This is a genomic window from Butyrivibrio sp. TB, from assembly GCF_900110805.1.
Classification (GTDB): Bacteria; Bacillota; Clostridia; order Lachnospirales; family Lachnospiraceae; genus Butyrivibrio; species Butyrivibrio fibrisolvens_C.
Genome location: NZ_FOER01000005.1, coordinates 115,343 through 173,013 on the forward strand (window position 1 = coordinate 115,343; position 57,671 = coordinate 173,013).

Annotated in this window: 34 protein-coding genes, 7 tRNA genes and 1 pseudogene (2 of these 42 running past the window's edge); 14 read left to right on the forward strand and 28 right to left on the reverse strand. The window is 39.4% G+C overall.

Annotated elements, in window-relative coordinates:
• The 7 genes from BMX21_RS04835 to BMX21_RS04865 form a co-directional block, all read right to left on the reverse strand.
• On the reverse strand, window positions 1-3,454 hold the 5' portion of the coding sequence (locus tag BMX21_RS04835) for an ATP-binding protein (protein ID WP_177173925.1). The gene continues 737 nt to the left of window position 1, outside the view; 3,454 of the gene's 4,191 nt are visible here — the first part of the coding sequence; it begins with the start codon at window positions 3,452-3,454; its stop codon lies beyond the left edge, outside the window.
• A 72-nt stretch (window positions 3,455-3,526) separates the two neighbouring features.
• Entirely contained in the window at window positions 3,527-5,674 is a 2,148-nt protein-coding gene (locus BMX21_RS04840; protein WP_177173926.1) for an HD domain-containing phosphohydrolase, read from the reverse strand.
• Window positions 5,675-5,808: 134 nt separating this feature from the next.
• Entirely contained in the window at window positions 5,809-7,611 is a 1,803-nt protein-coding gene (locus BMX21_RS04845) for an EAL domain-containing protein (protein WP_177173927.1), read from the reverse strand.
• Window positions 7,612-7,945: 334 nt separating this feature from the next.
• Window positions 7,946-9,766, reverse strand: coding sequence for a glutamine--fructose-6-phosphate transaminase (isomerizing) (gene glmS / locus BMX21_RS04850; protein WP_092041961.1), 1,821 nt, complete (start codon window positions 9,764-9,766; stop codon window positions 7,946-7,948).
• 896 nt (window positions 9,767-10,662) lie between these two features.
• A complete protein-coding gene (locus BMX21_RS04855) occupies window positions 10,663-11,244 on the reverse strand; it encodes a biotin transporter BioY (protein WP_092041963.1) in 582 nt (193 codons plus the stop codon).
• 604 nt (window positions 11,245-11,848) lie between these two features.
• Window positions 11,849-14,017, reverse strand: coding sequence for a DEAD/DEAH box helicase (locus tag BMX21_RS04860; RefSeq protein WP_092041965.1), 2,169 nt, complete (start codon window positions 14,015-14,017; stop codon window positions 11,849-11,851).
• A gap of 24 nt (window positions 14,018-14,041) precedes the next feature.
• Window positions 14,042-17,926, reverse strand: a complete 3,885-nt coding sequence (locus BMX21_RS04865; RefSeq protein WP_092041968.1) for a DEAD/DEAH box helicase — start codon at window positions 17,924-17,926, stop codon at window positions 14,042-14,044.
• Between the two features lie 294 nt (window positions 17,927-18,220).
• Between BMX21_RS04865 and BMX21_RS04870 the strand changes: the two genes are divergently transcribed.
• Window positions 18,221-20,215: a methyl-accepting chemotaxis protein gene (locus BMX21_RS04870; protein WP_092041971.1), complete on the forward strand. Its 1,995-nt coding sequence runs from the start codon at window positions 18,221-18,223 to the stop codon at window positions 20,213-20,215.
• A 12-nt stretch (window positions 20,216-20,227) separates the two neighbouring features.
• A complete protein-coding gene (locus BMX21_RS04875) occupies window positions 20,228-21,229 on the forward strand; it encodes a substrate-binding domain-containing protein (protein WP_092041973.1) in 1,002 nt (333 codons plus the stop codon).
• A gap of 186 nt (window positions 21,230-21,415) precedes the next feature.
• On the opposite strand, the gene BMX21_RS04880 is transcribed toward BMX21_RS04875, so the two are convergent.
• Together BMX21_RS04880 and BMX21_RS04885 are read right to left on the reverse strand one after the other, a co-directional pair.
• A complete protein-coding gene (locus BMX21_RS04880) occupies window positions 21,416-24,475 on the reverse strand; it encodes a hypothetical protein (RefSeq protein ID WP_177173928.1) in 3,060 nt (1,019 codons plus the stop codon).
• A gap of 102 nt (window positions 24,476-24,577) precedes the next feature.
• Window positions 24,578-26,698 carry an efflux RND transporter permease subunit gene (locus BMX21_RS04885; protein WP_092041978.1) on the reverse strand — a complete coding sequence of 707 codons (2,121 nt, stop codon included), beginning with the start codon at window positions 26,696-26,698 and terminating at the stop codon, window positions 24,578-24,580.
• Between the two features lie 424 nt (window positions 26,699-27,122).
• Between BMX21_RS04885 and BMX21_RS04890 the strand changes: the two genes are divergently transcribed.
• From BMX21_RS04890 to BMX21_RS04905, 4 genes are all read left to right on the forward strand, one after another.
• Window positions 27,123-28,457: an ATP-binding protein gene (locus BMX21_RS04890; protein WP_022754292.1), complete on the forward strand. Its 1,335-nt coding sequence runs from the start codon at window positions 27,123-27,125 to the stop codon at window positions 28,455-28,457.
• 107 nt (window positions 28,458-28,564) lie between these two features.
• A complete protein-coding gene (locus BMX21_RS04895) occupies window positions 28,565-29,167 on the forward strand; it encodes a TetR/AcrR family transcriptional regulator (protein WP_022754293.1) in 603 nt (200 codons plus the stop codon).
• A 547-nt stretch (window positions 29,168-29,714) separates the two neighbouring features.
• Complete coding sequence (locus tag BMX21_RS04900) at window positions 29,715-30,080, forward strand: hypothetical protein (protein ID WP_027216711.1); 366 nt, start codon at window positions 29,715-29,717, stop codon at window positions 30,078-30,080.
• Window positions 30,081-30,097: 17 nt separating this feature from the next.
• On the forward strand, window positions 30,098-30,718 hold the full coding sequence (locus BMX21_RS04905) for a hypothetical protein (protein ID WP_092041980.1): 621 nt from the start codon (window positions 30,098-30,100) through the stop codon (window positions 30,716-30,718).
• Between the two features lie 196 nt (window positions 30,719-30,914).
• On the opposite strand, the gene BMX21_RS04910 is transcribed toward BMX21_RS04905, so the two are convergent.
• Window positions 30,915-31,433, reverse strand: a complete 519-nt coding sequence (locus BMX21_RS04910; RefSeq protein WP_092041982.1) for an SCP2 sterol-binding domain-containing protein — start codon at window positions 31,431-31,433, stop codon at window positions 30,915-30,917.
• Window positions 31,434-31,754: 321 nt separating this feature from the next.
• Between BMX21_RS04910 and BMX21_RS04915 the strand changes: the two are divergent.
• Window positions 31,755-32,057: pseudogene (locus tag BMX21_RS04915) on the forward strand (NUDIX domain-containing protein); the annotation flags it as partial.
• 57 nt (window positions 32,058-32,114) lie between these two features.
• Here BMX21_RS04915 and BMX21_RS04920 read toward each other — a convergent pair.
• From BMX21_RS04920 to BMX21_RS04940, 4 genes are all read right to left on the reverse strand, one after another.
• A complete protein-coding gene (locus BMX21_RS04920) occupies window positions 32,115-33,086 on the reverse strand; it encodes a hypothetical protein (protein WP_143057202.1) in 972 nt (323 codons plus the stop codon).
• 31 nt (window positions 33,087-33,117) lie between these two features.
• Window positions 33,118-33,414, reverse strand: a complete 297-nt coding sequence (locus BMX21_RS04925; protein WP_092041986.1) for a resolvase — start codon at window positions 33,412-33,414, stop codon at window positions 33,118-33,120.
• Window positions 33,415-34,248: 834 nt separating this feature from the next.
• Window positions 34,249-36,561 (reverse strand): glycogen/starch/alpha-glucan phosphorylase, encoded by a 2,313-nt coding sequence (locus BMX21_RS04935; RefSeq protein ID WP_330390152.1) that lies wholly within the window; start codon window positions 36,559-36,561, stop codon window positions 34,249-34,251.
• A 171-nt stretch (window positions 36,562-36,732) separates the two neighbouring features.
• Window positions 36,733-37,722 carry a LacI family DNA-binding transcriptional regulator gene (locus tag BMX21_RS04940; RefSeq protein WP_092041990.1) on the reverse strand — a complete coding sequence of 330 codons (990 nt, stop codon included), beginning with the start codon at window positions 37,720-37,722 and terminating at the stop codon, window positions 36,733-36,735.
• Between the two features lie 480 nt (window positions 37,723-38,202).
• Here BMX21_RS04940 and BMX21_RS04945 point away from each other — a divergent pair, with 480 nt between their 5' ends.
• Window positions 38,203-39,567 carry a carbohydrate-binding protein gene (locus BMX21_RS04945; protein WP_092041992.1) on the forward strand — a complete coding sequence of 455 codons (1,365 nt, stop codon included), beginning with the start codon at window positions 38,203-38,205 and terminating at the stop codon, window positions 39,565-39,567.
• A gap of 407 nt (window positions 39,568-39,974) precedes the next feature.
• Here BMX21_RS04945 and BMX21_RS04950 read toward each other — a convergent pair whose 3' ends face one another.
• The 3 genes from BMX21_RS04950 to BMX21_RS04960 form a co-directional block, all read right to left on the reverse strand.
• Window positions 39,975-40,961 carry an aldo/keto reductase gene (locus tag BMX21_RS04950; protein ID WP_092041994.1) on the reverse strand — a complete coding sequence of 329 codons (987 nt, stop codon included), beginning with the start codon at window positions 40,959-40,961 and terminating at the stop codon, window positions 39,975-39,977.
• Between the two features lie 224 nt (window positions 40,962-41,185).
• On the reverse strand, window positions 41,186-42,712 hold the full coding sequence (locus tag BMX21_RS04955; RefSeq protein WP_092041996.1) for a Na+/H+ antiporter NhaC family protein: 1,527 nt from the start codon (window positions 42,710-42,712) through the stop codon (window positions 41,186-41,188).
• Between the two features lie 144 nt (window positions 42,713-42,856).
• On the reverse strand, window positions 42,857-44,584 hold the full coding sequence (locus tag BMX21_RS04960) for a right-handed parallel beta-helix repeat-containing protein (RefSeq protein ID WP_092041999.1): 1,728 nt from the start codon (window positions 44,582-44,584) through the stop codon (window positions 42,857-42,859).
• A gap of 274 nt (window positions 44,585-44,858) precedes the next feature.
• Here BMX21_RS04960 and BMX21_RS04965 point away from each other — a divergent pair, with 274 nt between their 5' ends.
• Both BMX21_RS04965 and BMX21_RS04970 read left to right on the forward strand, forming a co-directional pair.
• Window positions 44,859-45,953, forward strand: coding sequence for a hypothetical protein (locus tag BMX21_RS04965; protein ID WP_092042001.1), 1,095 nt, complete (start codon window positions 44,859-44,861; stop codon window positions 45,951-45,953).
• Between the two features lie 2 nt (window positions 45,954-45,955).
• Window positions 45,956-46,618, forward strand: coding sequence for a hypothetical protein (locus tag BMX21_RS04970; RefSeq protein ID WP_034464083.1), 663 nt, complete (start codon window positions 45,956-45,958; stop codon window positions 46,616-46,618).
• Here BMX21_RS04970 and BMX21_RS04975 read toward each other — a convergent pair.
• A complete protein-coding gene (locus BMX21_RS04975; protein WP_092042003.1) occupies window positions 46,599-47,747 on the reverse strand; it encodes a hypothetical protein in 1,149 nt (382 codons plus the stop codon). The genes BMX21_RS04970 and BMX21_RS04975 overlap by 20 nt on opposite strands.
• A gap of 212 nt (window positions 47,748-47,959) precedes the next feature.
• Between BMX21_RS04975 and BMX21_RS04980 the strand changes: the two genes are divergently transcribed.
• Window positions 47,960-49,702 (forward strand): GGDEF domain-containing protein, encoded by a 1,743-nt coding sequence (locus BMX21_RS04980; RefSeq protein WP_092042006.1) that lies wholly within the window; start codon window positions 47,960-47,962, stop codon window positions 49,700-49,702.
• A 7-nt stretch (window positions 49,703-49,709) separates the two neighbouring features.
• A complete protein-coding gene (locus BMX21_RS04985) occupies window positions 49,710-51,401 on the forward strand; it encodes a GGDEF domain-containing protein (protein ID WP_092042009.1) in 1,692 nt (563 codons plus the stop codon).
• Between the two features lie 407 nt (window positions 51,402-51,808).
• Here the strand turns inward: BMX21_RS04985 and BMX21_RS04990 are convergent.
• From BMX21_RS04990 to BMX21_RS05015, 6 genes are all read right to left on the reverse strand, one after another.
• Window positions 51,809-51,881, reverse strand: a tRNA-Lys gene (locus BMX21_RS04990).
• Window positions 51,882-51,929: 48 nt separating this feature from the next.
• Window positions 51,930-52,001 (reverse strand) — tRNA-Gln (locus BMX21_RS04995).
• Window positions 52,002-52,053: 52 nt separating this feature from the next.
• Window positions 52,054-52,127, reverse strand: a tRNA-His gene (locus BMX21_RS05000).
• Between the two features lie 42 nt (window positions 52,128-52,169).
• Window positions 52,170-52,243: transfer RNA gene (locus BMX21_RS05005), tRNA-Arg, on the reverse strand.
• A 32-nt stretch (window positions 52,244-52,275) separates the two neighbouring features.
• Window positions 52,276-52,346 (reverse strand) — tRNA-Gly (locus BMX21_RS05010).
• Between the two features lie 37 nt (window positions 52,347-52,383).
• A tRNA-Pro gene (locus BMX21_RS05015) sits at window positions 52,384-52,458 on the reverse strand.
• A gap of 209 nt (window positions 52,459-52,667) precedes the next feature.
• Here BMX21_RS05015 and BMX21_RS05020 point away from each other — a divergent pair.
• A tRNA-Leu gene (locus BMX21_RS05020) sits at window positions 52,668-52,749 on the forward strand.
• A gap of 171 nt (window positions 52,750-52,920) precedes the next feature.
• Here the strand turns inward: BMX21_RS05020 and rdgB are convergent.
• From rdgB to BMX21_RS05040, 4 genes are all read right to left on the reverse strand, one after another.
• Complete coding sequence (gene rdgB, locus BMX21_RS05025; protein ID WP_022759076.1) at window positions 52,921-53,532, reverse strand: RdgB/HAM1 family non-canonical purine NTP pyrophosphatase; 612 nt, start codon at window positions 53,530-53,532, stop codon at window positions 52,921-52,923.
• A gap of 29 nt (window positions 53,533-53,561) precedes the next feature.
• Entirely contained in the window at window positions 53,562-54,671 is a 1,110-nt protein-coding gene (locus BMX21_RS05030) for a hypothetical protein (protein WP_092042014.1), read from the reverse strand.
• Window positions 54,664-55,824, reverse strand: a complete 1,161-nt coding sequence (locus tag BMX21_RS05035; protein ID WP_027205074.1) for a THUMP domain-containing class I SAM-dependent RNA methyltransferase — start codon at window positions 55,822-55,824, stop codon at window positions 54,664-54,666. The genes BMX21_RS05030 and BMX21_RS05035 overlap by 8 nt, the downstream gene beginning before the upstream one ends.
• A 240-nt stretch (window positions 55,825-56,064) precedes the next feature.
• Complete coding sequence (locus BMX21_RS05040) at window positions 56,065-57,087, reverse strand: LacI family DNA-binding transcriptional regulator (protein ID WP_034464079.1); 1,023 nt, start codon at window positions 57,085-57,087, stop codon at window positions 56,065-56,067.
• 278 nt (window positions 57,088-57,365) lie between these two features.
• On the opposite strand from BMX21_RS05040, the gene BMX21_RS05045 reads away from it, so the two are divergent.
• Window positions 57,366-57,671: the start of a glycoside hydrolase family 94 protein gene (locus BMX21_RS05045; protein WP_092042016.1), read on the forward strand. The gene runs 2,130 nt beyond the window's last position; 306 of the gene's 2,436 nt are visible here — the first part of the coding sequence; the start codon lies at window positions 57,366-57,368; its stop codon lies beyond the right edge, outside the window.

Below are 57,671 nucleotides of genomic sequence, written 5' to 3' on the forward strand. Positions count from 1 at the left end.
CGCCTGCAGCAGCATTAGCTGTAAGAGCATATACAGGTATATCAGGGTCAGTCTCTCTTATATGTCCTACTGTTTCTATGCCATCCATTCCAGGCATCATATGATCCAGGAGTACTACATTAAACCTTGTGCTTCCCATTTTCTCAAGACACTCTTCGCCGCTTGAAGCAGTCGTTACAAATATCTTTGTAGCTTTCAAAAGTCCCTTTATAACATTAAGATTCATAGGATTATCATCAACTACAAGTACATCTGCATCCGGAGCTATAAAAAGCGGAACATATGGACCCTTGGCAGACGAATCATCATGTTCTACAAAAAGGCCTATGGGAGTATCATCAACTATCTTCTGAGTTATACACAGTATAAAGTCAGACCCCTTTCCGTATACACTCTCGCATGTTAATGTACCACCCAGAAGTTCTGCAAATCTTCTGGATATATCAAGTCCCAGACCTGTTCCCTGAATACCACTGTTTTTCTGCTCATCAAGTCTTTCATATGCTGTAAATAATTTATCTAAATCTTCTTCTTTTACCCCTATTCCTGTATCCTTTACCAAAAAGCGGAGCCTTGCTTCATTTCCCTTTCTCTCATCCATGGAAACACTAAGTATAACGCAGCCGCTATCTGTATATTTAACTGCGTTGGTAAGTAGATTAAGAACTATCTGTTTGATTTTTCCCACATCACCATAAAGAGTTTTGGGAATAAGCTCATCTATTACCACATCAAACATAAGCTCTTTTTCTGTACTCTTAACACGTATCATAGATACGATTGATCTTAACTGTTCAGCTACATCATATTCCTGCTCAACAAGATGCATCTTCCCGGACTCTATTTTGGACATATCCAAAAGGTCGTTGATAAGTCCAAGTAATGTTTCTGAAGCATTCTTGATGTCAAGGGCATAATTAACCATAGCCATGAAATAGCCCTTAGGTACGTCTTCGGGATTTTCTCTCAATATCATCTCATCCATACCAATGATAGTATTGATTGGAGTACGGATCTCGTGTGAGATATTGGCAAGGAATCTCGTCTTGGCCATATTTGCGCGTTCTGCATCGTCTCTGGCCTGTTTTATCTCATTGTACTGTCTTCTGATAACTGTCCCCTTCATTACTCTCCAGACTATTATTCCTGTCATCAAGGCTATAGATAAGATAGCTATAACCCTGATTATCCATAGCTCACTAAGTCTGGCCTTTTTGGTAATATTAAAGATTTCTTCAACAAAGACTTTTTTATCAGCATTGTCCATTACCTGAACATGAAGGATATAATTACCATGTTTCATTCCGGTATACTCAAGAGGAGGTATATTACTCTTGGAAGTCAGAATACCATCGTCTTCATCACCTTCCATATATATTCTTACAAGAGGATCAGTAATTGTATAATCAAGAACTGACAGTCCTATCCTTACTCTTTCGTCACTTGAAGGAATCGTATACTTGCCATCTTCATCTGATATAACCAAATCATTGCCTATATATATGTATTTAATTTTGATCTTAACGGGCACTTTGCCTTCATAAAAATGTTTAATATTGGTTTTACATACTCCGGTTCTTCCCGCAAGATATAAATTACCTTCCTTATCAAAATAGCTGTATGAATCAGCAGTAGGAGAACTTGTAACACCTCCTGACATGGTATATTTCCTATAATTAACAACATTGTCAGAAAGCATCTCTTTGACGTCTACAATATATATTCCCTCTGAAGATATAACCCACATACTGTCACTTTCATCGAATATAACATCGTAGTTATTATGATAAGGAAAAGTTTTGATATTGGTTAATACACCATCCTTCATATATTCTATGGAATTGGATGTAACTATCCAAAACAGGTCTCTTGATTCATCATATTTGATGCGGGATATAACATCACTGGAAAGGCCATCATCCCTTCCTATCTTAGTGATATCATCACCATCTATAACATATATACCATCACCATCAGTTCCTACATATATTATCCCGTTATGCTCTTCAACAGTCCTAAAGACTGTGTTCTTTATAGCATTATTCTTGTAGATGGTACGATCAACCTGTCCGTTTCTGATTATGGCAAGACCTATATTGGTTCCTGCACATATAGAACCGTCACTAGCCTGCGTGGTACATCTTATTTCATTACTCGGCATTCCATTATCTGTAGTAAATCTAATAATTTCTTTATCAGGTGTATAACATATAAGTCCTAAAGAATTACCAAAAGTAGATATCCATAGATTATCCTGATCATCCCTCATCAGGCAGCGAACTCTTGTTGTACCGATAATATGAGTAAGTTTATTTTCGACAATGCTTCCCGTACTATCCAGAATATATAATCCTTGATCAGTACCTACATATAGATTTCCATCAACTACGCAGGTTGAATTGGTCACTTCTCTTGGCAGCCTTGTACTTTGCGACAGGTCTTCAAAATTGCTGGTTACGATCTTCATTATGCCCTGTGTAGAAGATGCAACCCAAAGATTGCCCTGATAATCCGATGTAACCATTTCTATTCCGCTGGATATAGGAAGGTTATCTACATGGTGGAATGTATAATATTCATCAAGATATCCAATCTCTCTGGTAGAAGATATCCATATTCGTTCACAATCATAATTGATCCAGTGTACGGAACTAAGCGGATAGACATTAATAAGTCGCATATCATCGACTTTATCTCCAAATTGTCCATGATAAACCTTACTCTTTTCTGTGCCCAGATAGACATATCCATCATGAGACGGATCTGCCAGAATATTAGTGACTCTATCAGTAAGGCCTATTTCACTACTTGTATAGCACTTGGAAACTTTTTTATCTTCTATAGTAAAAATAATACCGTTTTTGGTCTGTCCATATATTACGCCTGACTTATCAGCACTTAAGCTCAGAATCCTCTCTTCATTTATTCTATTGTCATCGATTACATGAATACTAAGATCGGGATCTATATAACAGACACCTGTTGTAGTCCCAACAAAGATATTTCCTTCCTTGTCTTCAGAAAAAACTCTTATTGAAGATGAAGGCAGTCCATCCTTATATGTAAACCAGGTCATCCCTTTTCCGTCAAGAAGGACAACTCCGTTATCATTAGTTCCAACCCAAATATGTCCAAGGCTATCCTCAAACAGACCTCTACCGCTTGTAAGTCCTTCCGAATAAGTTATCTGTTCAATAGAGGTACCATCATAACAGAATAGTCCGCCATATGTTCCTATCCAAATGTAACCATCTTTGGAGCCCAGGATGCAATTGGCATCAGACGAAGGAAGGCCATTTGATGCATCATAAATAGTTGTAGCATATCCTACTGAATTCAGCTGACCTGAAACCGCATAGCCTCCTCCCAGCTGATATAGACTTTTATCGGGAATGGCATCCTGTTCAGTATTAACAGTCGCATTGATACCGAAAGAAATGCTCCATAAAGTCATAGCAAATAAAACAGCTCCACTAAATAACAATATGAAGTTTTTAATCCGCCTATTATTAAGCATTTTGCTCCTTTAAATGTTCCTGTTATATTTCCTTAGAACAACTTTGACTTCCGGTAGATTGTCCATAAATACCTCTACGCATTTAGGATCAAACTGTGTTCCCGCCCCTTCTTGGATTATAGTAAGCGCCTTTTCCAAAGGAAATGCCGGCTTATATACACGAGGCGACGTAAGTGCATCAAATACATCTGCAACAGCCATAATGCGGGCAGAAAGTGGGATAACCTCTCCATGAAGTCCGTCAGGATATCCCTTGCCGTCCCATCTTTCATGGTGATAAGCCGCCATATTCCTTGCTTCCTTCAGGTAGTTCTCTCCCCTTACAGTACTAATTGCATCTTCCATGATCTTCTTGCCGGATGTGGTATGGGTTTTAATCACCTCATACTCTTCATCTGTAAGCTTGCCCGGCTTATTAAGAATAGCATCCGAAATATTGATCTTGCCTATATCATGAAGAGGTGCTGATCGTACAACGTCCGATATAAACTTCTCATCTATCTTCTCTGCATAATATCCCTTAGCCTGTAATCCCTCTACAATAATCTTGACGTAAGCAGCTGTCTTTTGAATATGTGCTCCGGTGTCAGAATCCCTGTTTTCAACCATATCTGCCATTGTGATGATAAGTCCATCCTGCATATCGGCAGTTGTTTGAGAAAGCCTTCGAAGTTCCCTCATCTGTTCTGATATATTCAGAGTCATCTCACATATAGAATTATAGAGCTGCTCAACTTCATCTTCTGTCTCAATCTCAAGTGCCCTTATCCTCTTAACATTCTTATCAAGCTGCTCCTGTCCATATCCCATTTCTGCAAAATCATTTACACATTTGGCCATGCTTCTTATGGGATAAACCATAGTTACATTTGTAACCCATAGATTATGAGCAATAACAAGAATAAAAAATCCCAAAAGAATAAGCGTTGCTTTGATTATGAAGTTGTAAAGATACCGCTGCATATTAGATATTGATACATCTGCCACTCCGTAACATACAACTTCACCGTCAGAATTTTGGATAGGATAAAAAACTGTGCGGATCCAATTATTCATCATTCCGTGTTCTAGCGGTTCTATATTCTTTCCTTCCAAAAAATCAGGCAGATGCAAAAGAAAATTATCGTCATATTCCACTATCAGGGGAACTGTTTCTGCATTTTCACCATCAAGATCAAAGATTCTTACTCCGGCGTCTTTTTCAAACTTAACAAAAAACATATTTTCAATAGACCTAGAACTTTCTTTTATTTTTATGAGTAAATCCTGTGTTTCAAGATATCCATCTGCATTTTCGCCTATAGCAATATATGTATCTATCTGAGAAGGACTTATGATTTCCGATGCAAGTTTGAGGGTGTTATAGGCATCTATAGTTTTTTCTTCTCTGGCATTTTGATAGTATATTCTTATTCCGATCCAACCTGTTATCAGTACCAGTATGATAGATGATGAGATCACTATAGCGGTGGATCTTCGTCCCATATGGCGTTTGTTTCTTTTGCTCCATTTTTTCAGATCTTCAATCTGCTCTTTATTAAGTGGATATTGCTTCCAATTACCTTTTTCTATCCTTTCAAGAGCACCTTGGGATATAAAGGATATGCAAAGCCATGCTATAAGTATTGATATTCCCTTATCAATAATATTGATAAGAATAAAATAGATAAAATATGAAGCCTGAAGACTTATTCCAATCGACGAAGCAAGTAGTATAGTAGTCTCGGAATTTCTGGCTATAGATACTCCGTCCAGAAGATACCAGCTAATCATGGCACTTATAATGCCTGTAAAAAAAGATACTATAAGAATATAGGCTATAAAATTAATAACCTTTTTAATTGAGCAGTTCTTGATGAACCATACTGTGAAAATCGCTACAATTGCATTGATAAAACCAAAATAAATTGATTCCGAAGAAAAAATAGCACAAAATGCATTAGACATTACCGCAGTAAGAATTCCTGGGAAAAGTCCACCTATAGCCGAAACTGTAATTGTGCCTATTGTATCAAGAAAAAAGCCAAGATTTAGCTTGTTCATGAGATATGCAAGTGCAACATTAACAATAATACCTGCAGCTGAAAGTATTATACGAAATCTTGCTCCGCTTTTATCCTGAGTGGATTCTTTTAGAAATGATCTGTTATCAGCCATAATCATCCTCACGTCACAACCAATATCGCAAAACATACCACATTAAATTTATCGTCATAAATTTAAATAATAATAAGTCCGACTTTTCAGCCGGACTTATCATATCTTAATAACTTCTCATATAGCAGTACTGTTTATTTTAATATGTCTGCAAATTCTTCTATAGGAACAGGAGGTGAAAACAGATATCCCTGAAGATAATCACATCCTATCTTATACATAGCATCTGCCATTTCTTCTGTCTCAATCCCTTCTGCAGTAACAGTAAATCCCATAATTTTAAAAGTCTGTATAAGACTCGGAAGGAGTTTGTCAGGATTATTGCAATAATCTCTGACTATAGCCATATCAATTTTAATATTAATAAATGGTATACTCTTAAGTCTGTCAAGATTAGAATACCCTTTTCCATAATCATCCAGTACAAACTTAAATCCGCTTTCTTTCATAACACCAATCTGACGTTCAAGGACAAATTGATCTACCATAGCCTCTTCTGTTATTTCGAGATGGATATGCGAAACATCTATTCCGCTGGTATTGATTATGGCATTAAATTTATCTGCAAGGCTATTGTTCATAAACTGCATAGGAGACAGGTTAACATTGATCCATGATATTCCCATTTTATCTATGCCGTTTTCTTTTATATATTTACAGGTCTTTTTAAAAATCTGCTCACCAAGCTGATTAATTGCGCCATTTTTCTCAGCAATGTGGATGAATTCCCCAGGCATTATTCTGTTGCCTTTAGGATCTTTGATCCTCGCAAGAGCCTCTGCACCTTCTACTTCATGTGTATCAGCTCTTACTATAGGCTGCAAATATACTTCAGCCTTTTCATTTTCAATAACCCATTTTAACGTCTTTCTAATATAGGCCTGCCTATCGGCATTTTCTACATCTTCATTACGAACATATCTAACATTTCCGGGTATAGAATTAGTATAATCAGACAGCATATCAAGTCCAATGTAAATGCGCTTTTCCGGAGATTCTATAGACATATCTTCGGCAGTCTGAACAAAATCGACTTCCAAGTACATAATATTATCTTTTAATTTCCATGCTTCTTTAAATCTGTTATTTATATCATTAATAATTGTCGAACTATCAATATCTCTTTTTCCTATAATATCAAAGCGCCCTTCGCCGCAATAAAATGTCTTATAATCTTTAAATTCCTTTTTAAAATACAATCCTATGAGACTCAGACCTTTATCCATTTGAGATGATCCATATACGTCCCTCATCTCTTTATAATTATGTATTCCAATAGCAAGATATCTATAATACCTATAATCGCTGATTTCTTCCACAAAGTATTGAAGAGCATTTATATTAAATGTATTGGTCTTTCTATTAAAGTAAAAGTCAGGATTGGTAAATGATAAATAGATAACGATAAGCGCAATAAGACAGAACGTATCAAATAAAAGATACGAAGGAAACATTTTTCTGACACATATACCAAAAAGAATCGTAAGATTATATCCGATAGCTCCAGAAAAATTCACTATATTCAAAGAAGATTTTCTGTAAGCCAAAATAATAGCAAAAGATACTACTACATAGAAGATCAGGCAAGAATATATGACATAATCATATATTATCCCCCTATGATATCCATCTTCTGAAATATAAAAAACATATCCCGTCAGGCTGGTACTGACTGTCAGGATAACAGCTGCCCAAAACGGAATCTTCATTATATGATAATAAACATTCTTTAGATGATGATGAAGCTTGAGTATATAATACGTAATAATATAGAATAGATAAGCTCTAAAAAAGAAAAATAAAAAGAATAATTCGTTAATCAGATAAAGCTGCCATTTTTCATAATCATAATAGTTTTCATCTGCCATACTTGAAACAATATCAGTAATCATTACAACTGCTTCTACTACGATAAGCTGAATATATATTCTATTCATACCAATATTGATTCGTGGTATATAAAAGCAGTAAACAACAAATACAATCAATATCAGAAAACTTGGAAAGATATAGCTATAGTTAAACATATCATTCTCCAAACGAAGTATTTAATGAAATGCATTATAACTCAAACTATCAATCATCTTCTTTCTATATTATGATGCGGTATATTCTATATTGCGTTCATATCCTTACGTATTATTATATCGTAATCTAATAAAAAAACATATCCCCCTATTAATCAAAAAAGGAAGCCGTAGGTACGAAAAGGTTCCATTTTCATACCTGCAGCTTCCTTCAAATATTATTAGCTAAATATTAGTCAATGACTTATTCAACAGTAACTGACTTAGCAAGATTTCTAGGCTGATCCGGATCATTGCCCTTGCCTACTGAAGTATAATATGCAAGGATCTGAAGAACTACAACAGATTCAAATACCGACAGCTCATCTCTTACATCAGGTATACTGATATGTACATCGCATACCGTACCATCCGTAATTGATTTATCCTTGCTTATAAGGATAACATAAGCACCTCTTGCCTTAACCTCTCTGATGTTTGAAACAACCTTGCTGTAAACAGGCTGCTGAGTCGCTATAGCTATAACAGGAGTTCCTTCTGTTATAAGAGAGATTGTTCCATGCTTAAGCTCACCTGCTGCATAAGCTTCTGCGTGAATGTAGCTGATCTCCTTAAGTTTGAGAGCGCCTTCCATAGACAGAGTATAGTCTAGTCCTCTTCCGATAAAGAAAGCATCCTCAGCATTGACCATACGGCTTGCCTGAGCTGCAACCTTGTCTTCAAGCTTAAGAACTTCTTCGATCATAGAAGGAACGTTCTTGAGGCCTGAGATGAATTCTCTTATCTCGGATTCTGAAGCCTTACCAGTTACGAGGCCAAGCTTGCATCCTATAAGATACATAGCAGCTACCTGAACCGAGTAAGCCTTGGTAGATGCAACTGCGATCTCAGGACCTGCATGAGTATAAAGGGCATATCCGCTCTCACGGGCGATTGTAGAACCCTTAACATTAACAACTGCAAGTGTTCTGTCTGTATATTTCTTGGCAAGACGCAGAGCTTCAAGTGTATCAATAGTCTCACCTGACTGTGATACTACGATTACGAGTGTATTCTTGTCTATAGTAGGTCTTTCGTATCTGAACTCAGATGCGATAGCTACTGTAACAGGGATTCCAAACTTGTTCTGAATGAGTGTACGACCTACATTACCTGCATACATAGCTGTTCCGCAAGCAATAACAGTGATGTCGTGAACTCCTTCAAAAAGTGAATCCGGAATATTGTCATCTTCAAAATTAGGAAGAAGATCCTTAACACGAGGATTGATAGTATCTGCAAGTGCTCTTGGCTGCTCATGGATCTCCTTGATCATATAATGAGGATAGCCGTCCTTCTGAGCTGTCGATACGTCCCAGTCAACTGTAAGATACTCGGGCTCTACCACATTACCTTCAAGGTCTTCAAGTGTGATACCATCATCCTTAAGTGTAAGGATATGATACTCAGGTACTACGAAGTAGCTGTTTGAGAACTCGATAAATGCTGTAAGGTCAGATGCGATGAACGATCCCTCACTATCTGTATGAGAAGCAACAAGCGGGCTTACGTTACGAACCGCATAAACTTCTCCGGGATGACCCTTGAACAAGATACAGAAAGCAAAAGAGCCTTTAAGTTCCTTAACAGCCTTTCTGATGGCTTCCTTGGGATCACCATCGTAGTTCTTACTGATAACTGCAGCAGCAACCTCTGTATCTGTGTCAGATTTAAGCTGACCTTTGAGTTCATACTTCTCGATAAGCTCATGATAGTTCTCAATGATTCCGTTATGAAGAAGTGTCACATCACCAAACTTATGAGGATGAGCATTGGCATTGGTAACTCCGCCGTGAGTAGCCCATCTTGTATGGCCTATACCTGTAGTAGAAGCATTCTCATCATCGCAGATAGCACGAAGGTCATTGACCTTACCTGCAGTCTTTCTAATGGATACATGCTTACCATTGTCCTTGAAAAAAGCTATACCTGCGCTGTCATAACCTCTGTACTCAAGTCTCTGAAGTCCATCAAGAAGGATATTCTGAGCAGGCTTATGTCCTGCAAATCCAATAATTCCACACATATATATTAATTCCTTTCATGTCAATGTACATAGATGATCAGTCTCATTTCATCTACAGGATAGATGAATATGATCCCTCACATCAATTTTTATAAAAAGCTACTGCATATATATATTCATCTCGTCTATCAAGCAGTAACTATCAGATCACATGATAGCAGTCAATTTGTTGCCGGATCGTTCCGGTATTTACAACTGCCTTACGTATTCATGCATACGTCCGGGCATCCGCCGAATAATCTCGATAAACCCGAATCCTCGTTAACCGTATCTTACGGTACATGGCGCTAAAGTTTCTAAACTTTTCGAAATCTAAGTCCTCCTAAAACTTAAACCACATTATATTAACACATCTTGCAAAAATAATAAAGCAGTAGATGGCTTAAGGTCATATTACTGCATCTACTACTTTATAAACTGAAACTTCGCACTTGCCAAACATACGCCACCCTTTGAGGCAACGCCGATGCGGATAGTTTATAATGCATTTTCATATCTTGAAGGTGTTATAATTCAGGGCATGATATCTGGATTTTTATATTCTAGGGTCTGAAACTCGCTTCGCTCAGACATGCAGACCCTAAGAAGAATATAAAAATCCATCTCTCATGCTCCTGAATTTTATAACACCTTCAAAAGATATGAAAATGCATTATAAACTATCCGCATCGGCTCTGCCTCAGAGAGTGGCGTATGTTTGGCAAGTGCGAAGTTTCAGTTTATTAAATAGTGAAAATCAAATCACAAAGCAGTAGATGTATCATGGAATTCTTACATCTACTGCTTTAAATGTGAAAAGTTTGAAAATGTTATATTTCATACCCAGATCAGTGTCGCGGATTCCACTAATATAATCCACTAGCTTTGCTCGCGACATAAAGTTAAGTCTGTGCTGCTTAGGCATTAGCAGATGCAAGCTCATCTGCAAAGATAGACTTCATCGCCTTTTCAAGAACAGGAACGATGATGGCTACAAGTACCATCTTAAGAATATCTCCCGGGATGAAAGGTACCATGCAGGCAAGAAGTGATGCCTGAATGCTCATCTTGGTAAGGAAGATGAACTGTGTAAGTCCTACTACGTAGATAACTACGCTTCCAAGAAGCATTGCTACTATCATCTCTGCGTACTTAACTACGCCTTTTTTATTTCTGCCAAATTTAAAATAAATGAATCCAGCAAGAAGTGCAGCAAATGGCCATGACATAATGAAACCGCCGCTCATACCTACAAGTGACCCGATTCCTCCTGAGAATCCTGCAAATACAGGAAGACCTACTGCTCCTAAAAGAACATATACAAGCACAGCTACAAAACCGTACAAAGGTCCTAAAAGAAGAGCTGCAAGAAATACTGCTGCCGTCTGAAGTGTGATCGGAACGCCCCCAGGAAGCGGGATGGAAATAGGTGCTGTAGCACAGCACAAAGCTGCAAACATAGCACATAAAACGATTGTCTTAACTGTAAACTTTTTCATATTATGTTATTCCTCCAAGTCAAATACCGGCATTAATTAAGCCTTAATTTATAGATTTTATGCGGTCTTAAAGATAGTAAACCTTCGAAGTGCCAATTGTCAACCACTTTCTAAAATAAAAGTTTACAATTAATATTTCAAAAGTTTACATCTACCTTTTTCTAGCACACCGGCTAATTTACCATAACCTGAAGGTAACGGATTGATATACTACAAAATTCTATAATCACCTGAAGGTACAGATTCTATATCCAAATTCTAACAAATACTTCCCACTTGGACGGTGCAGTATCTCCAAAGTCTTCACAAGGTAGGGCAGAATCCAGATCATTTCCACGCTTTTTATTCGTTTTATAAAATTCATGAGCGTGATAGATGGAGCTTTTCATTCTGCCCGGGGTCCACCTGTCTGAGCGAAGCGAGTTTGGACCCCAGAATGAAATGCGCCAGATATCATGCCATGAATTTATAAAACGAATAACAGCGTGGAAATGATCTGGATTCTGCCCTATCCTGTGAAGACTTTGGAGATACTGCACCGTCCAAGTGGGAAGGCAGCAACCCAGATTACTGCACCATCCAAGTGGAAAGGCCGCAGCCTAAATTACTGCGGCGTAGATGCAAGGTACAGCTTCCTCTGCCTTTCTACTACGCTGCTTATCCACTCTTTGTCTGCAAGAGACTTGGTAGCGTCTGCCATCTCTGACTCATTGGCATATTCATCGAAGATATTCTGCTTGTTCTCAAGAAGCTCCACCATATCTTCATCAATAGTATCAGAACACAAGAGATGATATACAAGGACATTCCTAACCTGTCCCATACGATATACTCTTGATATAGCCTGAGTTTCAAGAGACGGCTTGATCTGAGGTTCGCAGAATATCACAACACTTGCCGTCTGGATATTAAGCCCTGTACCTCCTGCCAACACCTGACTTACAAGAACACTTCCTGCTTTACTGTTTGTAAACTCGTCAACTATTGCCTGTCTATCTGCAATTGAAGTAGATCCTGATATTCTGAATACGTCCCTGTCTTTTAGAAGGTCACATACTTTACTAATAGTATCAAGATAGAATGAGAATACTATGATCTTCCTGCCTTCATCTTTGGCCATATCACATAATTCCAAAAGTCTCACAGCCTTGGATGAATGACTGATATCATCCTGAAGATAACCTACTCTTCTCATGGTCATGAAGTTACCTTCTCTGACCACTTCAACATATGCTTCCTTGTCAGAAGGTGACATCTCGCACCACTGAGACTTATCTTCCATTTCAGGAAGCTCCTTGAGGACATCTTCTCTTACTCTTCTAAGATATACAGGCGCTATGACTTTCTTAAATTCATCAGACTGATTCATAAATGCATATTTTTGTACATCTTTTATAAGATCATCCTGCCTTAATATACCTATTAGGTTGCACATCTCATCGACTTTATTTTCAAGAGGAGTACCTGTCATAAGAAGAGTACGCTTTGCCTTATCTCTTATTTTCATAAGATACTTAGTCCTCTGAGCCTTAGGATTTTTAATATAATGAGCTTCATCTACAACCAGCATCTCTATATGAAGGTCTCTATCCATATTGTCATAAAGTTCGTCCAAAGATTCGTAGTTAGTAACTGCAACTCCTCCATTTTGTTGCCACACATCTACATCTATATTACCTTTTGATGCATGAAGAAGATGTGCCTTTAAGGCGCTGTGCTTCTCCACTTCTCTGCACCAGTTGATAAGAACACTGGCAGGACATACCACAAGAAAATGTGCATTGGAAACCTTGGCAGCTACCGATGCCATAGAAGCTATAGCCATAATAGTCTTACCAAGCCCCATCTCATCTCCCAAAAGGACGTTCTCTTGATGAAGCGCATACTTGGCTCCAAATATCTGATACTGCCTAAGCGTAGCATTAAGAAGCGATGTATCAAGTTCCTGCCTCTCTATCTCTTCTGCAAGACTAGATGGTATATCCTTGTACACTGAGCTAATAGGAGCAGATGATACATTGAGACTATCAAGAAGAGCATAAAAAGGCGCACTGTTACTTAGAAACTCTCTCTTTGCATCCTGAAGGGATATAAGACGAAGCGTCTCATATTGATTAATAAGATTTTTAGAACGAACCTGATAATTATCATTATCTATAACTATAAGAGTCTCATAACCTGACACTGTAGACTCTTTAGCCTTAGCAGATGAGAATACCCATCTTAAAGAATTCCTGATCTTAATATCCGAAAGCGCCTTAGCTATATGCTGATGATACCTTGAATTAATATCCGCTACATCCTTATATACAGGAGCCTTACGCATATATTTATATAGCTCGAATACCAGATTCCAGTTCTCAGGATCTTTGGAATCTGCATCAATCCTTACAGATGTAGTCTCTGCCATCCTCTTTGTAAAAAGATCTATAGTCTGCCTTATAGCCTTGGCCTGAGCTTCACCTATCCCGTTTATCATAGAAAGTGAAGTCTCTGACCTTCCGGCAAGCTGCGACAGATCATGGTATCCTGCCTTCTCCAAAGCAGCTACCCTGATCCCCGCCTTAGCTCCGGATAGCTCACTGACAGGAATCGATGAAAGATTCCTTGTAGCAAGCTTGATCCTAAGATCTGCTGCAGCCTTTTCTATCGCCTGCCTCGCCCTGGCCTCTTCTTCCTGAATTGAAAGCATCCTGCCGTCAACCGCCGATATATCCCTTATATATTTAACCAAAGCCTTAAAATCCGGCTTATAATAATTCGAATTACTCATTTAACCCCCATAAAAAAAAGTTTCTTAGTTGAGCAGCTCCAGAAGATCGTCTCTTGAAAGCGTTGCGCTTGATATTCCATCGCTTTCTAAGATGTTCTCGGCAAGAGCGCGCTTCTTTTCCTGCATCTCCAGAATCTTGTCTTCTATAGTGCCATGAGCTATCAGCTTAAAGACAGTCACCACCTTGCGTTGTCCTATCCTGTGGGCCCTGTCAGTTGCCTGATTCTGCACAGCAATATTCCACCATGGATCATAGTGGATGACAACATCAGCGCCGGTCAGATTAAGACCTGTTCCGCCTGCCTTTAAAGAAATGAGGAATACCGGCGTCTTGTCCTGATTGAAAGCATTAACAAGCTCTATCCTCTTTTCTTTAGGTGTAGCTCCCGTGATCTCATAATAAGGAATACCTGCTGATTCAAGGCGTCCTTTTAGAATATCCAGCATAGTAACAAACTGTGAGAATACAAGAGCCTTGTGCTCGCCTTCTATTACCTGCTCTATCATATCCATGAATGCATCTGTCTTGCAGCTGCCCTTTTTATAATTTTCAAAGCACAGAGCAGGATCACAGCATATCTGACGAAGCCTTGTAAGTTCAGCGAATATCTCAATCTTATTTTTGGCAAATTCTTCATCGCTCTGCTTTTCAAGGCGCATTTTCATATGAACTACCTGGGCATCATAGAGCTTTTTCTGCTCTTCATCCATCCTGGCATAGCGAATCTCTTCAAGCTTGTCAGGAAGGTCTTTTAATACATCAGCTTTTTTCCTCCTAAGGATAAAAGGGGTGACCATACCGCGAAGCTTGTCCATGGTATCTTCTTCCTCGTACTTCATGACAGGTATCTCGAAATCGGCTCTAAACTGAGGATAACTGTACAAAAGTCCCGGCATCAGATAATCGAAGATGCTCCAAAGTTCTGAAAGCCTGTTCTCAATAGGCGTTCCTGTAAGAGCAAATCGCCTGTCAGCCCTTATAAGCTTGACACTCTTGGCTGCCTGAGACAGATGATTCTTGATATACTGAGCTTCATCTATTATCTCTATGGCAAAAGAGTGATCTTCGTACTCAGCGATATCACGCTTTAGAAGATCATAAGATGTAACTGCAACGTCATAACCTTCTATGTTAAGTATTATGTCTTCACGCTCTGACTTGCTGCCTGTTATAAGCACATAGTTAAGAGAGGGGGCAAACCTCTTAAGCTCCTCTCCCCAGTTATAGACAAGGGATGCAGGAACTACTACAAGCGAAGGCTTTCTTGGTGATAAGTTTTCATTAGCTTCATTATCATTATCTGCACAAGATGCTAAGCTCTTTCCATGCTCTTCATAATATGACGCAAGAAGTGCTATAGTCTGAAGAGTCTTACCAAGACCCATCTCATCTGCAAGAATACCTCCAAATCCGTATTTGGAAAGTGTACGCAGCCATCTGTATCCATCTCTTTGATACTTACGAAGATGTCCTTCTATGCCGCTTGGAAGATCGAACTCTGCATCTGATATAGTCTTAAATTCCTGAATAAGCTTCTTAAAATGTCTGTCTCTGTGCTCATAGATAAAACTCTGATTTTCAAGCATCCTGTCAAGATACAAAGCTCTGTAAGCAGGAATCTGCATCTTGCCTTCTACAAAGGACCTAAGGTCCACATGCATGTTGTCCAGCATGTGGACGAGATTTTCAACCGCTTCGTTCTGAGCAGATACGAAATCTCCGTTTTTAAGTCGATAGTATTTCTTCTTGGTCCTATAGGAATTCAGAAGCTCTATAAGTTCCTCAGGGTCTATATCCTCAGCGCTTATCTCGAGATCAAGAAGTGACGATTCAAGTGATACACCCATCTGGAATCCCGGATTCTTCCTGATTCCTATAGACATAAAGCTCTCTGTATGTCTTACATCTCCATAAGCCTGAAGTTCATCAAGTCCCTGTGAGAGAAGTTCAAATACAAGATCCTCATTTTTGGCTTCATCGCATATAAAAAGGCCATTTTGTGTATCTACATCAGGAAAATAGTTACGAACTACATCTATAACATCACCTTCGCTAACAAGGTCTCTGAAGCTTTCTTCACCAGGTGCTTCATATAACAGATTCCTCTCAAGATCGTCATAAGATACCACAGCCTTGCAGGTTATAAAGCCCTTCTCCCTGTCAAGGAAAAAAGTAAACTCAGCCTGAGGCAAAATAAACTGTTCAAGCCAGTCAGCATCTTCAAAGCTTACAAGTGCATGGTCTCTAAGCCATGGCAGCGTATCATAATAGAACTTGGTAAGATTACGGACACCAATCCTAAACTCAAACTTACCAAAATGGCTTATTGAAGTTAGTGGCGACAGGACATCAACATCCTGTCTTGGTACCTTATTTAGTGTATTGCCTTCTATGTAATAGGCATTTTTCCTTCCGGAAAAGACAACCGGCATAAATCCTGATACATGTATTCCAAGACCTCTGCCCTTGCCATCTTTCATATTGCTGATCTGTACCTTGGCCTGTATAGGCTCTTCTGAAAGATATACCTTTTTTTCATCTCTTCCATGTACAAGGGTGATGCCATCCTCTTGCATCCCGCACTCTATGCACAGGTCATAAAATTCGTCCAGAAAGTGCCCAAACAGTGGAATCTCATCCTTAAGCTTAGGCATATCATCACTTACATCAAAACCAAAGCCATCTGTCTGAGGAGTATAAAAATCACTTTCAAGAGCGAAGTTTTCAATAAATTCATAAATCTTAAGCCCCTTATCAGTAAGGGCTTCAGTAGATAGTCTGATATTTTTTCTTCCAAATTTATATAACTTCCTATTCTTGACGGAATAGTAGAGCTCATTAAGGTGCTGGACTTTGAACTTCTGCGAGCCTGATAGCCTGAATGCAAGATACAGACTATTATTTCGAGGCATAAGTATAGGTTCTATATCATACTTTTCTATTCTTCTTACGGTACTTGTCTTACTTTCTTTAACTGCAGCAATCTTATTTTCTCTAGACAGCTGCTTCATGATATCTTCGCCGCTTCTATCAGTTGCATCTATTGCCATGCCTTCCTGGTCCAGATACTCTTTAAGTAGATACAAAAGGGCTGCCTTATGCTCACATATAAAGCCTATAGTTCTGGTACGTCCTGCAATCTTCTTGGTGACAGGCTTCTTGCAGGAAGGTACATAACAGTATCCACCTACATAATAATCAGGTCCTACTGAAACTTTGGCCTGAAAATATGACTCTTTGATCCTGCCCGTTGCAGAGCAGATCTTATCTCCAACTTTGCGGTTATCATCAACCTCTTCGCCAAAAGATCCTCCATAGAATTCACTAAGCTTAACATCCTGAATGCTGACTTTAGATGACTTGGCCAGGACCACAGCTTTGACCCATACTTCTTTACTTATGCATGCGCTCTTCAAGATCTGTGAATACTTATAATACTTGTAAGCTGTAATATCCCTTAGTTTATCTCCAGTTATTACTTCGCTTTCTTCAAATCCTATATAGCCCAGATCATCTATATAAAAGCCCTTACCACCCAATAGCTCCTGCTCATCGGAAGTATTCAGTTTCTTCTTGGCATACAAAGAAGACATCCCAAGAGAGCTTCCGGATATCATATCTGTGATCTTGTCTTCTATAAGATACATAAGAGCAGCTTCATGCTTGCAGTGCTTGCCTTCCATTGCATACGGACAGGTACAGCTAAGCCTTTCTACTCTGGTAAAATCATCAGAAAGGTGTGCAAATGTCATATAGCGTCTGCCGCCGGATCCTGTTACTTCTGCAGAGAAAGAGCTTCCCTCCTGCTTTAAGTTGTTAACATTACCGCGTCTATAATAGTCCATCCCCCGGGACCTTATAGTCTGCGCAAATTCAGGTCTCCAGTCTATATATATCTTCTTGGCCATTAATAATACTCCATGGAAAAAAACAATTTAATCAATCTCAAATAATCAGTATATCATGATAAGCCCTGTTTTAACTTAAAAATATAACTTTTCTTTATCATCAAGAACATTATTAAGACTTCCAGCATGGACAATGCAGTATTCAAGAATTATTTACAGGGCAAAAAGTGTAACAATATAAAGTTTAAATATTTTCGCAAATAAGCCGGTTATAACTAATTTTTATAATTATCATGCCGATAATCATTTCGAGGTATGTATATTTACATCCACAACATGCCACAGGAGGTGGAAATGGCGGCTAAAACAAAAAAGGCAAAAACAGGTAAGATCCGTAATAAGCTATTATTGTGTATCGTTCCATCAGTTGCTATCACTGTAGTAGTTCTTATCACAGTGACAACGATTCTTTCAAGAAATGCCCTTATAAAAAGTGCTAAATCAGAGCTAAGTTCATCACTTACCAACCAAAGCGATAATATTGAATCCTGGCTCGATGAAAACCTTCAGTTTTTTGCAACAGCCAAAAAAACAATAGAAGCTGCAAATCCAACTGACCAGGAGCTTCAGGCTATGTTGGACGGTTGGTATGGTTTTAATTCAAACTCTACCAACGGCCTGTATATTGCATCAGCTTCAGGCAAAACATACAAAGCTGCTGATGCCGATCTGGACCTCTCTGACCCTACGTCAACCACATGGTACAAAGAAGGTCTGACCCGTGTAAATATGGCCTACGGAAGTGCTTATAAAAATGCAGAAGGAATAAGTGTTATAAGTGCATCAGGTATTCTTGATGACGGCGGTGATGAAATAAAGGTTATATCAGCAGATGTTACTCTTGATAAGATCAGTATCATCGTTAATTCCGGTGTCAAGATGAAGAATGCAAGTTCATTCCTTGTAGACAAAACAGATAATACAATTCTGGCTCACAGAGACTTCTCACTTGTATCATCGACACTGTCATCATCAAGCTCCGACAAGCTCCTGTCCGGTGTAGCCAAAAAGATTGAAAATGGAGATTATACAGAAGACACTATTGGAAACTATATGGTTGACTTTGCCGAAATACAAGGCACTTCATGGGTCCTTGTATCCTATATAGAAACAGATGTCATCCTGGCTGATGTCAATCATATCGTAAATCTGTCAATTGCAATAGGTATACTTAGTATCATCATAATAACTGCGATCATCCTCCTTACTATAAATAAGGCGATGAAACCTCTGTCAGGAATCTCCAAAGACATCGTTGCTATGTCCGGAGGCGACTTCACTATCGAGGTTGAAGCAAAGAGTAACGATGAGATCGGTCTTATGGGTGATCAGGTCAATGAGTTCGTGACCAGCATGAGAAAGATGCTGCACTCGATAAGTGACGAGTCTGACAGGCTCAAAGCTCAGTCAGAGAACTCAGATACTGTATCCAAGAACATGTACAGTGCTTCCGAGTCTCAGGCCGAAGCTATGAAACAGCTCAACGAGACTGTTGATCAGCTTGCAGCTGCTGTTAATGACATAGCTTCAAGTGCTACTACTCTTGCAACTGTTGTAGCTGATACACGAGACAACAGCCACAAGGCTGAGAGCAGTATGAATGAAACTGTTGAGATATCCAAAAAAGGCAGAAGCGATATGGAACAGCTTAGCAGTGCCATGTCCGGAATGTCTGATTCTAATGCAAGACTTATGGAATCTATCTCCAGAGTAGATACAGCATCCAATGAGATCACCAATATCGTAGGTCTTATCGGAGAGATTGCAGAGGAGACCAATCTCCTATCTCTTAACGCTTCTATCGAAGCTGCCAGAGCGGGCGAAGCCGGTAAAGGATTTGCAGTTGTTGCTACTCAGATTGCCAAGCTTGCACAGACTTCTGCAGAAAGCGCTACCAACATCGGAACTCTTATCAATGAAGTTCACAACCTGATCCAGGAAGTTGTAGGTCAGGCCAATGAAAGCGCTGCAAGTATCGAGCAGAACAGCAGTCTTATCGAAACTGCTGTTGATACTTTTGATAAGATCTATGATAACATTCAGGAATCCAATGACCTTATCAGAGATATGATAAACGGTGTTGAAAAGGTTGATGATGTTGCAACCAATGTTGCTGCCATATCCGAAGAACAGGCAGCAAGTGCAGATGAGATCCTTGCAACCTCCCAGAACATGGTAGAGCAGGCTGATAATATCACCAGAAGCTCCCAGGATGTTGCTGCCAATGCACATGAGCTTGCCGGTACATCAGATACACTTACATCTTATGTACAGCAGTTCAAGATTTGAGGAGGTGTTAGTGTGAAAAGATCAATAGGTCATATGTTAAAGAAAATAATAGCATCGGTAGCTGTATGTATCCTTGTAATAGGATCACTTGTCAGCTGCGGCAATAAAGCGTCCTCTTCATCATCAGGAGGAGGCGGCATGAAGATCCTGTATATAATCACAGACTTTGATACCTTCAGGCAAAAGCTCTCTGACGCTGTACTTGCAGCCGGCAAAGAGCAAGGCGCTGATATTACAATGGTAGAGACGGGATACTCTGTAGAAACTCAGGTAGACCTTGTAATGAATGCTAAATCTCAAGGCTATGATGCGATCATCTTAAGACTTGCTGATGCTGAAACAGCTCTTCAGATGAACACAGCATCCAATGGTATACCGATCGTATATCTTAACAGTGAACCATCAGAAGAATATCTTGACAGTAATCAGAACGTGTTCGTAGGCTCCGAAGAAAAAGTAGCCGGACAGTATCAGGCAGAATATGTCATCAATAAACTTGGCAAGAAATCCATGAACATCATCATCTTCGAAGGCGAGAAAGGCCACTCTGGTACCATCGGAAGGACCAATGGCGTAAGAGAGACAATGATAGCCAATGGCGTAGATGCCAATATCGTATTCATGGATTATGCTAACTGGAGTACTGAAGAGACAGAGAAAAAATTCGATATCTTTATGAAGACCGGCCAGAGCGTAGATGCAGTATTCTGTAACAACGACAATATGGCTCTTGGTGCTATCAATGCTATGAAGAAATACGGTCTTGACTACACTACTATCCCTGTATGCGGAGTAGATGCCATAGAAGCAGGCTGTGAATCAATCCTTGCCGGCGAGATGGCATATACAGTCCTTCAGGATGCTGACCTACAGGCATCAAGAGCTGTAGAAGCTGCAATAGCTCTTGGAGGCGGCGGAACCATCGATAATATCGAGGGTGTATCAGAAGACAGTAAATATATCTGGGTTCCATTCCTTCCTGTAGATAAAAGTAACGCAAGTGACTACTTATAACGCATGCGAGACTGCCACGAAGTGGCAGTCTCTTTTTTATTATCGGATAATCTTTTCAATGTTATCCACTCCACTTTTACTAAATAGTAATTCTAATAAAAAACAAACATCACCGGACAAAATGACCAATTATAGCTTCCGGTGATGTTTGTTATATTTTTGGTTTATTAACGCTTAACTAGCTAATTATTTCTTGGTAACGCCTGCTGTCTTGATGATGTACTTAACGCTTGTCTGTGTGCCGTCTTTGGCTCCGCCAAATGACTGAGATGAGCCTGCTGCATCAGATATAGCACTGAGTCTTTCATTGAGTTCTTCAAGATCTCCATCGAATATGTCTGCTATCTTGGAGATACCCTCTTCATCGAACTTAACAAGTCCATCTGCAAGTTCTTTAGCTCCGTTCATAAGCTTTATAGCACCTTCGTTAAGATCATATGCGCCGTCGCTAAGATCTGAAGCTCCGCTGCTAAGTGCTACTGATCCGTCATAAAGTGTAACTGCGCCGTCGTTGAGCTTAACTGAACCATCTTCAAGTGTCTGAACACCGTTATCAAGTTCCTGTGCTCCGCTTGCAAGATCTCCAGCGCCCTGATCGAGCTTGTTAGCACCGTCTACTAATGTTCCTGCACCCTGATCAAGTTTATTGGCACCATCTGAAAGTGTTCCTGCACCCTGATCCAGTTTAGAAGCTCCATCTGCAAGTGTGCCCGCTCCGTTATTAAGTTCTGAAGCTCCGCTTGCAAGTGCTGCTGCTCCGTTATCAAGAGTACTTGCTCCTGTTGCAAGACTTGAAGCTCCTGCTGCAAGCTGGCTGCTTCCGGATGTAAGTGTATCATTATTAGCTACTAGCTGCTGAGCACCTAAATTCAACTTATCAGCGCCATCTACAAGTTGCTGTATTCCAGTTGAAAGAGATGCCATGCTCTGAGCAGTAGTAGATGATGAAGATGTAACACCTTCATACATCTTACCAAGTCCGTCAGATAATTGTTTAAGACCACCTCTAAGTGCAAGGAGACTATGTACAGAAGATGCTGCCTGTGTAAGAGCCATATACTTATTATAATAAGTTACATAATTCTGATAATACTGGCTCTGCTGCTGGATCTGAGCTATCTTTGAAGCTGCATCCTCTTCTGAGAGAAGTCTGATATCAGCATCTACTACTTTATTTGAAGCCTGGTCTGAAAGTGTCTGGTCAACTGACTGCTGATCCTCTGATGATGAACCTGCTGCCTCGTCAGCACTTGTAGTATCTGGATCAGATTCCTGTAATGATTCAGTAGAAGTTCCTTCTCCGGCTTCTGATTTTGATCCACCATTTTCTTCATTTTCATCATCCAGACCATCAAATGCATCAGGATCTACATCTGAACTTGCTGTGCTGTTTGTAGTAAGTTTCTTGGCTTCTTCCTCAGCCTGTTTCTTGCCCTCTTCTATGCCTTCAGCCTTGCCTTCAGCCTTGCCTTCTTCCTTACCTTCAGAAAGTCCTGCATTATATACTTCTTCACAGTAAGCTTCGAAATAGCCCTTATATGCGTTCTCACACTGAGTGGCTAATGCTGTAAGATGGTTCTCAAGTCCTGAATAATCTGTTCCTCCTGTATATCCGCTGTCAGAAGCAATTGCAGCAAGCTGCTTATCTATAGCATCTATAAGATCACTATCAACAGAAGTCTTAGCTGCATTTAAATTTGTAGCAAGTGTTGTAAGTGAAGCTGCGCTTCCTGATGATCCTGATACTGCATCCTGCAGCTGTTTAAGACCTTTATCAAGATCATCTATACCTGTTGCAAGTGCAGATACTCCTGATGTATAATCTGCAACACCTGTATTTAATTTACTTGCGCCCTGTGACAAGGTATTTGCTCCAGCTGAAAGTGTATCAGCTCCGGCTTTTAAGTCTCCGGCACCTGTCGCAAGCTTGCCTGTTCCATCTTTAAGTGTTCCTGCTCCTGTTGCAAGCTGACTTGTTCCATCTTTAAGTGTTCCTGCTCCTGTTGCAAGCTGGCTTGTTCCATCTTTAAGTGTTCCTGCTCCTGTTGCAAGCTGGCTTGTTCCGTCTTTAAGAGCATTTGCTCCCTGTAAAAGGGCTGATGAACCTTCTTTAAGCTTAACAGTTCCTTCTACAAGATCCTTAGTACCTCCCTGAAGTTCAAGAACGCCATTAGCAAGTGCTTTAGAACCATCAAGAAGTTCTATACTTCCATCATAGAGCCTATCAGTACCATCCTGAAGTGTTACTGTTCCATCGTAAAGCTCATCTGATCCGTCTACAAGCTGTGTAGTACCATCTGTAAGCTCTGTAACCTTATCTTCTGCATCATCAATGTCAAGTGAATCTGTGATATTATCAAATCCAAGATCTGAAAGGGCATTGCCTGATGCATAAGTCATAGTCATATCAAGCTCGAATTCTGTAGCATCTGCTGTGATCTCTACATAATCAGGGATATCAAGTGCTTCACCTGTCTTATCTTCAAGCTCGTCAAGATCTTCATCATCGATTCCAAGTGACTCTTTAAGTCCCGGAAGAGCTACGCCAAGAACTACATAGTTGTTGCCTTCTGATACAACCTTACCATTAGTAACTTCTACATTGGAGAAGTGCTCTGTATCAAGCATTGCACCTGATACCATGGCATATGGTGTATAGATTTTTTCTTCCTTGCCTGCTATATCAACGGTCTTATAATCATTGTTGGTATAATCGAATCTGATCTTAACTTTACCGCTCTTACCTGCTATATCCTCCGGAGCTATCTCCTCTCCGTCCAGGTAGTAAGAGATCTTAACTTCTACGGGAACTGACTTGTCAGTCTTGCCCTGATAATATACGTCAGAGCCTTCTGCATCCCATGTGATAGTTCCGTCAGAGTTCTCAGTATATGTGCCACTTCCCTTTACATTCTTGACATCGGAAAGGTCTGTAGCATCATTGAGTTCCTTGGTTCCTTCTGTGTTCTTTAACCATTCACTTACTACTACTTCATTGGCAGTACCATTGGCATCAGTCATAACATATACTGTCTCTTCCTTGTCAGAAGCTGAGCTTGTGCCAAATGCGCTGTTGTTCATTGTATTTTCAAGTGTCTGCTCTTCCTCTTCTTTAGTGGCAGCTTCCTGTGCTGCACCCTTAGATGCAACATCATCTGCTGTAACTGCTCCGCATGCCATAGATGTGAATGCAAGTATTGTAGCTACCATTAGTGCTCTTGTACGAACGAGATATTTTTTTATCATAATCATCGCCTCCCGGTTGAATGTTTGTAATTTTTGTTTATACTTTTGTTTTTCTTATGCTTAAACATTTATTTATTCTTATGTTTAAACTTTTGTACTTTCTTATGCTGTAGCTCTTTCGCTTCCGGCTTTTAATTTTTTCCTTTTCCTATCTGATTCTCTTGCGCTCTTAAATCCAAAGCTTGTACGTACTACGATAGGATCGAAGATCATGTACATTGCAGGAAGTACCAGTATTACTACGAACATACTGATAATCGCGCCTCTTGCCATCAGCATACACAGAGCACCTATCATATCAATTGAAGATATAATACCTACACCAAATGTTGCTGAGAAGAAGCTAAGTGCACTTACGATGATGGACTTCATACTGGTTGCAAGTGCTATATGAGTTGATTCCTTCTTGCTATGTCCGTCATTTCTTTCGCGGCAGTATCTGGTAGTCATGAGGATCGCATAGTCAACAGTTGATCCAAGCTGGATGGTTCCGATTACTACTGAAGCAATGAATGGAAGTACGGATCCTGTGTAGTATGGAATACCCATGTTGATGAAAATAGCAAACTCGATAACTGCAACAAGTATAAATGGAAGTGAGAATGACTTAAGTACGAACAGGATGATAGCAAATACCGCACCTATTGATACCCAGTTAACTACGTTGAAGTCGTGGTTTGTAATAGTGATAAGATCCTTGGTACATGGAGCTTCACCTACGACCATTGCATTCTCGTCATAAGACTTAACTATCTTGTTAACTGCATCTATCTGAGCATTAACTTCATCTGAAGCTGTATTGTACTCACTTGTTATGATGATTAGTTTGTAATCATCACTCTGAACTTCTGATCTAAGATCACTTGGGATCATATCCTCAGGGATCATACCGCCTACTGCAGAGTCAAGTCCTATAGCCGCATCAACGCCGTCTAACTTGGATATCTCTTCATTCATAGAAGTAATATCGTTTGAAGACATATCAGCATCTACAAGGAGCATGTATGTTGTACTGGTATCGAAGTTATTTTCAAGTTCGTTGGCTGCCTGAGTACTTGGAAGAGTATCAGGAAGTGTCTTGGCAAGGTCATAATAAACCTTGGTATTATTGTTTCCATATACTGCAAATGGGAGCAGCACCAGAAATATGACTGCAAAAATCTTGTAGTGGTCAGATATCCAGTTAGGTATCTTCTCCATCTCAGGAAGAAGAGGTTTGTGCTTGGACTTCTCTATAAGGTTGTCAAAAACAAGTATCATCGAAGGAAGAACTGTTATACAACAGATAACTCCGAAGATAACACCCTTGGCCATAACAACGCCAAGGTCAAGACCTATAGTAAAGCTCATGAAGCAAAGAGCTATAAAACCTGCAATTGTTGTGACAGAACTTCCTATTACTGACTGGAAAGTTGCCTCGATGGCGTGTGCCATAGATACGTTTTTATCACAGCCCTTTTCAAGCTCTTCCTGATATGAGTGCCACAAAAATATTGAATAGTCCAGTGTTACGCCCAGCTGCAGGACTGCTGCCAGTGACTTTGTGATAAAAGATATCTCACCGAACATTATGTTCGATCCAAGGTTATATACAATTGCCATACCTATTGATAATAGGAAAAATATAGGAATGAGATATGAATCCATTGTGAGTGATAATACGATCACTGCAAGGATGACTGCTATCATTACGTATATAGGAGTTTCTTTTTCTGCAAGATCCTTAGTATCTGTAACGATGCCGCTCATACCTGCAAGGAAGCACTTCTCATTGGCGATGGATCTGATCTGTCTTATGGCATCCATGGTGCCATCGCTTGATGTGGTCTCATCAAATATGATGAACATCATAGTCGCATCGTCTGAGTTGAATGCCTCATATACATTATCAGGAAGCATCTCCATAGGAACCGATATATCCATGAAGCTGTCATACCAGAGAACTTTCTTGACATGATCAACTTCTTCGATCCTTGTCTTAAGATCTGCCACATCCTTCTCTTCCATTCCTTCTACTATAAAAAGAGAATAGGCTCCGGTTCCAAATTCATTTTCAAGAATGTCCTGTCCCCGCATTGTCTCAATTTCTTTTGGAAGGTAGGACAGAATATCATAGTTGACCCTGGTATTTATATATCCTATTGCTGACGGGATCAACAGAAATATTGCTACTGCAAGTATTACAAAACGTAGCTTTACGATTCCTTTTGATATCGCTTTCATAATTCCTCCACTTTTTATGACCACTGGTCATTTTGTTCAATATATGGTATACTACGAAAATGACCGTTGGTCAATTAGTTTTTGATGAATTTATTTTTTGTTTATAAATAAAGGGATTTTTATTAGATTTTAGGGTAACAGATACGCGAATCTGTCCAAGTTGTGATTGCGAACTATAATGTCAGTACACCAGAACTTATCTTATTCAAGCAGAAATAGCGGAGCGCTTTGTTCTGATACGCATTAAAAAAACGGGGCGCTTTGCCCCGTTATTAATCTAAAAAACGGGGCACTTTGCCCCGTAATTCATTCAAAAAACGGGGCATCAAATTGACAAAATGCTGCAAATACGCTATTATTTACTAAAGCAGAAAATCATATATAATCCAGATCAAACTGAACACAACTATCAAATGAGGTTTTTATGTATAGAGAATTTGAAGAAACAATACAAAAATGGCTCCAGTTTTCCAAAAAGGCTTTACTTGTATATGGTGCACGGCAGGTCGGCAAGACATACCTGATCCGTGAAATGCTAAGAAGAAATGGCATTTCTTTTTGCGAATTTAACCTAATAGAGCGCACTGACGTTCTTGAAGCGATAAGAAATAGTGATGATTCCAAGGAGATATCAGAAAAGTTCGCATTATATTCTAATGATAAACTGACTGAATCTGAATCAGTGGTTTTTTTAGATGAGATTCAGAAATATCCGGAAATCATCACTAAAATTAAATTTCTCGTAGATGAAGGAAAATACCGATATATCCTTAGCGGCTCCAATCTTGGAGTTGAGCTGAAAGGCATTAAATCCATACCGGTCGGTTATATTGAGACATATCAAATGTTTCCATTGAACTTTAGGGAATTTGCTATAGCAACCGGTATCAGTAACAGGATGCTTGAGCATGCCAAAAATTGTTTTAAGGAATTGGTACCGCTGGATGATCTGGTTCATGAAAAGCTAAAAAAGGCTTTCTATTATTATCTTATAGTCGGTGGAATGCCATCAGTTATAAATGTTTATAATGAAACACATTCTCTCGATTTGATTGAGAAAGAACAGAAGAACATAGTTGAACAATATAAGGCAGATTTTACAAGATACGAGAAAGAAGACAGAAAATTAAAGGTCGTCTCCGTTTATGAAAACATACCAGCACAGCTCAATAAACAAAACAGGAAGTTTACTTTTTCATTACTGAACAAGGAGCTAAAATTTGACAGGTACGAAGAAAGCTTCTTGTGGTTAAAAGATGCTGCCGTTGCAATTCCTTCATATATAGTCAGTGAGCCATCCGCACCCCTTATCGCATCAAAGGAAACAAATGTATTCAAGTTGTTTTTAAGTGACGTGGGGCTACTAACATCTTGCTATTCAATCTCAGTAAAGAAAGAACTTCTGGAAATGAATCCTGAAAAGGAATTAAACAACGGGGCTTTGTTTGAAAATTTTGTTGCACAAGAAATATATTCCCAAACGCAGTCTTCATATTATTATAAGAAAAATGGCATTGGAGAAGTTGATTTTATAGCCGAGACAGCAGATGGTGTTACTCCTATAGAAGTAAAGTCTGGAAAAGACTATAAAAAACATGCAGCACTGAACCACCTGTTAGAAAAATATAAATTCAACAAAACTTATGTTGTCTCTTTAAATAACATTGAGTCAAACAACAACATAACATATATCCCCATCTATCTTACTTCAATGATATTTGATAACAAAATCGAAGATGTATTATTGCCTGCATTATGAAATCAGAGGAATCCGCTTCGAACGATGGCTGTAATATATTCTTGATATGAATAAGAAGTTTTAGTCAATAAATCACTAGAACAATAGTTTTATAATATGAGGTCATTATGAGCAAAATTGATGCCAACAAACAAAAGAAAAGAGATTCACTTCTTAACGCTTCTTTCGATTTCTTTATGACAAAGGGTCTGGAGAAGACGTCAATCTCCGACATTATTGAAAAAGCAGGTGTTGCCAAGGGCACATTTTATCTATACTTTAAAGATAAATATGATATTAGAAATAAACTTGTAATACACAAGTCAGCCCAGCTTTTCAGCTCTGCATATGAAGCTCTTCAAAAATCTGATATTGAACTAATTCAGGACAAGATCATCTTTGTAGTTGACCATATAATAGAAGAACTTGCCGGCAATAAAGCTCTTCTTACTTTCCTTCACAAGGATCTTACATGGGGGATCTTCAGACGTGTACTTGATCCTCACTCTCCTTTTGCAGAAGAGATTGATGTGGCCGGTATCTACCAAAAACTCTTAGAGCAGTCCGGTGTTGTCTTTGTAAAGCCTGACATCATGCTATTCATGATAATAGAGCTTGCAGGTGCAACTTCCTATAGTGCTATAGTCGATGGTATCCCTTGCGGCATCGAAGAGCTAAAACCTTATCTCTACCGCTCTATAAGAGATATAATTGACGCACATATCGAATGAATAGACTTTTTACTTGGACGAAGCAATATCACTAAGTAAACTCAAATAACTGAAACTTCGCACTTACCAAACATACGCCACCCTTTGAGGCAACGCCGATGCGGATAGTTTATAATGCATTTTCATATCTTGAAGGTGTTATAATTCAGGGCATGATATCTGAATTTTTATATTCTAGGGTCTGAAACTCGCTTCGCTCAGACATGCAGACCCTAAGAAGAATATAAAAATCCATCTCTCATGCTCCTGAATTTTATAACACCTTCAAAAGATATGAAAATGCATTATAAACTATCCGCATCGGCGCTGCCTCAAAGGGTGGCGTATGTTTGGCAAGTGCGAAGTTTTAGTCAAATAACACATACGTCTTAGTTTTCCGAGCTTTATCGGAAAGCTGGGACGTTTTTTAGTTTATTTTTAGTATTGGATTATAAACTATAGTCACAGATTCAAGATATTGCTTAGTTGATTCACTTATTTACTTGCGAAGATTTTTACAAGATGCTTGTACCAAATAGACAAGAATCATCACGAAGTGAGGTTTACGATGGAAAATACCAGTTATTCAGAAATATGTGACACCAAGAGCATTAAAAGTCAGATAGAACGTCTTGATATGGAACTATATCCTTTTGGATATAATTTCTGGGATGTTGAGAAGGACTCGCCCAGGAAAAACAAAGACATCTATAGATGCGCTGATGTGATAAAAGCTTTGATAGATGATCAGAAGCTTATGGGATCCATGCTTCAAAAAGGTTTTATTCCAATAAAGCCTCTTTCAAAAAGAACAAAAGTATCTTCCAAACTTATAGAAGCACACGAAGGATATATTGTGATGGCAGCCCTTGTTCTAACAGGCAATTATCCGGACCTGCAGCTGTATTATGACTTTATATTTGACGAAGAATAAGGGGGATAGATCATACTATGAAAGGTATAGTTCTTAGTTCAGATTCTGATAACAATAAAACGGTTGTTCTAACAGATGAAGGAATTGTAAAAACTATAAACGGAACTTTTGAAACCGGTAAGAAAATAAATATAAGACCTACAAGTAAAAAGGGGCCTATCTTAAAGAAAGTATCTATCATACTCGGAACCTGTGCTGTACTAATGGTATTCACACTAGGTAGCTTGTATGCAATAGGGAGATTTTCTGATAGTGATGACAGCTCTGCAGTAAGTTCATCCCAAGATAATTCTGGTGAAGATGGATCTACTATCTTAAATGATGATACATCCTCTACTGCTGCTGATGAGAATAATCTTAATGAAAGTTCTGAAAGTGAAGAAATAGCTGATGATAACTCCGGAAGCGCAGACTCATCATCAGATTCAGATAATACATCTACAGATGATAGTAATACTGCAGCAGAAGGAACCAGCAACATTCCTGATGCTCTTCCTTCTGCTAATGATGGAACTACTCCACCGGAGATACCTGAAGGTGGTCAGGGCCAAGGTCCTCAAGGTGGGCAAGCTCCCAGTGGCCAGGCTCCTGATGGTCAGCAGCCTGGTACTATGGGTGAAGCTCAAACTAGCAACTGATTAGAGCTTTCGCACTTGCCAAACATACACTACCCTTTGAAGCAGCACCAATGCGGACAGTTTTAAAGGGGAGTGTATATTTTTTGTAAGTACAAAAATATAGTTACAAATAATAATCCGGAAGACATTATATGAATAATCCTTTAATTGATTTTCATAATAACATCTGCCGGATTTTATTATTGAAAACTATACTTTAATTTTTCTTTTCAATCTTTTTAGTAGAGTCTTTAGAGCTTGTGATCTTCTTAGACTCTGTCTTAGCTGTTGTAAGCTTTGCAGCTTCCTTTTTGGTGGTTGTCAGTTTCTTGGACTCTTTCTTAGCTGTTGCAAGCTTCTTGGATTCCTTCTTGGTAGTCGTAAGCTTTGCAGCTTCTTTCTTGCTTGTAGCGAGCTTGTGACTTGCAAGGATGTTTTCAAGAGAAGCAGCCTTAGATACATCACCTTCTATTCTGACATCGCCAAGTACGCTCTTAAGTGCACTTCCACCATCAAGAAGCTTCAGGATAGAGTCTGCATTGCCACGTACACGGAAATCGTTGTCATAGTATTCATAAGGCTCTACGTGAGCTTTGCCTTCAGAAAGCTCTACATAAAATGCGCCTTCACCATCGCCTTCAACATCAAATTCTATGGCAAGGTGATCATGAATCTTGGATGCATCAAGTACTGCAACCTTTTTCTTAGCTGTCTTAACTACTTCTGAGTATTTCATAATACGTCCTCCCTTTCCTCTTTTGAACTATTTGGGCCGGTCAGATATTTTCAAAACCGGTATCCATCAGTCATTAGATTTTAATTCAATTCTTAAAACAATGATTTTATAGACAGTATATCACGTTTTAACGTATATGTAGAGTCTGACAATTATTTTTTTATTTAAAAAACTATACAATTGATATTGTAAAATATTGTTCCTGTATTCTCAATCTATAATCAATGACTTGTTTTTGCTGGTGGGTGGGTGTTTGATGAGTCTGGAAGAGTACTTTTGCAAAAACGCGGAGACAGCAACAAATAGGGGTTCCCTGGCGGTGCAATTGAGCTTGGTGAAACTCCGGAAGAAGCAGCTATTAGAGAATTAAAAGAAGAAACTGGATTAGATGTTACAATTGATTCTTTGATAGGTATATATACCGATAGTGATATGAAATATCCAAATGGTGATAACGCACAGAGTATAGCTATTGTTTATAAGCTTAAAGCCCTTTCTGGAGAGCTTACCTGTGATAACAAAGAAACCATTGACCTTAAATTTTTCGATGTAGATAAACTTCCTGAAATGTTCTGTAAGCAACATGAAGAAGTAAAAGCAGTTATTGCAAATATGTTTTTGTAAAAAGAAGAGGGGTCCTTAAGGCCAATATCATTAAGGCTCCCCTCAGATCATCATATGTCAATAATATTTTCTAACCTGCTCTTTACTGACATTAGCATAATCCTCATTTTTAATTATTGCTTCGTAAAGAGAATCAAAATCTTTAATATAAACTTTCAAGCTATTTACCAAGGCACGAAGGCCTTTTTCTATTCCTTTATTTTCCATGCTTGTCGCATATGTACACATCTCAGTTACCTCCATTTCCAGTTCTTTCGTAAGTGGCAACCCATATTTATTCTGAAGTTCCGATATCTTGTTTTTTGCATCCAGCGTCTCATCAAATAACGTTGTTAGTAGCTTAACGGTATTATTATCAATACTGCTAACATCATGATTCTCGCTGATGTTTATTATTGTTGTATTTATTATATCATACCTTGGATTATCAGAATTGCATCCAAGCAGAAAATCCTTCTTAATCTCATACCGTTCTATAGAATTTGCTCTTTTTCTGGCTGTCTCAGTACATATCCATATAGAATAAACCTTTTTAATGTTTCCGTACTTAACTGGATCATCGTGATCTGTAGTAAACTCTACGCCAAGCTGCGAAGATATCATTCTACAGCAATAAAACAATCCTCTAAGAGGAATATCATACCCTGGATTATCCTCATTTTGTGCCTCCACGTCAATAAGAATCTTGATAGATTCCGATCTGTCTAGGTGTGGTATCTTAAGGTATGTCCTTATGTCATACTTGATCAGGCCTTCTTCGTTTTCATAATTCTCTGTGTTTTGCCCACCGATAAGCTCCGTATTATTGGATAATCCATTATCAACATATATCTTACTGATAATGACATCTCCCTCGATACATTTCTCTATCTCTTCGTATGAAAAGTTTTTACATTCTTCAATGACCTCTTTGAAAATTCTGGCAAGTAAGGGTTTGTATGCTAAAATCTTTTTCACATTCCCATCCAGCTTTAGCTTACATGGATCTGTTGCCGTTATAGTCTTCCCTAGAGTTGTTAACTGTTCCATTATTACGTCCATGGTTCAAGTAACTGGATTCTCATACACTTTTTGAACCAAAATCCTTTTCATTTTTTTGAAATTGCTTGTAATATGCCAAATAGCGATATGCGGTTCTCCTACTTATCTCTCCACACGACACAATTTCCATAATAGACATTCCTTCCTCATACTTCACTTTGAAATCATTGTATGAGGCCATCCAGTTTTCATCATGCTTTTTTCTTCCGCCAAAGTTGCGACTTCGTAATTGCTCATTTTCAGATCTGAGCTCAGCAACTTCTTTCTCCAAGTCTTCTATCCTTTTAAGAGCTTCGTCAAGAGAAGTGATTTTCACTTTTGTGCCTCCTCGATTTTTGACACTACTATATTCCTAATCACATCTTGTGTCAACTTGATTTTTGACATTCACATTCTGACAACTTTGCTCTCCTGTGCAAGAATTTAATTACAGAGAATAACCATGATTACTAATCTTTTATTTATTTGAAAATAAGTTTTGGCTAAAGCCTTCACCATGATAGATGCGTATAGGTCTACCTCGAACAATCTATAAAAAGAGTCAATCGGCAATTTATTATTACTTTTCATGGTCATGTATTTCAGTTTTATTTTGCCGATTGTTACTGTTTATCTCATTCTTTCCTAGTAGTAGTTTCAGTTCTTTAGTTTATGAAGGATTATGAATCTGCATTGAATTATGAAAGATTATGAAAGAAGCTTTCCGTTCCATGTTCACAAAAATTATAAGTACCGATATTTGGTCTTCAAATGCTTTTCATATGCTTTCAAGACCAATTATCTGCTTGTTTGTGTAGATATTTGGTCTTAGTTTTCGTGGGTTTGCGATAAAGCGCAGATAGATCTGGTTATAGAAAGAGCAGATAAAATAACAAATTTGTGCGAAGTTAAATGTACTGATTCTGCATATGTCGTGTCTGCAGATTATGAGAAAGAACTGATTAACAAAAAGTCAGTATTTAAAGATATGACAAATACAAAAAACGCGACAAAAATCACCCTTATTTCAGCAAAAGGGACTTCCGGAACAGCGCATATGGGACATATATCAGAAGTGCTTACGCTTGATGATCTCTTCTTGCCGCTATGAGTATAGTGAACGACATGGAAAAGGGAACCTCCGTTAGGAAGTTCCCTGTAATTATTTATATCAGTCTGCTCTTTGAAGTTTCCAGATATCCTTATTGTATTCCATGATAGTACGGTCTGATGAAAAATATCCTGCCTTAGCGATATTTACAAGCATCATGTGCTTCCACTTATTACGATCTTCATAGTCTGCAAAGATTCTGTCCTTTGCTTCGATATAGGATTCAAGATCGATAAGGGTCATGAACCAGTCTTTATTCAGAAGCTCGTTGTAAAGTCTTGTAAGGTTCTCTTTCTTACCAACCTTAAGGCACTGCTTGCTTACGATGAAGTCTACAGCCTCTTTGATGACAGGGCTCTTCTCGTAATACTTCCTGGATACATAGTCAGCTTTCTTGTAATGCTTAATGACTGTATCAGAATCTATACCAAAGATATAGATGTTGTCATCGCCTACAAGATCATGTATCTCAACGTTAGCACCGTCATCTGTACCGAGTGTTATAGCACCGTTTAACATGAACTTCATGTTGGATGTTCCTGAAGCTTCCTTACTTGCTAGTGAGATCTGCTCGGATACATCTGCTGCCGGGATAAGGTGCTCAGCATAGGTTACGTTGTAGTTCTCAACGAATACAACCTTCATGTATGGGCTTACATCAGGATCATTATTCACGATCTCCTGCAAGCACAGAAGAAGGTGGATGATATCCTTGGCTATAACATAAGCAGGTGCAGCCTTAGCTCCAAAGATGAATGTAAGAGGTCTTACAGGCTTCTTGCCATTCTTGATCTCAAGGTACTTATGAATGATATAAAGAGCATTCATCTGCTGACGCTTGTACTCATGAAGTCTCTTAACCTGAATATCATAAATAGATGTAGGATCAATCTGTACACCTTCATGCTTTTCAATGTAAGCGGCAAGGTCTTTTTTCTTCTCCTGCTTGATGCTTTCTAAGCGATCAAGGAATCCCTCGTCCTTCTCATGAGACAGGAGATCTTCAAGACGAGTAGCATCCTTCTTGTATCCATCACCGATAGTATCAGCGATGAGATCTGCAAGAGGATGATTACAAGAAAGGAGCCATCTTCTGAAAGTGATACCATTGGTCTTATTGTTGAACTTCTCAGGGTAGAGCTTGTAGAAATCGTTAAGCTCAGTATTCTTAAGGATGTCTGTATGGATAGCTGCAACGCCGTTTACAGAGAATCCATAATGTATGTCAATGAAAGCCATGTGGACTTTCTTGTCCTTATCAATGATCTGAACGTTCTTGTTCTTAACCTTGGCTCTTACTCTCTTATCAAGTTCCTTGATATATGGAACAAGCTGAGGCACTACCTTCTCAAGGTAAGCAAGCGGCCATGTCTCAAGAGCCTCTGCAAGGATAGTATGGTTAGTATAAGCGCAGGTCTTAGATACAACCTTGATAGCATCATCCATAGAGAATGCCTTCTCTTCTACAAGGATCCTGATAAGTTCAGGGATGATCATAGTAGGATGTGTATCATTGATCTGGATAACAGCATGATCATAGAGCTTGTGAAGATCATACTGACGCTCCTTCATCTCATGTAAGATAAGCTGAGCTGCATTGCTTACAAGGAAATACTCCTGATATATTCTAAGGAGGTTACCTGCTTCATCAGAATCATCCGGATACAGGAAAAGAGTAAGGTTCTTCTCAATCTTGGTCTTATCAAAATTGATACCCTTCTTAACGAGCTTCTCATCAACTGTCTCGATATCGAAAAGACGAAGCTTGTTGATACCTGAATCATAACCACATACATAGAGGTTATAAAGTCTTGATGTAACTTTCTTGTCACCAAAGTTTACATCAAAGGTTGTATCTGTCTTCTCAAGCCAGGACTTGTTCTCCTGCCACTGATCCTTCTGAGCTGTCTGAAGGTTCTTCTCAAATACCTGTTTGAAAAGACCGTAGTGGTAGTTAAGACCGATTCCTTCTCCCGGAAGTTTGAGTGTTGCGATAGAATCAAGGAAACATGCAGCAAGACGTCCAAGTCCGCCGTTACCAAGAGATGGTTCAGGTTCGTACTCTTCAATATCAGCAAGCTTCTTGCCATTCTTACGAAGTATCTGATTGACCTTGTCATATACACGAAGGTTTATAAGGTTATTGGACAGAAGCTTACCAATAAGAAACTCCATAGAGATATAGTAGATCTTCTTCTCTCCGACTATAGGCTCAGCCACGCGCATAAGCTCATTGGTAACATCCAAAAGCACATAGTAAGCCTCTTTGTCTGTGCAGTCTGCAAAAGACTTATCGAATTGTCTGTCTGCACTTCTCTCCATCTGCTCTTCAAGATTAAGAACAAGGATATCACGTTGCATGTTTGTTGACATAAATAACTCCTTTCCTATCTCAGGAACTTAAATCGCCGACCCTTGCCGGCACATTAGTTTTGAATCAAGCGGGCAGAAAATCATGCGAGAAGAGAAAACGTTTTCTGCCCTTGTGATATTACAATACCATAAGAAAACGTTTTCCGCAAGTCTGATTTTTATTTTCTTATATTATCTTATTATCTCTTCATATTTGAGCCTTACAAGCTCATGTGGCATAGTAACTTCTGTACCTTCTTCGCCATCCAGAAGCCTCTGCATCTCTTCTACCGCTCTTGAGGATATGGCCGCAAAGTTCTGACGCACTGTATTCATCTGCTTGCCTACATATCCCATAAGGACTATACCGTCAAAACCGCATACAGGTCTGAATATATCCATATCTATAAGAGCTTTCATAGCTCCTATTGCCATAAGATCTGATGCACAGACTACGCAGTCCTTGTTTTTTCCATATTTAAGTGTAAGGTTTCTTGCCTGGAGTTCTGAGAAGTTCCCGTTCCTAATAAGAACCTGAAGTCCCAGCTCTTCTTTGAGTTTCCTTATACCTTCAAGACGGGCATCTGTCACATAGCCGTCTCTGGTTCCTGCTATATAGAGAACCTTCTTGCAGTTATTCTCTTTAATAGTCTTCTTGGCAACATCATACTGGGCTCTTGCCTGATCGACGCTTACACAGGAGGTGGATGTTCCTACATAAGGAACGTCGATTACTACAGTTTTAAATGTATCACCTTCTATAAGCTGTCTTAGGACTTTGTCCTCTTTGGACATGCCATATATTATGATCCCTTTGATACTCTGGGATACAAAATATCTGGTCATCTCTTCAAGTGACATATTCTCTATCATGCTAAAAAAGATAGTGATAATGTCCATCTGAAGCTCTCTTGCCTTGCTGATCGCACCGGCTATATACTGCATGTCTATCTCATCGATAGCCTGAGTCTCAACATTGAGTTTTATAAGTAGGGCTACTCTTCCTGAATTCTTGGAAGATAATGTAGCAGCAACTGTATTGGGAACAAAGCCAAGTCTATTCACAACCTCCATAACCTTAGCTTTAGTATCTTCACTAACATTAGGATAATTGTTCAGTACCTTGGATACTGTAGAAATGGCAACACCTGCCTCTTTTGCAACATCTTTGATAGATACCACTTTACACCTGCCTATAGAAAAACGTTTTCTTATATTCTACCACACATTTTTAAGTTTTCACCTTAATATCGGCATTTTATTCCTTCTCCAATAATATGACGTAAGGATCAAAAGTCATTTCGATTTGAGCTTGCTCGAAATCGAATATGAATTTATGCCCCGCCAAACATGAGCAAAGCAGCACATAGCGCGAATTTGCTCATGTTTGAAGGCTCAAGACATGAATAGAAAATAGCAATTTTTAAGAATTATTACGTTATTTAATTTATTCTTAAAAGTATGCTAATTGTATACTTAAACACTTATAATTCAATATAAAATAGTAATATATGACCATCTGAATTTGAACTTTTTTACGCAATTGTAAATAAGCAATAATTAGATTGTTATAATGTTACACAAATGTTACAATCGCATTGCATGTGAGAAATAATTTCGAAATTATTACTACAAACATTATTGAATAAAGGAGACTTATAAATGAAAAGAAAATTCCCTGTAGTATTATCTATGATGCTGGCTGCAGGTCTTAGTACCGCACCGGCGCTTCAATCAAACGCCGCTCCACATATGCATCCATATAATGGTGTAGAAGCCGAGGTTAATTTCGGCTCATCAGGCGTAGATATCGTAACAGAAGCTGACGGAAGAAAAGTTGTATCAGGCATTGAAAAGGGCGACTACTTCACAGTTAAAACTTGTGACTTCTCATCAGGCCTTGCATCCATCACTATAACAGCTAAGAGTGAAGGAATGAGCGTTATCGAGGTAAGAAAAGGAGATGTAAGCGGTGAATCTCTTGGTAACATCAAGTTAAAGAGTACAGATGGTGAGTACCAGACATTTACAGCTAATGTAAAGAATCTTGTAGGCGATAACGAGACTATCACATTCGTAGGTTCTGTAGGTAATGTATCTATGGATAGCTGGTCCGCAGCACCTCTTACTGATGTAGAGACTCCGGAAGATCCCACACAGCCTGAGAACCCTGATCAGCCCACACAGCCTGAGCAGCCTGCAGCTTCTGTAGATGCTTACACAGGAGTTGAAGCTGAGAATGCTACACAGGCCAATGCTGCAGTAGTACTGTCTGCTGATGGTGTAACATATCAGGCCATCAGAGTAAATGGTTATATCGTTATAAAAAATGTAGATCTTTCTAATGGTATCAGCGGTATCCTTGCAACAGCAAGAGCTTCAAAACCTAAGGTATCTCTCGATGTATATGTTGACAGCCTTGACTCAGCTCCTATTGCTAAGATCAATGTAACAGGTGCTTCATTCAAGGAATCAGGTGTCAAGCTTACATCAGATCTTACAGGCACACATGATCTCTATCTTGTAGCTAACGGTCATACAGTAGATCTTGACTCTTTCAAGGTCCTTCCTGCTCATCAGACTCCTGAGCAGCCTGAGAATCCAGATCAGCCTGAAAATCCTGATCAGCCAGAGCAGCCTGAAACCCCTGATCAGCCTCAGCAGCCCGAGAATCCTGATCAGCCTCAGCAGCCCGAGAATCCTGATCAGCCTCAGCAGCCTGAGAATCCTTCCACTACAGAAGGTAAGGATGTAACATATACAATAAACAGCTGGGGAACAGGATATCTTGTAAACTTCAAGGTAACTAACAACACAGGATCAGCTGTAGACGGATGGACAGTTAGAGTCAGAAAAGATCAGGTAAGCATCGATTCAAGCTGGTGCGTGAACATCACAGAAGAAGGCGACTACTACGTAATAACCCCTCTTTCATGGAATACACACTTAGAAAATGGTCAGTCTGCTGAATTCGGTCTCATCGGAACAGGCAGTATCGGTGACTCAATAACAGTAACTGTAGAATAAAGCCCCCAAAAGATCATGCCGGATCACTAAGGGCCACATACATATTTCCTCGTAGGCAAAAGAGGTTGAAGAACGAATCTTCAACCTCTTTTTATATATAACTCAAACTACCCACTTGGACGGGCCGGTATCCGCAAAGTCTTTACAGGGGCAGGCAGTATATATATCATTACCATGCTTTTAATAGTTTTATTAAATCCATGAGCGTGATAGATGGAGATTTTCATTCTGCCCGGGGTCCACCTGTCTGAGCAAAGCGAGTTTGGACCCCAGAATGGAAAGCTCCAGATATCATGCCATGGATTATAAAACTATTAACAGCATGGTAATGATATATATACTGCCTGCCCCTGTAAAGACTTTGGGGATGCCGGCCCTTCCAAGTGGGTAGTTTCAGTTAGTAATATTTATTTCAAAATCTTGTCGATCGCATCAAGTTCGTCGTCAGTAAACTCAAGGTGTTCGATCATCTTGATGTTGTCTAGGATCTGGGAAGGTCTGCTGGCACCTACAAGTACTGATGTAACCCTATCTCTTCTAAGTATCCAGGACAGTGCCATCTCCGCAAGAGTCTGTTCTCTTCCTTCTGCAATCTCTTTAAGCTTTCTGACCTTGTCTATAACTTCATCGGTTATCTGATCTTCGTGAAGGAAGTGATTGCGCTTGGCCCTGCTATCCTCCGGGATTCCATTAAGATATCTGTCTGTCAGAAGGCCCTGAGCAAGAGGCGAGAAGCATATCATGCCTGCGCCAACTTCCTTGCAGGTATCCTGAAGCTTGTCATCTTCTGTCCAGCGATTGAACATGTTATAGACAACCTGATTTATAAGAAGAGGTGTATGATTCTCTCTAAGGATCTTGGCTGCAGCCCTCATCTGCTCAGAATTATAATTGGATATTCCTACATACAGAGCCTTACCTGATCTTACGATATCAGACAGCGCTTCCATAGTCTCTTCAAGCGGTGTATCAGGATCAGGTCTGTGATGATAGAAGATATCTACATAGTCAAGATTTAATCTCTTAAGAGACTGATCAAGACTTGCCATGAGATATTTCCTTGATCCGTGATCACCGTACGGTCCCGGCCACATATCATAGCCGGCCTTAGTAGATATGACCATCTCATCTCTATAAGGACGCATATCCTTATCAAGGATCCTTCCAAAGTTCTCTTCGGCAGAGCCATATACAGGTCCATAGTTATTGGCAAGGTCAAAATGAGTGATACCATTATCGAATGCTGTATGAACCATATCCAACATGTTCTCAAACTTATCTACTGACCCGAAATTATGCCACAATCCAAGAGACACCCTCGGAAGAAAAAGGCCGCTTTTACCGCATCTTAAATACTTCATCTTGTCGTATCTTTTTTCATCTGCCTTGTACATTTATGCACCCCTTCTTTTTAATCATCAATTATTACAAACTGATATATGTTTTTCGTATGTGATCTTAAATACACTAAAATTATATCTGACAAAGCTGAGGATTTCTAAGCATTTTTTACCCAACATTATTTATTATTATCCATTTAACTTTAATGCTTTAATATGCGTGTAAAAAAACAGAAACCTGCACAACTGCAGGTTTCTGATCTATAAATGACAAATAATTATTTTGACTTAGTGAAATTCTTAATTGCAAGAAGGACTACAACCATAGCTGCGATGCTGACAGGGAGTGTTACAAGCCAGTTACGTACAAATCCTGCAAGGATATAGCAAAATACTGATACTGCAGCTACTGTAATAGCATATGGAAGCTGGGTTGATACGTGCTTTATATGCTCGCACTGTCCGCCTGCAGATGCCATGATAGTCGTATCTGATATAGGTGAGCAGTGATCTCCGCATACAGCTCCAGCCATGCAGGCAGATATCGCAATTATCATGAGCTCATTATTGATATCACTGTGGAATGCACTTACTACGATAGGGATCAGCATACCAAAAGTTCCCCAGGATGTACCTGTAGCAAATGCAAGGAATGCACCTATGATAAATACAAATGCAGGTAGAAGACCCATCACCATACCATTTTCTGCGACCTGCTCTACAAGACCTCCCACATATTCAGATGCACCAAGTGAATCTGTCATGGACTTAAGTGTCCATGCAAGTGTCAGGATAAGGATAGCAGGAACCATACTCTTGAAGCCTTCAGGTATTGCATTCATGCATTCATTAAAATCAAGCACTCTTGTAGCAAGGTAGAACAAAATCGTTATAAGAAGAGCTGCCATAGATCCAAATACAAGACCTGTAGAAGCATCAGCATTGGAAAAAGCTGTAACGAAGCCTTCTCCGTCAAAGAATCCGCCTGTGTAGATCATACCTATAATGCAGCAGATGATAAGTGCAAATATAGGAAGTACAAGGTGGATAACTCTACCTTTTTGAGATATAGGCGGATTGGGCTGATCTTCTGCACCTGTAAGGCTGGGGTGCTTGAGGCTTCCGTCAGGAGAAGTTGTGATACCGCACTGCTTCTCTGCCTGTGCCATCTTGCCATAATCAAATCCTCCTACAGCTATAGTGATCATCATTACAAATGTAAGAAAAGCGTAGAAGTTATATGGAATTGCACGGATGAACAGTTCAAGTCCATTGGCACCTTCTACAAATCCGGTGACTGCTGCCGCCCATGAAGATATAGGTGCTATGATGCAGACAGGAGCTGCAGTTGCATCAATAAGATATGCAAGCTTCTCTCTTGATACCTTGTGCTTGTCAGTTACAGGAAGCATAACAGATCCTACTGTAAGACAGTTAAAATAGTCATCGATAAAAATAAGAGTTCCAAGTGCTATAGTAGCAAGCTGTGCTCCAAGCCTTGTCTTAACATGAGTACTGGCCCATCTTCCAAAGGCAGCCGAGCCTCCGGCTCTGTTCATGAGCATGACTATACTTCCAAGTACTACAAGGAATATAAGAATTCCAACATTCCATAGATCTGAAAGCTGAGCTATCATGCCATCGACAAAGATATGATTCATAGCTCCGACAGGATTAAAGCCTGAATATAAAAGACCTCCTGTAATTATACCTATCATCAGTGAAGAATATACTTCCTTAGTGATCAGTGCAAGAACAATTGCAATAATTGGGGGGAGAAGTGCCCAAAGCGAGTTAACGAACATTTTTAATCCTCCTGTTTTGTAACTTTAGTCATTCACAAATAGTAAGTATAACACAATTTAATAGGATAAAGTTGCATATTTTTGCCCAATATTTGCATATTCATGCACTGATTTTTTGCCCATATTATACATTTTTTCAAAATATCAGCCTGCTCCGCCGTCTTCGTAGTACAAGATCATATCAAAATGTTCATTCAAAAACTCCGACTCTTCATCTCCAAATTCGCAATCTGTGAATGTGATCTGATCAGGCTCTGAATATATACTGAACAGGTCACCTTTATTATCATCAAACTTGCAACCTGTAAAATACAGATAGCCGCTGTTATATGCATTTTCTATGAGCGTATACTCCTCATTGTCTATAAATTCACAGTCATAGAAATACAATTCTGTAGAATCACCCATAACTTCTATGATTCCATATGTGCAGTCATGTATGCAGGAATCATACATATATACGTTGTAGCTTTCCTTGCAGAAAAGTCCATATGCTCCGCAGCCGTACAGATCAAGATTGTCACAGCTTATGCCATTGGATGAATAAAGTGCAAGTACATTGGCAGAACATGTCCCTTTTTCTACATCATGTCCAATGATAAGATTATTAAGGGTAATGTTGTTGCTATTAATGATCGAAAGCACATCATCATAAGCACTATTAATTACTATCTCAGGTCTGTCATCAGGGTCGCTTCCTTCTATGGTCATATTGTAGACGCCGCTTGGTCCGTACTCATCCATCCAGTTTGAATATCCCCAGTATGGATGCCCTTCAAGAAAATCACTTGTAGGCTCAAGGACATAGTCACTGATATCATACTTGCCAGGTTCCATGATAATGCGTGTGTTTGGAGCGATCGCATCTACAAACTCTTCCGGAGTTGATACATGGATCTCTTCCTGTTCTTCATAGCTGTTTCCGCCATCATCATATGTATATAAATGACCCTCAAGTACATCGTCATTAGAATCTATAAACTCGATCACATCTTCCAGATTGCCTGTTGTATCAGGCAGATAATCCTGATTGAGATAGTCCTTAAGATCATCAACAGGGATCGTTATCTCATATTCGTTATCGTTGTACATGATAGAATATGAATTAAAATGAACGACAAACTGATCTCCCTGGATATAGCAAGGAAGATAATCATACTCCACCATATCATTGATATAGTATAAAGCCATAGGGCTTCCGTCTTCGACGGTCTCATTAACGAGGTCTTTTTCCCTTGGATAAGTTGCAACTACAGCATCATATAGTATCTGTCCCAAGCCTTCCTTGTTTGAGATATAGGCATCTGACCATATCCTCTTTCCCGTGTTTATATCATAAGTCACCAGATATGAATACTTAGTCTCTTCTTCAGAATATGACCAGTAGTAGTTCTCTGATACTTTGAGAGCAAATATCTTATCATCAAATCTAAGGACTTCTACGCCCACATCATACTGATATGAATCATTATCTTCTCTTGGTGTTCCATATCCAAAATAGCTTATGTCATCCTTGGAAGATTCAGCTATAGAATCACTATAATTGGTCATAGCTGCCCAGAACTTAGGATAATCCATCATAAAGTCTTCATTGACTATTATCTCAGGATATGTCCCTGCGGATGTAAGAGATTCATTTTCTTCAAAAGCCGCCGTAACAAGGTGATTAACTATAGTCAAGGGCTTTTGACTGTCCTTGGTAGAATCTTTATTCTTGTCATCTTCCTCATCAGTCTCCTTATCATCTTCATCCTTTTTAGATTCTTCTGTGTTTTCATCCGAGTCAGACTCTAAGGTATTATCAATCGAGCCGCAGGATGTTGCAAAGAGCATCAGGCTCATCAGCGCAGCAACTATGATCTTTTTCTTCATAAAGCCTCCTTAATACTTGATCAAAAAAAGCTAATGATATGGGGTTAATTGTTTACATCTTGTATAGGAAAAATTCACTTAATATCTATACTATTTATAATACAATAGATATTAATAAAAATGTTCATAATTCCGATAATTAATGTTGTATAACTCGTATTTTTTTTACAAAGTAATACAACATTTGTTTCACACTTTGTTCCTGATCAGATTTTTAATATTGATATGCAAAGCATGATAGTCTTCTTTGGTGAACGCGCATTAAGGAGAAACTATGCCAATACCTGTGATCATAATAACTCTTATCAGTTTAGCGTTGATTGCGTCCGGACTTATATTAAATGAATGGACGTCAGGCAATAAAGCATCTCTTGCAAGAAAAAGTGCAAGAAGGCATATGCGTTGGCGTCTGATACTCAAAAAATACGAAAACAGTAATGGAACTATCCCGGATGGGATAATTCGTCTATTTCTCAATCCTGAGAATCTGGCTGCATTTGCTGATGTAGCCTTTGAATCGGTTGAGAGTCTTTCTGCTGCCTTTGGCATCCTATACCGAAACGAAAGAGCCTTCTGTTCACTATTTGGAAGTGCATCTGATGATCTTAGGAGCTTTTTTGCCTATACTATATCAACCTTCCAGATAACAGATAAAGAGCATAACGGAATCTATAAAAAGACTATGCTCTCCTACCTTACTAAAGACTCTGTCTATCTGCGTCAGAATGCTCTTCTTGCAATATACAGTTTCGGAGATGAATCTCTTGTGATAGATGCATTCCATACCATCAATAAAAAGAGGTTCTATCATAACGAAAGACTCCTTGCTGATGGACTCCTTACTTTTACAGGAGACAAGATCTTACTATCCAGATGTCTTATGAATGTTTTTGATTCTTTTGATAAACATTGCAAGATTGCGATCATCAATTTCATGAGATATGCAGAGATTCACGATCATGACGAAAGATTCATGGAGATGGCCTGTAATGAAGAGATAGATACCGATATCAGATGCGCAGCCATAAGACTTTTTGCAAAAAAGCCAGGCAAAAAAGTAAACAAAGTCCTCATAAAGATAATAAACTCCTGTGCCAATTCTGATGTATGGGAGCCTGCTTCTGTAGCAGCTTCTGCTTTAGGGGACTATGATGATCATGACGGCAATAATGAAGCTATAGATTGTCTTCTTGAGTCAATTCATTCAAAATGGTGGTATGTACGTATTAACAGCTCCAAGTCGCTTTCAAAACTTAGGATCAGTCAAAATAAGATCAAGGAGCTTGAAGCAAGCAAGGATGCCTTTGCTATGGAAGAACTAAGCTATGCAATTGATGAACTTCAAATGGCACTCGATAGAGGGATATGATCATGAAAACAATATTATTTATTGTATCGCTAATACTCCTTATCTTCTCGATCTCATTTTTTTATTTTTCATTAAAGAGCTATCTTCCTGTTCGCAAAGAGCGTCAGATAAAGCTCATGCACAAGAGGCTTGATCACGATTTCTTTTTTCCTATATCTGTGATCGCAAGAGCTGACGACTATCCCTTCACTTATATAAACAACCTCCTGACTCAGGATTATAAGCTCTATGAGATAATCCTGACTGACTGCTCAGGAGATAGCGAGAAGATAAAACGCCTTGTTAAGGCTTACTCTTTGAAAGAGGATGATAACAGGCCGATCAGATATTATAAAGACTGCATTCATCCTGATAAGATATACAAGGGACGTGAAGGAAACATTCCGCTGACTCTGCTGGTACTAAGCAAAGAAAAAGCCGATGCTGCAGGGATCCTGCGCCCTTTACTTGCTGCCGGCGTAGCAGCATCAAGGATGCCCTATATATCTTTTTACAAAAATGAGTTACAAAAAATCATCCCCGGTACAAGCCTTAAAGATATGGCGAGATGTGTACTCGAGGATGATAATGTTACGCAGATAAGTATGTATGGTATGGAATTATATAATAAAGCAAGATTTATAAATGATCTTCTGCCTGTTAATGTCAGCGTTTCTGAAGATTGAACTCATCTACAAGATCTGCGTGATCAGTCCAGCCGATGTAATAGGCATCAAGTTCTGAGATCTCATTGGTTATTTCATCATAGATGGGGATCCAGGTAACTTCATCATAAGTTGTATACATTATGTCATTGGGATAGTCTGACTCTATGATGCCTATCTCTTCTTCAGAGAGTCCTATCTCTTCATCTTCCTGATAAAGGTCAATCGCGCCAAACTGGTGCATCATCTCGTGAGCAAATGCAGCCGGGGTCTCTTCTTCATAGTTGCTGTGCATGAACATGTAGGAAAATTCATACACGCTGTCTAGAGCGTACATTCCATAATAGCAGGTAGTGCAGGACACTTCTTCGATAGACTTGTCAGTATTTATATAAACCATGATGGCAACACTGTCTGCATCGTACCTCTTCTGGATAGCGCCTACATCTATGCTGTTCTCTATAAAATACCAGATCTCGTGATCTGCAGAATAATAGTCCTTGACTGCGTCAGATTCTATAGTAAGTGAATATCCAAGATCTTCATCTTCATAATAATCGTAGATAAGATTAAGCTCCTGTCCCCACTTTTGTGCTTCATCCATAAGGAAATTGCAGGCTATGCCAAGATACTCATAGGTGTGAGTGTATGTCTTATTGTCTTTCTTAGAGTCGCCCCAGGTATAATTAGCATCATTGACATATATTGAGATAACAGGAATGTTGCCGGTCAGAGTATCGCTACTTCCGTTATCATTCTTGAATACTCCTGTTCCGCCTGTTGACTCATACGGTTCATAGTATTCATCATCGTCATAGCTATTGTCTTCATAGCCGCGGCCTCCCCATGAATCGTCATCATCGTCGCGGTAGTCATCTTCATCCCATTCATTGTATTCATCATCGTCCCAGTATTCCCAGCTATCTTCTTCCAAAGACCCTGCTTCAAAACCGTCTTCATAACCTTCATCATAGCCTAACTGGTATGCTTCGTTATAGCCATCGTCATAGCCTGACTGATAGACCTTGTCATAATCTATTGTATCATCGTCTAAGTCGCCAAGCCCGCATCCTGACAAGGATAAGGCACAGACTGCTGCAAGTATGAATGATATTTTCCGATATGATGATCTGGTATAAGTTTTCTTCATAAAATCCCTCTAAAAATCATATGTTAATGATATAGCATATCTGCCAAAGGTGTATTTTATATGCGAAATCTTTATTGTAACTTAAAAGGACTCCTTTAAAAGGAGTCCTTTTACTGTAATCACATCGACCCTCTATCATTATATGCTCTGCGCTATAAAAGGTCAAAAATAAACGACATCTTGATGCATTGCAGGCGAGGAATTAAAGTTGTATGATTAATACTATCATGATTACAAAATATACTGACAGAAATGAATTGGCTATCTACATAATCCTTGCCGTTATAACTGCCGGTGGATTGCTTTATACCTTATTTCCGGGGTCTTTCCCATCTAAATACGAAAATGACATCATAGCGCTTACCAATGGATGGAGTATCATTTATGATGGCGAAACCAGAGATGATATTGCCTTATCCCAGGCCGATATTAAGGTTGCAGATACAGGTGATACCTTTATTTTGATGCACAAATTAAATGATTATGGTATAAGGTCTGCGTGCCTTTTGATCAAAACCGTTCATGCAAGTCTAAAAGTCTATCTGGATGATGAACTTATATATGATTATGCTTCTGATCTTCTGAATGAACATCGCATCATTCCCATGGGATATGTCTATGTCCCTCTTCCTGACAGTTACCCGGGCAGGATGCTCAGTGTCTATTTTACTGCCGGACAGGACAGCGCCTTTTCAGGCTTTGATACTATTTATATAGGTCTTAGAAAAGATCTTCTGTTCATGCGGTCTGATGCCATGAGACTGCAGTTCTATGTAGGTATCTTTTTGTGCAGTCTTGGCGTTACTTTCTGCGCCCTCACTCCTTATCTTATTTTCAACAAATCTGATTATAAAAGGGTATTTCTTGGAGCACTTATCTCAATAGTCCTTGGGGTATATATACTGGCATCTTCAGATATATTCAACTATTTTTCATCAAGGATGATAGTTAATACCATTTTGGAATACATATCTTTCTATCTGATACCTGTAGTTCTGTGTGCATATGTAGCGGGTATCATGCCACTTAGAAGGATCAAGATCATATTTAAGATTGCTACAGCTATAGATATTTGTATATTCATCTATTTTATAATTGCTCATTTTGCCGGGATCTCACTTTTCTCAACACACACACTTACGATCCATATCCTGTGCGGTATTGAGGCTCCTCTTGCCCTTACTTCAGCTATATATCTTCTGTATACTTCCAGGGGCAAGAAAAAAAATGATCCTGATGTGGTATCTTTTCAGACCCTCCTTCTTGGTCTTAGCATCTTCATAGTATGTGCTCTTACTGAGATCATCATCTTTAATGTGCTGAAATTTACATCGCCGCAAGGAGAAGCAAATCTTAACCTTAGTCTTCTTTCCTTTGGATCTCTTATTTTTGTCATATTCCTCTTCATAGGATATTTTGAGTACCAGATCTATTCCATAGAATCCTTGAACAGGCAGCAGTTTCTTAGCGGTCTGGCATATTATGATCCTCTGACAGGTCTTTCCAACAGAGCAAGGTGTCAGGAAGAGATGCTGATTGCAGGAAGTGACAATAGAAACTATATTATCATATCCATCGACCTTGATAACCTAAAAACTATCAATGATGCTTATGGACATGATGCTGGCGACAAATATCTTAAGTTATTTGCAGATATGCTCAGTAGTTCCTTCAGATCTACTGATATAACAGGTCGTATGGGAGGCGATGAGTTCATTGTCATACTGTATGGTCAGAATCTTGTAGATGCAAACTCCAGAATGAAAGAACTGCAGACCAAATTCTCCCGGGCTCATTTCGCGCAGGCCGGGATTACTTATGGATTTTCATATGGTATCGCATCTGATATGGAATTCCCCGGGCAGGATGCTGAGAATATATATACTATTGCTGATATAAGAATGTATGAAATGAAAAGAAAAAGACATCAGGAAAACAGTAATAAAAAGGCATGAGGTTTCTATGACGGTCAAAAATATAAATGTTATATTGTGGTTCATCTTAATACTGTTCACTACTCTTTTAATGTCTCAGATAATCCTCCATAGTGAGAATACTGCGCCTGTTATAGAGGAAGATCGCCTGTATGTCACTTTAAACGATGTCTACAGAGGAAGGTCCAGTGCAGAGAAGATCAATGCCTTTACAGACTCCTACTCTTTTAACCGCGGAGACCGTATTATTGTAACCTTCAGTCTTCCGGACAAAAAGTACGACTTTCCTACTCTTATGCTGGCTACTCAGTTTGTAGGTTATACAATATCCCTTGATGGTACTCCTATATATGAAAGAAGGCTTGAAGAAGCAAAAAATGGTGATTTTCTGCCTAAAGATGTGAATTTCATAACTCTTCCTTACGATGAATATGAAGGAAAAGAACTCTCTATCGAGATGATAGTATCACAGTCAGGTTCTAAAACTATAATCTATACGCCTTCTTTTGGTAATTTCAACGATCTATCCAGAGGATATACCTGGGACAGAGCTCTGTCTGTATTTCTGGGTACCTTTATGTGTATGTTTGGCGTAATCTATTTTCTCATATCACTGTTCTTTGCAGTAAGGATAAGGGGGCTTGCAAGCCAGATAAGGTCTTCTATACTTTGCGTATGCGGAGGAGCATGGATACTCACTTCCCAGAGGATCAACATCATCTTCATGACCAATACTACAAGGCCGGCCTTATATGAATATACTCTTTTATATATATCTCTCCCCCTGATAATGCTCCTTTTCTGTACTATATGCCATATTCTCCATAACAGGATAGCTACAAGCTATATTCTGGGTGTATGTGCTATTGAAGTTATTTTTGGCATATGCCATTTTACAAGGATCAGATATATCAATACTTTTTCAAAGCCAATCGCGATCATTTATGCAATCAGTGTCATAGGTTTTATGATGTATTCTGTGTTCTATCTTAGAAGGCGTAAGGCATCAACTTATGACAAGGTTCAGATAGCAGGACTTAATACTCTGTCCATATGTCTTATCATCGCTTCTATATTCTTTGCATTAGACAGAAATCAGTCAAGAGAATTTAATAACGCAGCGTCTATATTCATAGGTTTGGGTGGTATCGTATTCGTTGCATCCCGTATTATGACTTTCATGGTTACTTTGTCCAATGCTGACCCTATGAAGAAAAAAGAAATGGCGCTGTCTTCACTTGCGTACAAAGACTCTCTTACAGGGCTTCCTAACAGAGCTTCCTGCGACAAAGAGACAATGCAGCTGGATGAAACAAATGACGATTATCTTATCATGTCTATGGACCTTAACGGGCTTAAGGAGGTCAATGACTCCAAAGGCCATAAAGCCGGAGATGAGCTTCTTCAGAACTTCACCAATGTTCTTAATGTATGCTTCCCTGACCCTTTCTTCAGGGGTAGGACCGGCGGTGATGAATTTGTAGTTATCCTTAAGAATATTCCTGATGAAAACTACCTAGACAGTCATATAGAACATATGAATAAGCTCTTAAGAGCAAAGGAGAAAGAGACGGGATTTGATCACAGTGTTGCTTACGGAATCTGCTACAGACATGAACTTCCTGCCGGAGCAAATGCTCATGAAGTATATATGGAAGCAGATGCAAGGATGTACAAGCTTAAGAGAGCGCAGCATGAAGCACGAAAGTCCCAGAAGTAATCGTAATTTCAAACTTCGCATCTGCCAAACATACGCCACCCTCTGAGGCAGAGCCGATGCGGCCCGTTTATAATACATTTTCGTATCTTGAAGGTGTTATAATTCAGGGCAAGATATCTGGATCTTTATATTCTAGGGTCCAAACTCGCTTCGCTCAGACAGGTGGACCCTAAGAAGAATATAAAGATTCAGATATCTTGCTCCTGAATTTAATAACACCTTCAAAAGATACGAAAATGTATTATAAACGGGCCGCATCGGCTCTGCCTCAGAGGGTGGCGTATGTTTGGCAAGTGCGAAGTTTGAATAACTTAGATAAATGATGTATTAGATTAACTGGTTGATTTATTCATAGAATAATAATAAAAAACCCGATTAACTATAACAGTTAATCGGGAACTTATAAATGAGACACGAGGGAATCGAACCCTCGACAACTTGATTAAAAGTCAAGTGCTCTACCAACTGAGCTAGTATCTCATATATTATTAAACTTCTCATTGAATTTCTAAGAAGTATAATATCTAGCTGGGCTAACCAGATTCGAACTGGTGAATGCAGCAGTCAAAGTGCTGTGCCTTACCGCTTGGCGATAGCCCATTATTAGGTACCATAGCGATTAAATGGCTCTCTCGCTGTCGCAACAGTTCAGGGTGGCTAGTGGGACTCGAACCCACGGTCTCCAGAACCACAATCTGGCGCGCTAACCAACTGCGCCATAGCCACCATATTTCTTCATACGGACAGTGGAGTATCTGTATGAAGGAGTGTGCCCGAAGGGATTCGAACCCCCGACCCACGGCTTAGAAGGCCGTTGCTCTATCCAGCTGAGCTACGGACACACGCTGCATAAAACATAAAAGTTATATGCAAGAGCAGGTGATGGGAATCGAACCCACCTATCCAGCTTGGAAGGCTGGTGTTCTACCAATGAACTACACCTGCTTGGTAAAACTTTGCGTTACAGACTCTAATGAACGAGTCGGGGTGACAGGATTCGAACCTGCGGCCTCCTGGTCCCAAACCAGGCGCTCTAGCCAAACTGAGCCACACCCCGTTTCTTTTGTTTCGGGTTTGCTGTGAAACTCATCAGCGCCGCAACGCAAGGACTATTATATATTCGTTCTTCGAATATTGTCAACACTTTTTTTGAAAAATTTTTACTCGTTCAATTATGAACATTATATCGTATTTATCCAAAATTTGCGACAATCTTTTTCCCTAGTGATTGACAGGCAATCACACGTATTATAAAATACTTTCTATGCGGATATGGCGGAATTGGCAGACGCGCAGGATTTAGGTTCCTGTACCGTAAGGTGTAAGGGTTCAAGTCCCTCTATCCGCACTCAGTATCAAGCTGTTTAAGGCCCTGCAGATTTTTTCTGCAGGGCCTTTTTTATTCAAGATATTCAAGATCTAACTTCAAGTTCTTTTCCAAGCTTTTACCTGAATCCATTTTCAAATTCTTTTCCAGGCTTTTTCCTGAATCTATTTTCAATCTCTATTTTTATCTTTTTTACCCAAGTTCTTTGGCAAGAAGCTCTTCCATATCCCTCAAAGCTTTTCCTCTGTGACTGATAGAATTTTTCTCTTCCGGAGATATCTGGGCAGAAGTTTTGCCAAACTGTGGCAGGAAGAATATAGGATCATATCCAAAGCCATTCTCACCGGCTATCTCGTGGCCTATGATGCCCTCCATGGTCTTAACTGATGTAAGTACCTTACCGTTTGGCAAAACGGCTGAGACGGCGCATACGAAGCGTGCAGTGCGGTCTTTATCTTCTACTCCTTCAAGTCTTTCAATGATCTTTGCATTTTTTTCGGGATACGGAGTATCCTTGCCCATATAGCGGGCTGAATAGATACCCGGTTCTCCCCCGAGTGCATCGATCTCAAGCCCCGAATCATCTGCAAGGACGATCGAATCATTATCTCCAAGTTCATGAAGCTTATTAGCTATAGCTGATGCCTTGATTACAGAATTCTCAGAAAAAGTAGTACCGTTTTCTTCTACATCTTCAAATACTCCGGCCTCCTTCATAGACACGATCTCCATCCCAAGACTTCCGAGTATCTGCCTTATCTCGCGCATTTTGTCTTTATTACCTGTTGCAAAAACAATTCTCATTACTATTACTACTCCTTATACATTTATATTTATTTATTCATATCCGAGTATGCGTATAGGACTGCTTTATATAGTCCTGTTGCCACCTGATCCTGATATGTATGATCATAGGATGCCTCCAAGACGCTCTCAGACACCGCAGGTGCCCCCGGAACTGTCACAAGTACAGATGGAACACTTATATATGTCATAAGCTCATACGGGCGGTCAGACAGGGAATAAGCCATGATATTATCTGTATGTCCTACTTCGTATGTCTCATAAGATATATCTGCAAGGATCTGACCGGCAAAGTCATCATTGCCATATCCCCTTAGGTATATATTGTCGTTGTAATATACAGCTGTATCAGCGCCGGTGTCTATACATATCACAAGATCCGGATCAAGCTCACCTATCAATGCTCTTTTATCGACAAGTTCAATCTCACCTGCATCTGTTCTTGTAAGATACGCTTTGACTTTTTCTTTTTCCAGCCTGTCTTTAAGTGCAAGGGCTTCGTATAACGATGCATCACTTTCTACGTCATCACCATCCTGAAGGTCTCCCAGAACAGGATCTATCAATATTATTCTGTCATATATTTCATGAGGATTTACAAAAGATACGGACAATGTTCCGTCATCGAGAGTACTGGTATATTCATATATTCCATCAAGTTGAAACTCAAGACTTACAGAGTTGTCATTTTGAGGGACGCAAAGACATCCGGTAACATTGCCCGGAGTTGTAACAGACGTATTACCGGTATAGAAGTCATCAGCTTCTTCTATACTTATTAGAAGCTGACACGTTGTGACTTTATTTTCTATCACTATATCTTCAGAATCGGTTCCTTCGGGAAGAGAGAGCTTTATACAGTCTCCCTCTTCTTTCAAAGTCATGGCAAAAGCCTTGTCAGAAAGTGCAACTTTATCTTCAAAAGCCTCACTTTCCCTGGCCTGTGCCGTATCCTTTATCACTACACTTCTTGTACTTAGATATACAAACATAAATGCCAGAGCAGTAACCGAGAAAATCGAAGATGCGATAGCAGTTTTTTTCATAAGAACTGTATATCTGTCACTTCTTCTTTGCTCCAGGGCTATAGCAAGCTCCCCCGCCCCACACTCAGTGTCTTTTTCCATATCCTCAGTCATTGGTTCTATCCTTTCTACGTGGCGGCTTGGCCCCCATGTACTGGTAGAAATAAGTCTTAAGCATTCCATTGTAGATCTTGCGGTTCTTGTCTGCCTTTTTGCCTATAGCATCCTGTGCTTCCTCGAAGGAAGTGATCATGTACATGGACCAGTCATCAAGAGCTTTATAACGCTGTCCGAGGGTGCGATAGAGGCTGTAAAGATTTGATTTATCGCCAATTCTTTCACCATATGGAGGGTTTGTGATGATAAATCCGTATTTCTTTCTATGAGAAAGCTGTGCCACGTCTCTTGTCTGGAAGTGGATAAGGTCGCCAACGCCTGCCTTATCTGCGTTGATCCTTGCTATCTCAATGACATCAGGATCGATATCGTATCCCTGAATATCAGTTACTACATCAAGATTAACTTCTTCTTCGCATTCCTGTCTTACATCTGCCCAGTTTCTAGGAGTTATAAGGTGAGTCCACTTCTCTGCATTAAAAGATCTGTGAACGCCAGGGGCGATATTAGCTGCTATCATTGCTGCTTCTATCGGAATAGTACCTGATCCGCAGAAGGGATCAATAAGTATCCTGTCTGCATGCCAGGGAGTCAGCATTATAAGTGCTGCTGCAAGGTTCTCCGCAATAGGAGCCTGAGATTCAAGCCTTCTGTAGCCTCTTTTATGAAGAGATACACCGGTTGAATCAAGAGCTACTGTTACTTCATCCTTATAAAGGAATACTCTTATAGGGAATTCTTCGCCATCTTCAGGGAATATGGAAGTGTTATAAGCTTCCTTCATGCCCTCTACCATGGCTTTTTTCATAACCCTTTGAATATCACTTGGTGAAAAGAGAGCACTCTTAACGGTAGAAGCCTTGGTAACCCAGAACTTTCCATCCTTTGGAATGAATTCATCAAGAGGAAGTGCCTTGGTTCCCTGAAAAAGTTCTTCGTAGGTAGTTGCAGTAAATGATCCTATCTTGATAAGGATTCTCTCTGCGGTTCTAAGGCATATATTGGCTCTGCATACAGCGTCTGCATCTCCCTGAAAAGATACTCTTCCATCTGCAACCTCTGTAATATCATAGCCAAGGTCTATTATCTCTCTTTTAAGTACTGCTTCAAGTCCCATATGACAGGGCGCTATTAGTTCATAATATTTCATTTTTATAAACCTTTTACCTTTATAACTATTATTTACGGCATTTTGGCATATAAATACCTGCTATGATTAACATTCTATCATATGTGATGTACCACTGGGGACATTTTTGTAAGCACATGCGCAGACCAAGCTGCATATCTTTACATAACAAAGCCCAGTTACAAAAACAACTAAAACGGGCTTTGGACACCCAAGAATAGAGTATCCAAAGCCCTATATATGTTTAAACCCTCATACGATCTAACCTATCTTGCCTACAGTTCCACCCGGGAATATCTGTCCGTCCACCGTAACCTGCTCTATGACTGTAGTACGCGGAGAATCAATAAGTGATATAAGGCGCTGGGCAGCAAGACGTCCCAGTGATTCCGTATCCTGATGAAGCGTTGTAAGAGGAGGATGCATACGCATAGCGATCGGGATTCCATCGAATCCTGCTACTGATACATCTACTCCCGGAGACAGTCCCATCATATGAATCGCACCGATTCCTCCTATCGCTGCAAAATCATCCGGATACAAGATACAAGTTGGCGGATCCTTGAGCTTTAAAAGCTGCTCTGTACATGCAAATGCCTTGGCAGTATTACGATAATCACCTTCGAGAACATATTCTTCAGGAACATCTATTCCAAAACTCTCGCATGTCTTGTAAAAACTTGAAAGACGGCTCTGGGTAACAGATGAGTATGCACCGTGTACATAGGCGATCTTCCTATGTCCCTGAGAATAGCAGTATGTCACAAGATCCTTCATGCCTTTTATGTTATTGGACATAATGGCTATACGGTTATCAAATACATGGTCTATGGTAACAACAGGAATATTACCTCTTATGAGCTCTTCTACCTTGGGATCATAGAAGTTGACACAAGCTATGACCACTCCATCAAAGCCCCTGTATCTGGCATGTTCAAGATAACTTCTTGGCTGCTGACCTTCACCCTGACTATTGATGAACGTAATGTCATATCCGGATGCCTCTGCTGTCCTTTTGAAAGAATCAAGCACATGAGCAAAATAGTCATGTGTAAGACCAGACATCGCATCATCTACAAACAAAACTCCCAGATTATAGGATCTGCTGGTCTTAAGTGCTTTGGCTGCTGCATTAGGGAAATATCCCATATCAGAAGCGATCGATCTTATCTTCTGTTTGGTCTCTTCGCTAATGTCTCCCCTATCATTTAATGCCTTGGACACGGTAGCAATAGAAACTCCGCAAGCATCTGAAATATCCTTCATCGAAATCTTTTGATTCATACCCACCTCAAAATAAGATAAGCCCACTACTTAATCGTTTTCGTACTTTTATTATAATAAGAGTTGGCAATATTTTCAATTTATTTTTTCTTTTAACTGTTTTTTCGGTAAAATTGCTAAAAACTTTGTATTTTTATGTTTAATATTTCTGTCTGCCATCCTTGAATTCCATTTCATCCTAAATTATAATGAAAATGTATCTTAAACGATTTCGAAACGAAATTTTCGCGAATGTATTGTTTTTTCGTTACATTACGCACATTAAAAGAGGGGGTCCTATGAAATACGGGCATTTTGACGATGACGCAAGAGAATATGTCATCACCACTCCTAAAACTCCACTTCCGTGGATCAATTATTTAGGAAACCAGGAGTTCTTTTCTCTGATATCAAATACTTGCGGTGGATATTCCTTCTGCAAGGATGCAAAACTCCTGCGTATAACACGTTACCGTTATAACAACATTCCATATGATAATAACGGCAAATACTTCTACATCAAAGATGGTGATACCATCTGGAATCCGGGCTGGCAGCCAACTAAGACCACTCTTGATGAGTATGAATGCCGTCATGGTCTTGGT

Excerpts from the sequence above, each read along its gene's own strand:
- BMX21_RS04840 (WP_177173926.1), bottom strand. The coding sequence starts at position 5,674 with ATGGCTGATAACAGATCATTTCTAAAAGAATCCACTCAGGATAAAAGC.
- BMX21_RS04845 (WP_177173927.1), bottom strand. The coding sequence starts at position 7,611 with ATGAATAGAATATATATTCAGCTTATCGTAGTAGAAGCAGTTGTAATG.
- glmS (WP_092041961.1), bottom strand. The coding sequence starts at position 9,766 with ATGTGTGGAATTATTGGATTTGCAGGACATAAGCCTGCTCAGAATATC.
- BMX21_RS04855 (WP_092041963.1), bottom strand. The coding sequence starts at position 11,244 with ATGAAAAAGTTTACAGTTAAGACAATCGTTTTATGTGCTATGTTTGCA.
- BMX21_RS04860 (WP_092041965.1), bottom strand. The coding sequence starts at position 14,017 with ATGAGTAATTCGAATTATTATAAGCCGGATTTTAAGGCTTTGGTTAAA.
- BMX21_RS04865 (WP_092041968.1), bottom strand. The coding sequence starts at position 17,926 with ATGGCCAAGAAGATATATATAGACTGGAGACCTGAATTTGCGCAGACT.
- BMX21_RS04870 (WP_092041971.1), top strand. The coding sequence starts at position 18,221 with ATGGCGGCTAAAACAAAAAAGGCAAAAACAGGTAAGATCCGTAATAAG.
- BMX21_RS04880 (WP_177173928.1), bottom strand. The coding sequence starts at position 24,475 with ATGATAAAAAAATATCTCGTTCGTACAAGAGCACTAATGGTAGCTACA.
- BMX21_RS04885 (WP_092041978.1), bottom strand. The coding sequence starts at position 26,698 with ATGAAAGCGATATCAAAAGGAATCGTAAAGCTACGTTTTGTAATACTT.
- BMX21_RS04890 (WP_022754292.1), top strand. The coding sequence starts at position 27,123 with ATGTATAGAGAATTTGAAGAAACAATACAAAAATGGCTCCAGTTTTCC.
- BMX21_RS04895 (WP_022754293.1), top strand. The coding sequence starts at position 28,565 with ATGAGCAAAATTGATGCCAACAAACAAAAGAAAAGAGATTCACTTCTT.
- BMX21_RS04900 (WP_027216711.1), top strand. The coding sequence starts at position 29,715 with ATGGAAAATACCAGTTATTCAGAAATATGTGACACCAAGAGCATTAAA.
- BMX21_RS04905 (WP_092041980.1), top strand. The coding sequence starts at position 30,098 with ATGAAAGGTATAGTTCTTAGTTCAGATTCTGATAACAATAAAACGGTT.
- BMX21_RS04910 (WP_092041982.1), bottom strand. The coding sequence starts at position 31,433 with ATGAAATACTCAGAAGTAGTTAAGACAGCTAAGAAAAAGGTTGCAGTA.
- BMX21_RS04920 (WP_143057202.1), bottom strand. The coding sequence starts at position 33,086 with ATGGAACAGTTAACAACTCTAGGGAAGACTATAACGGCAACAGATCCA.
- BMX21_RS04935 (WP_330390152.1), bottom strand. The coding sequence starts at position 36,561 with ATGTCAACAAACATGCAACGTGATATCCTTGTTCTTAATCTTGAAGAG.
- BMX21_RS04945 (WP_092041992.1), top strand. The coding sequence starts at position 38,203 with ATGAAAAGAAAATTCCCTGTAGTATTATCTATGATGCTGGCTGCAGGT.
- BMX21_RS04950 (WP_092041994.1), bottom strand. The coding sequence starts at position 40,961 with ATGTACAAGGCAGATGAAAAAAGATACGACAAGATGAAGTATTTAAGA.
- BMX21_RS04955 (WP_092041996.1), bottom strand. The coding sequence starts at position 42,712 with ATGTTCGTTAACTCGCTTTGGGCACTTCTCCCCCCAATTATTGCAATT.
- BMX21_RS04960 (WP_092041999.1), bottom strand. The coding sequence starts at position 44,584 with ATGAAGAAAAAGATCATAGTTGCTGCGCTGATGAGCCTGATGCTCTTT.
- BMX21_RS04965 (WP_092042001.1), top strand. The coding sequence starts at position 44,859 with ATGCCAATACCTGTGATCATAATAACTCTTATCAGTTTAGCGTTGATT.
- BMX21_RS04970 (WP_034464083.1), top strand. The coding sequence starts at position 45,956 with ATGAAAACAATATTATTTATTGTATCGCTAATACTCCTTATCTTCTCG.
- BMX21_RS04975 (WP_092042003.1), bottom strand. The coding sequence starts at position 47,747 with ATGAAGAAAACTTATACCAGATCATCATATCGGAAAATATCATTCATA.
- BMX21_RS04980 (WP_092042006.1), top strand. The coding sequence starts at position 47,960 with ATGATTAATACTATCATGATTACAAAATATACTGACAGAAATGAATTG.
- BMX21_RS04985 (WP_092042009.1), top strand. The coding sequence starts at position 49,710 with ATGACGGTCAAAAATATAAATGTTATATTGTGGTTCATCTTAATACTG.
- rdgB (WP_022759076.1), bottom strand. The coding sequence starts at position 53,532 with ATGAGAATTGTTTTTGCAACAGGTAATAAAGACAAAATGCGCGAGATA.
- BMX21_RS05030 (WP_092042014.1), bottom strand. The coding sequence starts at position 54,671 with ATGACTGAGGATATGGAAAAAGACACTGAGTGTGGGGCGGGGGAGCTT.
- BMX21_RS05035 (WP_027205074.1), bottom strand. The coding sequence starts at position 55,824 with ATGAAATATTATGAACTAATAGCGCCCTGTCATATGGGACTTGAAGCA.
- BMX21_RS05040 (WP_034464079.1), bottom strand. The coding sequence starts at position 57,087 with ATGAATCAAAAGATTTCGATGAAGGATATTTCAGATGCTTGCGGAGTT.